The sequence below is a fragment of the Clostridium sp. Marseille-P7770 genome (genome assembly GCF_902143525.1).
In the GTDB taxonomy this organism is placed as follows: Bacteria; Bacillota; Clostridia; order Lachnospirales; family Lachnospiraceae; genus Pilosibacter.
On sequence record NZ_CABFVC010000005.1, the window covers coordinates 1 to 57,671 of the forward strand.

Annotated in this window: 51 protein-coding genes and 1 CRISPR repeat array (1 of these 52 running past the window's edge); of the genes, 7 read left to right on the forward strand and 44 right to left on the reverse strand. The window is 50.3% G+C overall.

The features are described from left to right. From FN001_RS12780 to FN001_RS12820, 13 genes are all read right to left on the reverse strand, one after another. On the reverse strand, positions 1-1,131 hold a 1,131-nt coding region (locus FN001_RS12780), incomplete at its 3' end, for a hypothetical protein (RefSeq protein WP_142412101.1). Further along, a complete protein-coding gene (locus FN001_RS12785) occupies positions 1,132-3,228 on the reverse strand; it encodes a PcfJ domain-containing protein (protein ID WP_142412102.1) in 2,097 nt (698 codons plus the stop codon). Then, the gene (locus FN001_RS12790; protein WP_142412103.1) at positions 3,229-3,801 is read right to left on the reverse strand and encodes a DUF7666 domain-containing protein; all 573 of its coding nucleotides are present in this window, start codon (positions 3,799-3,801) and stop codon (positions 3,229-3,231) included. Next, a complete protein-coding gene (locus tag FN001_RS12795; RefSeq protein WP_142412104.1) occupies positions 3,788-4,300 on the reverse strand; it encodes a hypothetical protein in 513 nt (170 codons plus the stop codon). Before FN001_RS12795 ends, FN001_RS12790 begins: the two co-directional genes overlap by 14 nt. Beyond that, positions 4,234-4,557, reverse strand: a complete 324-nt coding sequence (locus FN001_RS18140) for a hypothetical protein (protein ID WP_185911930.1) — start codon at positions 4,555-4,557, stop codon at positions 4,234-4,236. Before FN001_RS18140 ends, FN001_RS12795 begins: the two co-directional genes overlap by 67 nt. 15 nt (positions 4,558-4,572) lie before the next feature. Then, complete coding sequence (locus tag FN001_RS12800; protein WP_142412105.1) at positions 4,573-5,604, reverse strand: tyrosine-type recombinase/integrase; 1,032 nt, start codon at positions 5,602-5,604, stop codon at positions 4,573-4,575. Beyond that, a complete protein-coding gene (locus FN001_RS12805; protein WP_185911931.1) occupies positions 5,561-6,463 on the reverse strand; it encodes a rolling circle replication-associated protein in 903 nt (300 codons plus the stop codon). Before FN001_RS12805 ends, FN001_RS12800 begins: the two co-directional genes overlap by 44 nt. 142 nt (positions 6,464-6,605) lie before the next feature. After that, a complete protein-coding gene (locus tag FN001_RS12810) occupies positions 6,606-6,878 on the reverse strand; it encodes a hypothetical protein (protein WP_142412106.1) in 273 nt (90 codons plus the stop codon). Next, the gene (locus FN001_RS18145; protein ID WP_185911932.1) at positions 6,857-7,018 is read right to left on the reverse strand and encodes a hypothetical protein; all 162 of its coding nucleotides are present in this window, start codon (positions 7,016-7,018) and stop codon (positions 6,857-6,859) included. The genes FN001_RS12810 and FN001_RS18145 overlap by 22 nt, the downstream gene beginning before the upstream one ends. Further along, positions 7,015-7,239 (reverse strand): hypothetical protein, encoded by a 225-nt coding sequence (locus FN001_RS12815; protein WP_142412107.1) that lies wholly within the window; start codon positions 7,237-7,239, stop codon positions 7,015-7,017. Before FN001_RS12815 ends, FN001_RS18145 begins: the two co-directional genes overlap by 4 nt. Before the next feature lie 14 nt (positions 7,240-7,253). After that, positions 7,254-7,412, reverse strand: a complete 159-nt coding sequence (locus tag FN001_RS18150; RefSeq protein ID WP_185911933.1) for a BOW99_gp33 family protein — start codon at positions 7,410-7,412, stop codon at positions 7,254-7,256. 1 nt (position 7,413) lies between these two features. Continuing rightward, entirely contained in the window at positions 7,414-7,572 is a 159-nt protein-coding gene (locus FN001_RS18155) for a phospholipase D-like domain-containing protein (RefSeq protein WP_185911934.1), read from the reverse strand. Positions 7,573-7,979: 407 nt separating this feature from the next. Then, on the reverse strand, positions 7,980-8,357 hold the full coding sequence (locus FN001_RS12820) for a hypothetical protein (protein ID WP_142412108.1): 378 nt from the start codon (positions 8,355-8,357) through the stop codon (positions 7,980-7,982). Positions 8,358-8,501: 144 nt separating this feature from the next. On the opposite strand from FN001_RS12820, the gene FN001_RS12825 reads away from it, so the two are divergent. From FN001_RS12825 to FN001_RS12835, 3 genes are all read left to right on the forward strand, one after another. Further along, a complete protein-coding gene (locus FN001_RS12825) occupies positions 8,502-8,951 on the forward strand; it encodes a helix-turn-helix domain-containing protein (RefSeq protein ID WP_142412109.1) in 450 nt (149 codons plus the stop codon). A gap of 225 nt (positions 8,952-9,176) precedes the next feature. Then, a complete protein-coding gene (locus FN001_RS12830) occupies positions 9,177-9,905 on the forward strand; it encodes a hypothetical protein (RefSeq protein WP_142412110.1) in 729 nt (242 codons plus the stop codon). A gap of 281 nt (positions 9,906-10,186) precedes the next feature. After that, a complete protein-coding gene (locus FN001_RS12835) occupies positions 10,187-11,593 on the forward strand; it encodes a recombinase family protein (protein ID WP_142412111.1) in 1,407 nt (468 codons plus the stop codon). Positions 11,594-11,866: 273 nt separating this feature from the next. Here the strand turns inward: FN001_RS12835 and FN001_RS12840 are convergent, their stop codons facing one another. The 6 genes from FN001_RS12840 to hrcA all read right to left on the reverse strand — a co-directional run bounded on the left by FN001_RS12840 (position 11,867) and on the right by hrcA (position 21,363). Further along, positions 11,867-13,366 carry a hypothetical protein gene (locus FN001_RS12840; RefSeq protein ID WP_142412112.1) on the reverse strand — a complete coding sequence of 500 codons (1,500 nt, stop codon included), beginning with the start codon at positions 13,364-13,366 and terminating at the stop codon, positions 11,867-11,869. A 139-nt stretch (positions 13,367-13,505) separates the two neighbouring features. Beyond that, positions 13,506-14,975 (reverse strand): hypothetical protein, encoded by a 1,470-nt coding sequence (locus tag FN001_RS12845; RefSeq protein WP_142412113.1) that lies wholly within the window; start codon positions 14,973-14,975, stop codon positions 13,506-13,508. Between the two features lie 253 nt (positions 14,976-15,228). Then, positions 15,229-15,782: a CRISPR direct-repeat array (repeat unit 38 nt; unit sequence TGTGTCAATGCCCTGAATGGGGCGACCTCCATTTCTAC). 548 nt (positions 15,783-16,330) lie between these two features. Further along, a complete protein-coding gene (gene dnaJ, locus FN001_RS12850) occupies positions 16,331-17,491 on the reverse strand; it encodes a molecular chaperone DnaJ (protein WP_118299190.1) in 1,161 nt (386 codons plus the stop codon). 263 nt (positions 17,492-17,754) lie between these two features. Beyond that, positions 17,755-19,632: a molecular chaperone DnaK gene (gene dnaK, locus FN001_RS12855; RefSeq protein ID WP_118299191.1), complete on the reverse strand. Its 1,878-nt coding sequence runs from the start codon at positions 19,630-19,632 to the stop codon at positions 17,755-17,757. 91 nt (positions 19,633-19,723) lie between these two features. After that, entirely contained in the window at positions 19,724-20,302 is a 579-nt protein-coding gene (gene grpE / locus FN001_RS12860; RefSeq protein ID WP_243022267.1) for a nucleotide exchange factor GrpE, read from the reverse strand. Between the two features lie 8 nt (positions 20,303-20,310). Further along, positions 20,311-21,363, reverse strand: a complete 1,053-nt coding sequence (hrcA, locus tag FN001_RS12865) for a heat-inducible transcriptional repressor HrcA (protein WP_118299193.1) — start codon at positions 21,361-21,363, stop codon at positions 20,311-20,313. Positions 21,364-22,421: 1,058 nt separating this feature from the next. Here hrcA and FN001_RS12870 point away from each other — a divergent pair. Further along, positions 22,422-23,135 carry a 3D domain-containing protein gene (locus FN001_RS12870; protein ID WP_142412114.1) on the forward strand — a complete coding sequence of 238 codons (714 nt, stop codon included), beginning with the start codon at positions 22,422-22,424 and terminating at the stop codon, positions 23,133-23,135. 220 nt (positions 23,136-23,355) lie between these two features. Here the strand turns inward: FN001_RS12870 and glgD are convergent, their stop codons facing one another. From glgD to FN001_RS18160, 6 genes are all read right to left on the reverse strand, one after another. Then, on the reverse strand, positions 23,356-24,495 hold the full coding sequence (glgD, locus tag FN001_RS12875; RefSeq protein ID WP_142412115.1) for a glucose-1-phosphate adenylyltransferase subunit GlgD: 1,140 nt from the start codon (positions 24,493-24,495) through the stop codon (positions 23,356-23,358). Next, positions 24,489-25,697 (reverse strand): glucose-1-phosphate adenylyltransferase, encoded by a 1,209-nt coding sequence (locus tag FN001_RS12880; protein WP_118530796.1) that lies wholly within the window; start codon positions 25,695-25,697, stop codon positions 24,489-24,491. The genes glgD and FN001_RS12880 overlap by 7 nt, the downstream gene beginning before the upstream one ends. 220 nt (positions 25,698-25,917) lie before the next feature. Further along, positions 25,918-27,057, reverse strand: coding sequence for a radical SAM family heme chaperone HemW (hemW, locus tag FN001_RS12885; protein WP_142412116.1), 1,140 nt, complete (start codon positions 27,055-27,057; stop codon positions 25,918-25,920). After that, positions 27,054-28,067: an NUDIX domain-containing protein gene (locus FN001_RS12890; protein ID WP_142412117.1), complete on the reverse strand. Its 1,014-nt coding sequence runs from the start codon at positions 28,065-28,067 to the stop codon at positions 27,054-27,056. The genes hemW and FN001_RS12890 overlap by 4 nt, the downstream gene beginning before the upstream one ends. A 351-nt stretch (positions 28,068-28,418) precedes the next feature. Further along, on the reverse strand, positions 28,419-30,233 hold the full coding sequence (gene lepA, locus FN001_RS12895; protein ID WP_118515568.1) for a translation elongation factor 4: 1,815 nt from the start codon (positions 30,231-30,233) through the stop codon (positions 28,419-28,421). A gap of 303 nt (positions 30,234-30,536) precedes the next feature. Continuing rightward, a complete protein-coding gene (locus FN001_RS18160; protein WP_185911935.1) occupies positions 30,537-30,704 on the reverse strand; it encodes a hypothetical protein in 168 nt (55 codons plus the stop codon). A gap of 213 nt (positions 30,705-30,917) precedes the next feature. On the opposite strand from FN001_RS18160, the gene FN001_RS12900 reads away from it, so the two are divergent. Further along, positions 30,918-32,276, forward strand: coding sequence for an MATE family efflux transporter (locus FN001_RS12900; RefSeq protein WP_142412118.1), 1,359 nt, complete (start codon positions 30,918-30,920; stop codon positions 32,274-32,276). 34 nt (positions 32,277-32,310) lie between these two features. On the opposite strand, the gene FN001_RS12905 is transcribed toward FN001_RS12900, so the two are convergent. Further along, entirely contained in the window at positions 32,311-33,699 is a 1,389-nt protein-coding gene (locus FN001_RS12905) for a stage II sporulation protein P (protein ID WP_243122017.1), read from the reverse strand. A 340-nt stretch (positions 33,700-34,039) separates the two neighbouring features. After that, complete coding sequence (gene gpr / locus FN001_RS12910; protein ID WP_142412119.1) at positions 34,040-35,167, reverse strand: GPR endopeptidase; 1,128 nt, start codon at positions 35,165-35,167, stop codon at positions 34,040-34,042. Between the two features lie 329 nt (positions 35,168-35,496). Between gpr and rpsT the strand changes: the two genes are divergently transcribed. Beyond that, entirely contained in the window at positions 35,497-35,760 is a 264-nt protein-coding gene (rpsT, locus tag FN001_RS12915) for a 30S ribosomal protein S20 (protein WP_021905348.1), read from the forward strand. 591 nt (positions 35,761-36,351) lie between these two features. Here the strand turns inward: rpsT and holA are convergent. The 10 genes from holA to FN001_RS12965 all read right to left on the reverse strand — a co-directional run bounded on the left by holA (position 36,352) and on the right by FN001_RS12965 (position 49,075). Further along, a complete protein-coding gene (gene holA, locus FN001_RS12920; protein ID WP_118515570.1) occupies positions 36,352-37,329 on the reverse strand; it encodes a DNA polymerase III subunit delta in 978 nt (325 codons plus the stop codon). A gap of 84 nt (positions 37,330-37,413) precedes the next feature. After that, positions 37,414-38,133 carry a phosphatase gene (locus tag FN001_RS12925; protein WP_243122019.1) on the reverse strand — a complete coding sequence of 240 codons (720 nt, stop codon included), beginning with the start codon at positions 38,131-38,133 and terminating at the stop codon, positions 37,414-37,416. A 1-nt stretch (position 38,134) separates the two neighbouring features. Next, positions 38,135-39,163: an ABC transporter ATP-binding protein gene (locus FN001_RS12930; RefSeq protein WP_142412120.1), complete on the reverse strand. Its 1,029-nt coding sequence runs from the start codon at positions 39,161-39,163 to the stop codon at positions 38,135-38,137. 31 nt (positions 39,164-39,194) lie between these two features. Beyond that, the gene (locus tag FN001_RS12935; protein ID WP_142412121.1) at positions 39,195-40,916 is read right to left on the reverse strand and encodes an ABC transporter permease; all 1,722 of its coding nucleotides are present in this window, start codon (positions 40,914-40,916) and stop codon (positions 39,195-39,197) included. 92 nt (positions 40,917-41,008) lie between these two features. Beyond that, entirely contained in the window at positions 41,009-42,058 is a 1,050-nt protein-coding gene (locus FN001_RS12940) for an ABC transporter substrate-binding protein (RefSeq protein WP_142412122.1), read from the reverse strand. Then, positions 41,988-42,833: a sugar phosphate isomerase/epimerase family protein gene (locus tag FN001_RS12945; protein ID WP_185911936.1), complete on the reverse strand. Its 846-nt coding sequence runs from the start codon at positions 42,831-42,833 to the stop codon at positions 41,988-41,990. Before FN001_RS12945 ends, FN001_RS12940 begins: the two co-directional genes overlap by 71 nt. Positions 42,834-43,193: 360 nt before the next feature. After that, complete coding sequence (locus FN001_RS12950; protein WP_185911937.1) at positions 43,194-45,755, reverse strand: ComEC/Rec2 family competence protein; 2,562 nt, start codon at positions 45,753-45,755, stop codon at positions 43,194-43,196. A 28-nt stretch (positions 45,756-45,783) separates the two neighbouring features. Next, the gene (locus tag FN001_RS12955; RefSeq protein ID WP_142412125.1) at positions 45,784-46,722 is read right to left on the reverse strand and encodes a GerMN domain-containing protein; all 939 of its coding nucleotides are present in this window, start codon (positions 46,720-46,722) and stop codon (positions 45,784-45,786) included. Between the two features lie 9 nt (positions 46,723-46,731). Next, positions 46,732-48,204 (reverse strand): sensor histidine kinase, encoded by a 1,473-nt coding sequence (locus tag FN001_RS12960; RefSeq protein ID WP_182426580.1) that lies wholly within the window; start codon positions 48,202-48,204, stop codon positions 46,732-46,734. After that, positions 48,191-49,075, reverse strand: a complete 885-nt coding sequence (locus FN001_RS12965) for a DegV family protein (RefSeq protein ID WP_142412126.1) — start codon at positions 49,073-49,075, stop codon at positions 48,191-48,193. The genes FN001_RS12960 and FN001_RS12965 overlap by 14 nt, the downstream gene beginning before the upstream one ends. Before the next feature lie 395 nt (positions 49,076-49,470). Here FN001_RS12965 and FN001_RS12970 point away from each other — a divergent pair, with 395 nt between their 5' ends. Then, positions 49,471-50,187 carry a hypothetical protein gene (locus FN001_RS12970; protein ID WP_142412127.1) on the forward strand — a complete coding sequence of 239 codons (717 nt, stop codon included), beginning with the start codon at positions 49,471-49,473 and terminating at the stop codon, positions 50,185-50,187. A gap of 181 nt (positions 50,188-50,368) precedes the next feature. Here FN001_RS12970 and sigE read toward each other — a convergent pair whose 3' ends face one another. The 7 genes from sigE to murD form a co-directional block, all read right to left on the reverse strand. Then, entirely contained in the window at positions 50,369-51,109 is a 741-nt protein-coding gene (gene sigE / locus FN001_RS12975) for an RNA polymerase sporulation sigma factor SigE (protein ID WP_142412128.1), read from the reverse strand. 16 nt (positions 51,110-51,125) lie between these two features. After that, positions 51,126-51,980, reverse strand: coding sequence for a sigma-E processing peptidase SpoIIGA (locus tag FN001_RS12980; protein ID WP_185911938.1), 855 nt, complete (start codon positions 51,978-51,980; stop codon positions 51,126-51,128). Between the two features lie 474 nt (positions 51,981-52,454). Next, entirely contained in the window at positions 52,455-53,648 is a 1,194-nt protein-coding gene (gene ftsZ / locus FN001_RS12985) for a cell division protein FtsZ (RefSeq protein ID WP_118515276.1), read from the reverse strand. Between the two features lie 141 nt (positions 53,649-53,789). Next, complete coding sequence (locus FN001_RS12990) at positions 53,790-54,605, reverse strand: cell division protein FtsQ/DivIB (protein ID WP_346011271.1); 816 nt, start codon at positions 54,603-54,605, stop codon at positions 53,790-53,792. A gap of 84 nt (positions 54,606-54,689) precedes the next feature. Then, positions 54,690-55,958: a UDP-N-acetylglucosamine 1-carboxyvinyltransferase gene (gene murA / locus FN001_RS12995; protein ID WP_142412130.1), complete on the reverse strand. Its 1,269-nt coding sequence runs from the start codon at positions 55,956-55,958 to the stop codon at positions 54,690-54,692. A gap of 88 nt (positions 55,959-56,046) precedes the next feature. Next, on the reverse strand, positions 56,047-57,465 hold the full coding sequence (locus tag FN001_RS13000; RefSeq protein WP_486463520.1) for an FtsW/RodA/SpoVE family cell cycle protein: 1,419 nt from the start codon (positions 57,463-57,465) through the stop codon (positions 56,047-56,049). Between the two features lie 12 nt (positions 57,466-57,477). Next, positions 57,478-57,671, reverse strand: partial view of a UDP-N-acetylmuramoyl-L-alanine--D-glutamate ligase gene (murD, locus tag FN001_RS13005; protein WP_142412131.1) — the 3' portion only. 1,153 nt of this gene lie beyond the right edge of the window; 194 of the gene's 1,347 nt are visible here — the last part of the coding sequence; its start codon lies beyond the right edge, outside the window; its stop codon occupies positions 57,478-57,480.

Sequence of the window (57,671 nt, forward strand, 5' to 3'; positions counted from 1 at the left end):
ACTGCCATCGTGACATTTGATATAGTTGGACGGAAGATATTCTGGGAATTGAGCAATTTCCATCTGTCCTTCCAGCTGATTTTCTGCTGTCTGTACTGACTCCTGCTGCCGTTTTTCCTCCTCAGCCCTCACATGCTCCATAATTCCAGTAGGTGCGGTGTCATGGAGCTTTGCCGACGTTTTTGGTGTTTCTGGCGCTGTCTCCTCTTGCGGTCCCTGCTTTGAGCGGCTTGGCAGTTTTTCTGGTTCTCTGGCCTTCGTCACTTTGGATACTTTCCGTTCTTTCTTCTTCTCCGGCTCTTCTGTCGGTTGCACCGGTGCAACTTCAGGTTTTTTCTCCGGCTCCGGATCCGCGTGGCTGGAACAATACTCCTCTACCGCCTGGATCAGTGCGTCCCAGGAATACTTTTCCTTACTGTCGCTCCGGACGTTGATCACTGCGATTTCTGTGTCCAATCCCTTGATTGACAACATCAATCTTCCTACTCCTTTGATCCGTATAGAGTGCATTGCTTCACCGGCCGGAGCCATGATCTCCTGGATCAATGCTTCCTTCCTGTTGGATTTCAACGCCTGACGGATCTTGATGCGCATATACAGATCACCTTCTAGGAGCTGATCCACTACCTGGTGCAGAATGTCCGGTTCCTGCTGCCCATCGGTCTCCTTTGTAGTCTCTGCCTGTTCCGCAATAATTTCCAGGTCAGACACTTTACTTTCTGCATCCAGCTCTTCTCTCACTGCCTGGATCTCGGTTTTGCTGAAAGTCGGCGTCAGCTCCTCAATAATCGTGTCCGGAATGTCCAGCATGAGTACCAGTTTTGCATATCCAAATCCCTGATACTGCTTGCAAAGTTTTGTCGGATCTTCGGGATCCGCAAATTTTGAATGGATGTTAATGAATCGAGATACCCTGGACTTATCCATGTTGTACTCTTTTTCAGCGAATTCCAAATATGTAGCATAGCCTGATCCCTGAAGTACATCAGTATCGCGGGCCATTTTAAAAAGATATCCGATTCTAACAAAACTCTCTGCTGCTTTGCTCATCTCGGAGTCCATTGCAACTTTTAATTCCCGGTAAGTTACCGTTTTCTTTACATCTCCGTTCTCCTGTACAATCAATCCCATTTATACTGCCTCCATAAAATCTTCTGCGAGTCCCTTCAGGACTCTCTCGTTATTAGCCTTTCTAAGTTCTTCCAGGTTTCTTTCCCTCTTGATCTTGCTCGCTGCCGCCAGTTGCCAGTCTTTGTTACGCAGGCGTTTCTTAAGTTCTCGTTGCCATTCCCGAAGAAATCCCCGAATCTCCTCAATGTTTGGCTCCTCGTCGTACATTCCTCTGTGCTGGCGGATCGTGCCGCCCGGCTCCACTTCGATCGTATAAAATGGCACATCCGGCTCTTCTTGGCGGCGTAGGAAACAGATATATGTTTCCTGATCCCGAATGCGTTCGAAATATCGATCTGTACTTCCTACACAGTGATGCAGTGCATTTCCCTCTGACATAATGTCGGGGAGGTGCTGCGGAACGATGATCTTGTACTCGGTGTTCTCATACTCATACCGTGGTGCAATCTCCTCCAGTATTTCCTCTGCACCCGGATACTTCTCCCTAAGTTCCCGTGCACGACGCTCCTTCATCTCAGCATCACGTTTCATTGCTTCGATCATCTCAATACGCCTGATGGCTTCTACAGCCTCGTTGTGGCGGCGTTTCAGCTCACGCGGCCGGTAAACCATCTCATCCGTGATGTCTTTGCCAAGCCTCTTACTCATAGACAGGTAGTCTTCCCACTGATTCAGGATTGATTTCGCAGATTTTCCTTTGTAGCTTATTTCTCGCTGCTTAAGTACATAATTCATGATCTGCTCTGGCGTCATTTGATCCTTGATGAAATATGTATACACGATTCCAAGATCTTCTGCTGACACAAAAGCCATAAATTTCTCTGAAAGTTTCTTCCCGGATTTTTCCGCCCATCTGAGCCATTCCAGTTCGATTTTTCCGCCATTCATTTCCCTTAGACGGTTAATTTTCTGCCGATCTTCCAATCCCATAACCTGCTCAATCGTAGCTCCGGACGGATTTAATTTTCCATAGTACCCACCATTGATACTGATACGCTCAGTCACTTGAGTCACCAGCTTGTAAAATCGACCTTTAAACAGATATTCTATCATCCCAATGACATCTGAATCATTTCGTGCAATCATAATTCCATTGTAATCTGCCTGTGTCCCTGCTGCTGCCATCTGTCCAAATAGCCTTGCCAGCTTTTTAAAATCCGTCTTTTCCAGTGCCTCACTCCCTTCCGGGTATAAATAGCACACACCAACTCTCTTGTTTGCCGGATCTCTCCTGTCAAATTCTTCATAATCGGAGTATTTACTATGCTGATTATAGTAAATCTGTAGTCCGCTCTTTCCGAGCGGTTTGGCTTTTTCAATGAATATCCGGAATGCTTCGGACAAATGAATTTCATACCCCCGCTCATTAAAATTGGACTGAATATCAAACTGGCGGTACACAGCCTGTCCTTCTATTGTCTCCTGGATCAGTGTCACCTGATTCCACTCCATGGTTCGTTTCCCTCGACGCTTCAAAATTAAATTTTTCCCACAGCTAGCGCAGGTAAATACCGAATTATGGCAAAGGTTCTTTCCATCTTTTTTTATCTCTAACTCCGCATTGCAGGCAGGGCACCGATATTTTCCATCTTCCCGTTTATATGTTGGATATGGATCTTTCCAAACAATTTCTGCTGCCCATGCGCGGAAATTTTTCGGAAGTTCTGGAACAGTGGACATGAGCTTTCTAAGACGTTCCTGGCGGCGGTCCTCTTTCGCCCAATTTCTGTCTCTGAGATAATTCTCCTCCAGATCACAGATTTTAAACAGGACATCATCGTCATACTGCGTTTTTTTAATTCCCAGTGCTGATCTGATAATATCTCTATCACTCTCGGTGCTCATTATGTTCCTATAATCCGTGTACCATCGCCAAGTATCTCGACTAAATACCCGAACCAATTTCTCTGCCGAATAACTTCCATCCCGAAGCAATCCATATTCTTTCGTCATAACGTTCATGAGATAGCGGCCTTTATAGTCCTGATCTATGAAGCAATCCAGTACCAGAAGATCCGGTGTCCGCGCCGCAATGACCCGCCAACCATCTCTGTCACACTTCGGGATCGGCACTGCTTGTCCCTGTTTGATTTTCATCTACACCACCTCCACAGTACGTCCATCTGGCAGCACACTATACCAGATTCCTTCTTTTCCGTTCTCGCCATCGATCTCACCGAGAGCTGCCACCTGGAACCAGCCCGGCTTTGTCTCCATGATGAGTGCCAGGATATCCCCCTTCTTTCCTCGTGCCATCGGTTTCTTTCCCCTGGCGATCACGATCCCGTCACCATTTCCCTCTGCCTTGTCTTTCTGGGCTTTTACGCGATACATATCCATCTTCCAGTCCCGTTCCGGATGGCGGACCATATACTTTATCGCTTCTTTCACGATATCCCGGCGTGTCAGTTCCTGAGTAAGTGTCAGCTGCTCACATGCGATTCTCGAGTTTGTCCCATCCTCGTCTATCGGTCCCTCTGCCTCCGCTTTAAAGATTCGGTCATCCAGGCTATAGTACCTGAGGCAATCCAGGACGTACTCACATGCGTGGAGGCCGCGGTTCCCGCACTTCGTGCTATCCGCATGGGCTGGAATCCCAAGCTCATACTGGAAGGTTCCGTGCCCCATCGTACAGGCCATGTCAGCCTTTGTTGCCTTATACACCAGCATCCTCTCCACCTCCCAGATAATATTCTTTAATCAGCTGCTTTGCCGTCCCCATGCCCGGGATTCCAAGTTTACAGCCTTTCTGCGCCCACTCTGGCAGTCCTGCTGCCTTGATGATGTCCTTATCCACGTTCTCGGCATGATCCAGTGACCACTTCACAAGCTTCCCGATACACTCCTTCAGGCTTTTGCCCTTCTTTCTCACTGCCAAGCACATCTCCGGATCTTCAACGCACTGGATCTGGATATAGTTCAGCCAGTCCACCATAATCTCTTTGGGCTGCAGCTCTGCCGTCTCGACCTTCAGTTTCCCGTTTGCCGCCATAAGCGCAGTCACAAGCTCCACCGCGTCACCATCGATGTATTCTTCTGCATCCTCTCTATCGATCCCGTTCTCTTCCGCGATCGCATAGATGGCTTCCTCGTCACCTTCCTCTAACTGCGCGGCCGCCACGCGGTTGATCTCCTCATAGGAATCAAATTCTCCGAATTTTTCAAACATCTCTTATTCTCCTTTCCTTCATACTGGATACTCATCCGGACAAGCCCTTCTGTCCGGTTCACTCTGCACATGACGCGCCCGTTCTGGCGCTGCAAATCCCTAATATGCACCGCAGCATGTCCACCCATGCGATTGATCAGCGCATAGATGTATCTGCTCGCTTCTTCCCTTGCGGACCGCTCCCTCTGTACTTCCCGAAGTGCTTTCTCCAGCGCCCGCTCAAGAGTCCGGATCTTTTTCTGGTAATACCCTTTCATGCTATCTCCTTCTCTTTATCCATATTTTTCTTCTGCATCCCACACGGTCTTTTTGCTGATCGATGCATAACAGGTTAGCAGTGTCTGCACATTCTGATGTCCGAACTTCTGGGCGATCAGTTCCGCCGGCATTCCGCGGTTGATGAGGTCCGTTCCCCGTGTCCTGCGGTACACATGCGGAGTCAACTTGACGTTCCCCAGGTGCGGATCGCGCGCTTTGATGGTCCGCAAGAGCGCCCGGATCCCGTAGGCAGACATGCGCTTATGCGGAGCATGAGCGCTTACAAACAATGCCTCCTCGAAATCGGTCCTTTCTGCAAGATACCGTGCCAGGTGGACACCGCACTCCGCCGAGAACATGATCTCGCGTTCTTTCCGTCCTTTTCCGTAACATCTCGCTCTCCTGCTACGGAAATCTATATCCTGCCGTTTCAGTGCTACAAGCTCTGATACACGGATCCCGGAACTGTACAGAAGATCTACAAGGGCAATCTCCCGTTCTGTCCGGCAGGCACTCCGGACCAGTTCTCTCTGTTCCGGAGTCAGAACCGACTGCATCACATGCGCAGTCTTTGTGTCCTTGATCTTCTTACACGGGTTCTCTGCGATCAGATCATTCTCGTAGCAATAGCCGAAAAAACTCCGGAGTACGCGGAGACGGAGATTATATGTCGCATCCGACCATGGCTTTATGGGTTTCCCACGCTGCTTTCCGAGTTTTCCTCTGGCAAGATGCGTCTTGATATCTTTCTCCTGGATGTCCCCGAGTGATTTCGGAACATCAACGAGAAACTTTTTCAGGTTGTACGCATAGGATCTCATCGTTTTCTCCGTGCATCCCTGCAACCGCAGTTCCATGCACCAACACTCAACCGCCTCGGCAAGCTCATCCCCGGATGCACTGAGTTCCGTACACTCTTCTTCCAACGTGTAGCCAGACAGATTCATGTACAGGATCGACTGGATATCGACTGCTTTCTCATATCCGGTCAGCTGAATAATATTATCTGTAATCTCGTTTACGAGACTGTTCATGCTCTTTTTCATGTCCGCTCCTTTCTCCACCGGCACGCGGCCGGTGGCTGGTGCTATGTGAACGGGTTGCCTGTGACATCCCCGAAGGAGGGCATTTTCTTTCCCAGTCTTTCTCGCTGGGATTCAGTTTGACCATCACGTACCTCTGATATGGATACCCGAAGATATCCCTGCCGTTATATACGCTCTCCGGCAATATGTAATACCCCTTATGCGGTTTCGGATCCCGCCGCCATTTCTTCGCCGGCCGTTCGGTCACCTTCTTCTCCGGCCGCACAAGATTCCGGGAACAGGAGTACCGCTGACCCACAGCACTGTCCTCCCTCCGGAATGTCCGGTCCGTCTCTTTGATGAGGTAATCTGCCAGCTGACTGTACTCTCCGGTATCGTAGAGTTGGACAAACTTCGGATTCCCGCGGATCCCGTCCTTCCCCCGCCGCTCCGTCCAGAGCTTCCGGATCATGTCGGCCGTTGTCTCTGTCCCGGTATTGATATTGTTGATCACCAGATGATGATGGATGTGCTTTGCCAGATATTCTGTCGCAACGATGTATTTGAGTTCCTGCCCGTGCTTCCGATACCGTCCCCGCATCCGATCCAGGAAGTTCTTCAGTTCTTTCCGTGCTTTCTCCGGAGACGGCCGGATCTCTTTCCGATACGTCAGGACCACATGGAGATCACCAGGTCGGAAATTCGCATTCATCAATCGTTCCAGTTCTCTCGTTGCCTGCCTCCGGTTTGCTTCCCTGATCTCTTCCTTCGTCTTCTTCCGGATGGGGATCTCCCTGTCTGCCCCCTTCCGGTATCCCTTCGGATAGCAGTTGATGATCTCCTTTGTTGCCCCTGCCTTATACTCAATGTGTTCAAACATAAATGCTCCTAAAGTTAGTCCCTTTATCAAGTCCGAAAAGACTGATAAATTCTTGCTTTTTCGGGGCTTCTGTGCTACACTGAGTTAAGAGTTATTTTTGTGCAGCACATGCACCCTGGAGCCGTTCCCGCGGCTCCTTTTTTTATTCCATGAGTGCCTCCGCGATCGGTCCGGAGATCACGAATGTGATCATCACCGCGCCGACCACGCTGAAATCCGGTCGTTTCGTCGCAGCTAGGATCGTGACCCCGATCCCCAGCGCCATCATCATCAGGATGCACATGACCACCGCATACCGGAGCAGTGTCCCTCCTGCTGCCAGGAGGGCACGGATCCGGCGGCGGTTTCTCCGCTCTCTTGCCCGCTCAAAGCGGCCTTTTCCGGTTTCTACGATCACGCAATAGCATTTCCCCATGTTTTCCTCCACCTTTCACAGTATTTTTCCTGTTCTGCCTTCTGGATCCGGATCTTTAACGCGCAGGTGTCACAGATCCGCTCTTCACCCGCGTCCACGTAAATCCGTGTTCCGCATTTATCACACTTGTATCCGGTCATTTCTTCTCTTTCTCCCACTCGATGTCATACAGGCGGCTGAGTTCCATCTGATACCGGTATGCTATCGTATTCTCCCTACTCAGATACTTGATCTCTCCCACGGCTCCTCCGGTTTTCACGCGATCCCACGTATCGATCTCTTTCGCAAGCTCCTGGATCTCTGAAAGCAGCTTAGCCATGGCATTGATCCTGGCCTGCATCTCTATTTCTTTTCTCGTCATGGTTTACCCTCTCCTTATCCTGCCGCACTTTCCTTATCTTTGAACGACACTTTATCCCGCTTTTCTATAAGCACTCTCATCAGCGCTTTATACACCGGATGATCTGGCGGGATGATCACGCCTTCCATGCTGTCTCTTACAGTCCCATCGAGCATGACATTTTTTATCTTCATGTTATGCCCCCTTCTCTTCCTTATCCAGGATCCCGCGCATCTCCATCCCGGCCATGTACGCGATCGCCAGTGCACGTTTACTCTCCGGCAGTGTTCTTAAAACATGCATTGCCTTATCCACAGACTGTTTTTTGTTTTCCATTGTTGTTGTGTCTGTCATAGAACCGCTCCTTTCTATTGTCCTTGTTGTTCTTTTCCTATATAATGAGAACCATCACCCTAAAGGAGGAATCATCATGCTGTCCAATTTCCAATATGATATTATTAAAAGGGTTGAGCAGAATCCTTTTATCAGTGTTGAAGATCTGTCAAATCAAATGGCTTGCAAGGAATGCAATCGATTCGAAAATGCTGTTCAGGAACTCCTTCATCAAGAAATTCTTATCATAACCCCAGAACAGAATTTAAAATCTTACTGGAAGTCATATCATATTACTTCGAAATGCAAGCCAATGTATGAAACCTGCTTTCATTTGTTTCTCTCCGAACACGGCCATGCTGTGAATGATGAGCATACCGACATTCTGAAAAAAGGATTCTGGACCCGTGTCATTGCCTGGCTCTCTCTCATCTGCTCCATCGGCTCTTTAATTCTTCAAATACACCCCTACGTCTGTGACGTTCTGCTGCTGAAGGGCTAAAGTTTTGAACCATTGGGTGGGTCTGACGGTAACGATCAAGCTGATCCGTTGTCATAATCAGATGCTCTTTTTCTTCATCCGTCAGATCCACTTCCTTGCTCAATGTATTGATTGACAAAATCAGGGTTCCCAGAGCCACCTCCTGTTCTGATCGTTCAAACTCTTCTGTCCATGGCATATTCGGTATCCGTACGATGTATTTGTTCACTGCAATATCCTTGATCATCTGATTAAGATATACCAGGTGTACTTCTCGCACCTCTTTCGCAAAGGACTCTGCTTTTACTTCCATTTTCTTGTCCATCTCTCCGCTCCTTTCTTGTTTCTATGCCACTATTATATGTGGCTATGCACCGTATGTCAAGCATATTTTTGTGGCATTGCAACTTTTTATTGACTATGCCACAATTTGATGTTATATTAGCTTCAAGGGAGGTGAGAAAATTCAATGCACGAACGTATAAAAGAAATAAGAAAATATCTGAATCTAACGCAACAGGGATTTGCTGATAAGCTTGGAGTCGCACGCAATAATATTGCCGGTTATGAAACCGGGAAACGATCTCCTAGTGATGCTGTAATTTCTTTAATATGTACAAAGTTTGGGGTAAACGAAGATTGGCTCCGAACCGGCGCCGGTGATATGTTCCTTCCGGATCCGGACAACGAACTGGATGCCTTCGCCAGAAAATATAATGTGACAGGTCTGGAACGAATATTCCTTGAGAAATATCTCAAACTCAAACAGTCTGAACGAGATGCTGTGGTACGTTTTATGTTGGAAATTGCTGAAGAAGCAGTTGATTATTCACATGGAGATCTGTTCTCCGATATCCCGGACACCCCGGAGGAACTGGAAACCCAGTATCCGCCGGTTCATCCCGGAAAAACTGGCTGACACCCGCGTTTCATCATTTCAGTATGATCAGAACCAGCTTTCCACGAAAGTTACGGTTTATGTACAACGTACAGTTTTCTCTATAATAGATGGCATAGATCCTCCTGTTTCGATGGTATATATACTTTCGTATCATGGCAACATGCGGGTGCCATCCTATTATAGCGGCTGATCAGCTCTGATTTTCTGGGAAATGCTGGGAATTCTAAATAAAGGGGGATCATATTGCAAAGCTTTGTGAAAAATTTTATGGAATTCTCATATTCTTTGGTAGTGTATATGACTATTCCTTTTTTACTTAAAACCTTCTTTGAAAAGATTCCATCATGGCACATTTGGAAAATATGCATTGCAAATTCAGTGATTGGGTTCTTTTATTTTGTTTTTGATGCATCCATTCGCGGAGGAGTTTCCTCGATTGAAGCCGCGATAGGATGGGGAATTGTTTCTTATATCTACCTAAAAGGATCTTATAAAGAAATGTTCGGTCATCAAAAGGCCCACTTAGAAGAGTTGGAACAGAGACTCTTTAATTCCAACAGAGAAAACTCTGTTTTAAAAGCTGAAATTCAAGATTTGAATCAGGAAATCCGTCAATCTTTATCAACGGTCAATCAACTGAATCAGGAAATTGCTGTTCTAAACAAAGATATCCTTTATGGAAATGGACGCCCACACTCAGAAATTGTCATAGACTACAGGTCTAAGTTTTTTACAAATGACGATTATATCCAAAAAGCTAAACTTTACTCAAAAACAGCTTCCGAATTCTGGGTGGTTGATATTCCGCATAAAAAGACTTTTGTCTATACCCTCGGGGAAGAAATCACCGTCCGTGAAGTTCCCTTTGGATGGAAAATCAATGAGGACAGTTTGTATGGATATTGTCAGATTTTCATCTATGGATTGACTAATTCAGAACATGATGCACTTGAGGATCACCCTGTGCCGTAAGTGTTTACGAAGAATGTTGTATGGAATTTGGTTTTAAGAAATTAGAATTCGTGCCGGTTGCACCGGTGCAACTCATCATTTTGTTGGCATCAACAAAATGATCACAACCTGAAAATGCAAAAACCGCTCGGTATTGGCGTACCGAACGGTTTTGCAAAGACCTTTCTCTTGCTGGATTGCTCCAGAAGATATAATATCTTAATCAGATAGTTTGAATTATATCATTTTTGGAGCATCCTGGCAAGGGTGTATTTTTTATACCCATTTTTAGGAGGTTTCTTATGAAAAAAGTCGCTATCTATGTTAGAGTATCCACACAGGAGCAAGCAGTTGAGGGTCACTCCATTGCAGAACAGATCGACAGACTGACGAAATATTGTGAAGCTCATTCCTGGAGGATTTATAGAGTATATACAGATCCTGGATTCTCCGGCGGAAATATAAACCGGCCCTCTCTTCAAGATCTGTTTTATGATTGCAAACGTCAATGCTTTGATACTGTACTGGTATACAAACTGGACCGGTTATCACGTTCTCAGAAAGACACACTCTACATCATTGAGGATATTTTCCTCGCAAACCATGTTGATTTCATCTCTATGTCGGAAAATTTTGATACTAGTACCCCATTTGGGCGGGCCATGATTGGAATTCTGAGTGTATTTGCACAGTTGGAACGTGAACAGATCAAAGAGCGAATGGCCATGGGGCGCGAAGGACGGGCAAAGCAAGGAAAATGGCACGGTAGTGGAAATACTCCCATTGGTTACGATTTTGTTAATGGTTGCCTCGTTCCAAATGAATATGAAGCCATACAAGTTAAGAGGATTTTTGACTTGTCCGTCCGCGGATATTCTTATTCCGCTATTGCCCGGGCCATGTCTGGATATACTACCAAGTATGGACCTTATAAAATTGGGAATAATACAATTTCCACGATTCTTCGAAACCCCATCTATATCGGTAAAATCAAGACCCTTACCGGATATATCGATGGAATTCATGAGCCTCTTATTGATGAAGTCACATTCAATGAAGCACAAAAAAAGGTTGCAGAAATTTCCGAACAATATCAAAAACTGCAGACCGGTCATTATGGACAGTATCTCCTGTCTGGCCTGTGCCATTGTGCCTCCTGCGGATCCACATACTCTACACATTGTTGCGGAACCCCAAAGCACCGCTATAAATATTATAAATGTCATAATCGTGCATATAGCTGGCGTAATGGAACTAAAAAATGTTTATCTCCAAACATACGCGTCGAGACACTCGACAGCGCTGTCTTGGATGAAGTCCGTCATTTGCAACTAGATCCTGCTTATTTTGATCAAGTTTCCAGCTCTTCTACTCTGGATTCTTCATCTCTTATCGATACTCTGAACAAACGAATGGACAATATTCAAAAGCAGATTGGCCGCACAATCAAATTATATTCGCTTAGTTCGATTGACGAAAGCGATATAGAAAATCAGCTACAGGCTCTCTATTCGGAGAAAGATTCTCTTTCACGCAAAATAGAAAAGGCTGCAGCTGATCGAAAAGATACTGATAATATAAAAAATATTCTATCCATGTCCAATATCGATGAACTGGATGATACCGAAAAGCGAAACCTCGTCCGCTTGTTGATCGATCATATACTAATCAATCCAAACGGAGATTTTGAGATTTATTGGAGTTTTTAATTTATGAGTAAATATCGTCTATTGCTTTAGAGGAACCATCCCCGCATCCCCGGCACTCCTGGCCGGAGGCTCACCGCGTACTCTCGCCAACACCACCCACCAAGCACATACACCAAAAGCACGCCTTGCATCCAGATCCTCTCTGCATGCAAAACGTGCATTTTTCATCTTATTTTATTTTTTACTCTCCCCGGATTTTCTCCATATCATAATCCGGTGCCATTTCACAACGGCTTCCTATATCTCCTTCAGCCGCTCTTCCTCCCCTTTTTCCTAAAACCCAAAATACATCTCCCGCAGCCCCCGATTCGCCAGAACCGCCAAATACCGCTTCATCCGCATCCGTCCTACATTGTGCGTCACATTATAACTGTTAAGATCCCAGCTCCCGGACAATTTCTCTATGATCCTTCCATCCTCACGGTTTTCCTGATCCAGCTCTTCCAAAAGCTTCAATGCAGCCCGGTACTCCCTGCGGCTGCCATTCTGGAGAAAATCATAAAACATCTCCTGAAACGGAAATACCCGTTTGTAAAACTCATTGATCTGCTCGAGAAGCCCGAAAAAATACTCCAAAAAGTCCACATGCTCCGTTTCCTGCACTTCCAGCAGCTTCCGATACCGTTCCCCGAGCTTCCTCAGCCACTGGTCCGTCTCCTCCGGGATCTCCACCTCATCGGATCCATCCCACCAGTACAGGCGGTCCGCATCGCTGATGTAATAATTCGGCCTTCCCTTGAGTTCCTTTTGAGTATCAAAAAAAGCAAGAAAGCCATCCTGACGCAGAAAATCGCTCGTTCTCAAAGGCGCTGCCGGCTCCCTGCGTTTTTTCTCCCGAAACTTCAGTATCTCCGGTGCCGCATAAACCTTCCGCGTTTCATCATGATAAACATGTTCCCGCAGTTTCGCCCACTCTTTCCAGAATTCTCGCCCCATGAGTTCCGCTGTCAGAAACACGATTACTCTTGCCGGAAGAAACTCCGTATATCCCGCGATCTCCTTCCATGCAGGATCCGTCACCGCCTCTCTCTCTTTCCGCTCCATCTTTACAAGCGCCCACAGATCATCGATCCCGCTCTCTCCTTTTTTCTCAAAATACTTCCTGAGCGCCATCTTGCAGTGATAAACTTCCGCCGGATACGTTCCATCCGGCTCTTTTCCGCATAAACATTCAGTTCCATTGGCGATATAGATAAGATCAGCCAGGTCTGTTCCACCCGCCGCAAACCGAAGTCCCTCGGGGATCAGCTCCATGATCTTCCGGACATCAGGCGCATCGTAATCGCCATCCGCAGACTCCAGTCCCAATTTTTCGCCCAGCTCCCACACCCGATCCAGGCGCTTTTCTCTCGTAAACTCCGTTTTCAGGATCTGGTTCAGCCATCCGACCGCCTCTCCACCATCAAGAATATCGCCATCGACCATCGCCGCCCCCGCTTCATCCGAATAGAGTTCATACAGCATATAAGCCGCCGCCATCACATCGAGAAATTCATTACTGCCGACCTTTCCTGACCACAGACGATTTCCCTTTTCATCATACTCCACCGTCTCCCAGGCATCGTCCTGAAAGTAATTGTAACGGAAACGCACTTCCTTTCCATACGTCTTTTTCACCGGGCAGAGCAGAGAAATCTCATGTCCATACAGCTTCACGTCATCAAACGACATCATGCCGCCGTAATAAAACACCTTCATCATCTGCTCTGTAAACAGTTCCCTCTTATCGTCCGGAACCGCCATTCTTCCTTTATAACCCATAAATGTTCCCATTTTTTCACCCTTTCGCAGCTGTTCACGTTTCCATAGTTACAGGCCGAATTTCTGCCATTGTTGACGTGCGTTCTGCTTACCTGTGATTTCACCGTCCGTACATGAAACCCGCAGATCCAGTGAACAGCCGTCGCCTTTCTCAGAATCTGAACGTATCCTGCCTTAATGTTTCATTCATCATGAGCGACCAGAATGCAGCCATGATCGTGCGGCAATAGTAGTCACGCTCTCTGACAAGGATCTGCTCCGTTACCAGTTCCGGAGGCAGCTCCTGGAAATATTCCTGATACGCATTCATATATTTCCGAAACGCCAGCAATGCTTTCTGCCAACGCACATCATCCCTGTTCTTCTGAACGATCTCCACTGCCTCTTCGCTCACATAACGACAGTTCCATACATGTTCCATCTCCCACAGGATCTGTCCAGCAGCACGCTCCGCATCAAACTCTTCCGGCACCTGAATTTCCAGGACCTCTTCTTTCCACTCTGCGATCTGTCCCAGAAGCTTTTTGGAGAGATGTCCGGCTCCAAATTCCAGAAATTCATCTTCATTATCGCGCCGGTATATCTGATAAAGCTCTCTTCTTTTTCTATGTTCCGATGAATTGCTGAGATCATCATGGTACATTTTCGTCTTTGTCCGGTAGCCCTTCGTCTGAAGACTAAACCATAGTTCCCAGAAAGGAATGTCAGCCGCTTCCGCATATGCAGAAACAAGGTAGGTACATGGAGCACGGAGTGATATTTCGGCAATGATCCCGAATGTTCCGTCTTGTTCTGCCATTTTCCGGCGTTCCGGAAGTTCCGAAGAGATCAGCTCCCTGTAAAAATCCCGAAGCACTTCATCGGATCCGTCCGCCAGGTATTCCTTGATTTCTTTTACGAGGTAATCTTCCAGATCAACTAAGGTTGCATCCTTAATCTCACTTTTTGTTCCACAAAACGGATTCTTCTGTCTCTCCTCACTGGGCATGAATTTTACATGTAACAGTTCTATGATATCGTCCGTCGTAAACGGGATCGTATCATCCCATATCCTGTTCCATAATTTATATTCATCCACATCCCGGTACTCGTCCCTCTGCTTCAGGAATGCCAGAACATCCAGGATCCTTCCCCTGTGAGGAAAGTCCAGCTTTACCCCAGTCATGTCCTCGATCATCGCAGCGTAACTTCCAACCGGACATAATGTATCATCACTCATCAGGAAACACGGTGTCTCCGAATACGCTTCCTGCATGATCAAAATGCTGTTCATGGCAACGCCGAATTCATCCCATCCACGGTCCGGACAGATCAGTTGACATGTTTTCGTGTTATAACTGTCACCTTCCCGGACCCTCTTCTCGAACATGGAATAATTAAACCTTACGATTCCATCTTCATCTGCCTCCGGCTTTTTTAACACCGTGATCTCCCTGCCCCCGACCATTCGCTTTTCCGTCTGCCTGATCCCGAACACATCCAGAACCTTTTCTACATTCCTGTTGAACTCTTCCCGTTTCTCCTCCGGAATAGAAATGGTCCCGACAATCTTATATTTATCGTCTGCGTACATACTCGTTCCTTTCTGCTTGTCAGCGCTTCCCCTGCCTCCTGCTTTCACAGCCAGAATCCATCAGAGCTTTCAATTTGATCCTGCTTTTATTCTAACAGAGACAACAAAAAACTTCTTCAACCGTTGATTTAAAATGTATGAAAATTTTATGTTGCTGTTATCCTCTTTTGAACTCTCTGTCTTTATGTTTTTATTTTACGATAGCCAGTTCACGATTTTTGTACACTTGCAATCTTACGAATAGAAAAAGACCAGAGGACTTTCTTGTTCAAAAAGAAAGTTCTCTGGTCTGTTCATCTCCGGCAACTATGCCCTGAGTGGGGCGACCTTCATTTCTACTGGCTTGGAACACTCAAAGGAACTCAGGAAGATATCCTGTGTCAATGCCCTGAATGGGGCGACCTCCATTTCTACCGTCATATTCGTCCTTCTTGCAGCACTAACAGTATGTTGTGTCAATGCCCTGAATGGGGCGACCTCCATTTCTACTCGATATCATCAATGTGATCACAGACCGTCTTATTGTGTCAATGCCCTGAATGGGGCGACCTCCATTTCTACACACCGGAGCGGAAGATTTCGTGGAAGGTTCTTGGATGTGTCAATGCCCTGAATGGGGCGACCTCCATTTCTACTAAGCGAAATCAGAGTGTATCGTTATGCAAAACCGGGTGTCAATGCCCTGAATGGGGCGACCTCCATTTCTACGGAAACGGAACTGGCCGTGATTGAGAAAAATGAAATGTGTCAATGCCCTGAATGGGGCGACCTCCATTTCTACGAAGATCTTCAGAGTGAGCTTGAATATGTCATGGAGTGTGTCAATGCCCTGAATGGGGCGACCTCCATTTCTACACTTGCCTCTGGGAACCCGCATAAATAAAGGCTTTGCGGACCCGTTTTTGCAAGTATTTTCCAGAATATTCTGAAAAAGGTGTTTTTGAAGGTGATTTTTGGCATGTTCACAGTTTGTTCATATTTGTCGCAGAAACAAAGCTAATTTCTCGCTTTCAGCTGCCCCCATTATAACAGACTTCTTCAGGTTCCACAAGCAGATTATTTCCCATTATTGTGACCATTATTTGCGATCCCACCAGCCCCCAGCGGTGAGCTTCCGGACAGGAGTGCATGATCCGGGGATCTGGCTTCCTCTTAGCTCGCGGGTGACTGCGTTAGAAAATCGATGACACTTGTCTGAGCGCAGCGAGTTGTATCGTCGATTTTCTGCCCTTAGCAGTCTCCCGGGAGGTTAGAGGAACCATCCCCGCATCCCCGGCACTCCTGGCCGGAAACTCACCGCGTACTCTCGCCAACACCCCAAGCAAGCACATACACAAAAAACGCACGCCCTGCATACCGATCCTCCCTGCATGCAAAACGTGCGTTTTCTAATCCAATCTCTATTACTCGTTCTTCAGATCCTCTTTCAGCTTACTAAAGAACCCTTTCTTCTTCCCTTCCTCCGGCGCAATTCCCTTCATCGCGTCATCAAACCGCTTCAGAGCCTCCTTCTGCTCCTCATTCAGCTTCTCCGGGACCGTAACAACAAGCGTTACATAATGATCACCGCGGATATTCTTATTTCTCAGGGACGGAACACCCTTACCGCGGAGACGTACCTTCGTGTCGGTCTGAGTTCCCGGTTTTACCTCGTACTCAACCTCACCGTCAACGGTCTTGATCTTGATCGGACCGCCGAGAGCTGCCGTTGCGAAAGAAATCGGTACAGTCGAGAAGATGGAAGTCTCCTGACGCATGAATACCGGGCTTCTGGATACAGTAACCTCAACGAGAAGGTCTCCTCTCTCGCCGCCGTTCGTACCCGGCTCACCCTTCCCGGCGATACGGATACTCTGTCCGTTATCGATACCGGCCGGGATCTTAACCTGGATCTTCTTCTTGCTGGAGATATATCCGGTACCGTAGCAATCCGGGCATTTCTCCTTGACAACCTTACCGGTACCGCGGCAGTCCGGACATGTCTGGACATTCTGTACCTGGCCAAAGAACGACTGCTGTGTATAGACGATCTTACCCTTACCGTTACATTTCGGACAGGTGATCGGGGATGTACCAGGCTTTGCGCCGGTTCCGTGACACTTCGGACACTCATCCTTCAGGGTAAGCTCGATCTCCTTCTCACATCCGAAGATCGCCTCCTCAAACGTGATACGGACACCCGTTCTCAAGTTTGCTCCGCGCATCGGACCATTGCTGCTTCTTCCGTATGCGGAACGTCCACCAAAGAAATCTCCGAAGATATCTCCGAAAATGTCTCCCATATCGGCTCCGTTAAAGTCGAATCCGCCGTATCCGGCTCCGCCTGCACCTCCGTCGAAAGCCGCATGACCGAACTGGTCGTACTTCTTTCTCTTTTCCGGATCACTTAAGACACTGTATGCCTCGGAAGCTTCCTTGAACTTTGCCTCCGCCTCTTTGTCTCCCGGGTTTGCGTCCGGATGATATTTCTTTGCAAGAACTCGATATGCTTTCTTTAACGCCGCTTCGTCCGCATCTTTCGGCACGCCGAGGACTTCGTAATAATCTCTCTTGGTCTCTGCCATTGCTTTCTTTACCTTTCTTGTTAATGAACGGTACCACGTACCTTTTGCGGAATTCTGCCGCCGGAAGATCTGCCTTCACACGCCGTAACCAGATAACGCCAGAACCCATTCCAGACATCACGGTTTTATCTTCTGCCGTGATAAATTTTCTCCGGATCATTCGTCCGGAAACAAGGCAGCCGAAAGAACGCCCTTTTGCGGGCGTCCTTCCGGATCTGCTTTGCCTGACAGACTATTTTCAGTCTGTCAATTTATTTTTCGTCTTAGACCTCTTTGTAGTCTCCGTCAACGACATCATCGCCGTAGCCTGCCTGGCTTGCGCTCTGACCTGCCTGCGGACCAGCCTGACCCTGGGCACCTGCTGCGCCCTGAGCTGCCTGAGCCTGCTCATAAACCTTGGAGAATAACTTCTGGGCACTGTTCATGAGTTTCTCTTTCGCTGCCTTGATCTCATCGACCTGAGCATCTGTCATCTGATCTGCCGGAGCTTTTGCGATTGCTTCCTTGAGGGCATTTAAGTCAGCCTCAACAGCAGTCTTGTCGTTTGCATCGATCTTGTCGCCAACTTCCTCGAGAGCTTTCTCTGTCTGGAATACCATGGAGTCAGCTTCGTTTCTCGCATCAATCGCTTCTTTTCTCTTCTTATCCTCAGCCTCGTAAGCTGCAGCTTCCTTAACAGCCTTATCGATATCATCCTTGGACATGTTGGAACCGGATGTGATCGTGATGTGCTGCTCTTTGCCTGTTCCAAGATCCTTAGCGGATACATTTACGATACCGTTTGCATCGATATCGAATGTAACTTCGATCTGCGGAACACCTCTTCTTGCCGGAAGGATACCATCAAGACGGAACTGGCCAAGAGTCTTGTTGTCCTTTGCGAACTCACGCTCACCCTGTACAACGTGGATATCTACAGCTGTCTGGTTATCAGCGGCTGTGGAGAAGATCTGGCTCTTTCTTGTCGGGATGGTTGTATTTCTCTCAATCAGCTTTGTTGCTACGCCGCCCATGGTCTCGATTGCAAGGGAAAGCGGAGTAACATCGAGAAGAAGGATGTCGCCGGCACCAGCATCGCCTGCTAACTTACCACCCTGGATCGCTGCACCGATGGCTACGCACTCATCCGGGTTTAAGGACTTACTCGGCTCTTTGCCTGTTAACTGTTTTACCTTCTCCTGTGCGGAAAGCATACGTGTGGAACCACCTACAAGGAGAACCTTGGAAAGATCTGCTGCTGTTAAGCCGGCATCTCTTAATGCATTCTGTACTGGGATCGCTGTTCTCTCGATGAGGTCGCTTGTGAGCTCATCGAATTTTGCTCTTGTAAGGTTCATATCTAAGTGCTTCGGGCCATCAGCAGTTGCTGTGATGAACGGAAGGTTGATATTTGTTGTTGTTGCGGAAGAGAGTTCCTTCTTTGCTTTCTCAGCAGCTTCTTTTAATCTCTGAAGTGCCATCTTATCACCGGAAAGATCTACGCCCTCTGTCTTCTTGAACTCATCGATCATCCACTGTGTGACACGGTTATCGAAATCATCACCGCCGAGGTGTGTATCACCGTTCGTCGCAAGAACTTCAATAACGCCGTCACCGATCTCGATGATGGAAACATCGAATGTACCGCCGCCGAGGTCATATACCATAATCTTCTGCTCTTTCTCGTTGTCAAGGCCATAAGCAAGGGCTGCCGCTGTCGGCTCATTGATGATACGCTTTACATCAAGACCGGCGATCTTACCTGCATCCTTTGTTGCCTGACGCTGGGCATCGTTGAAGTAAGCCGGAACTGTGATAACAGCTTCTGTTACCTTCTCACCGAGGTAGCTTTCAGCATCTGCTTTTAACTTCTGAAGGATCATCGCGGAGATCTCCTGCGGTGTGTACTTCTTGCCGTCGATGTCTACCTTGTAGTCGGTACCCATATGTCTCTTAATGGAGGAGATGGTTCTGTCAGCGTTTGTAACTGCCTGACGCTTTGCCGGCTCACCGACAAGTCTTTCTCCTGTCTTTGTAAATGCAACGATAGACGGTGTTGTTCTGACACCTTCTGTATTAGCGATAACTGTTGGTTTACCGCCTTCCATAACTGCTACGCAGCTGTTTGTTGTACCTAAGTCAATACCAATGATCTTGCTCATGATTTTTTCCTCCTGTTATATTTGGAATTAAGTAAATTTCAATGTTAATTTTGATACCAGATCGATCCGCACTTACGTGCTCTCACGATCCTTAGTTCGCAACCTGTACCATGCTGTGACGGACGATCGACTCTTTGTAGGTGTAACCCTTCTGAAGCTCAGCTGCCACAACATTTTCGCCGAGATTCTCATCCTCCACATGCATCACTGCGTTGTGGAAATTCGGATCAAACGGTTTTCCGACGGCCTCGATCGGCTTTACGCCGAGATCATCGAGCGTCTTTACAAACTGCTTATATATCTTTTCCATTCCCTCTGCAAATGCGGTTCCTTTCGCATCCTCCGGGATTGTGTTAAGACCTCTTTCAAAGTTGTCGACGATCGGAAGGATCTTTTCGATCACGTCCTTCGCGCCGATCTCATACATCGCGGACTTTTCCTTGTCCGTTCTCTTGCGGTAATTATCAAATTCCGCCATCGATCTTCTGAGTTTGTCATTTAACTCATCAATCTTCTCGTCCTTCGGATCCTTTTTCTTTTCCGGAGCTTTTTCCTTCTTTCCGGCATCCTCGGACTTCTCAGTTTCTTTATCAGTCTCAGAGGCTTTCGCTTCTTTCTCTTCGGAAGCTTCCGTCTCCTGGTTCTCTTTTTCTAACTCTTTCTCTTCCACTGCTCTCTTCACCTTTCATTTTTAAATGTTTCGTTCAGCTGCGCGACAAGCGATCGCAAGGTTGTTACGACTTTCTCGTAATCCATCCGCTTTGGTCCTACAATACCGATCGTTCCTCGCATTCCATCGCCGAGCGCATAATTTGCGGTTACGATGCTGCAGTCTTTCATGCTCTGGACCGGAGTTTCATCTCCGATGTAGACCTGGATCTCATTGTCCGGGTCATCGGTCTTATTCTGCTGCTGTTCATCGATCAGCCCACGGAGAAGTTCCTTATGTTCTAACGTGCTGATCAGCTGACTCGCTTTCTCTGTATCGGAAAGCTCCGGATATTTGAAAATATTGGTTGCCCCGCTCGTATAGATCTGAAGATCCTCATCCTGGGAACGGATCACTTCGCTGACCTCATTCAGGACCAGATCCACCACTCTTCTGTGGCTTCCGGCCTGCTCCTTCATCTTCGCGATCACACCAAGATTGATCTCCTCGATCGTCAGACCGTTCAGATTGCTGTTCAGGAGAATATTCAGATTCAGGATCTCCTCATCACTGAGTTCCTCATCAACCGTAACAAAAGAGTTCCGGATAATATTTCCTTCCACAACAATTACCACGAGAAGCTTATGTTCCTCAACTCTGGAGAGTTGGATAAATTTAAGCTTCGTCTGGCTGTAACTCGGTCCGCTGATCAGAGTCGCATAATTTGTATTCTTTGCGAGAACCTTTGCAAGCTGCTTCAAAAGCAGTTCCACGCGGTCAACCCGCTGGATCATCAGTTCCTGCATGTGCTCGACCTGACTGTCCTTCTCTTTAATGATCTGGTCAACATAAAACCGGTAACCCTTATCGGAAGGAATCCTTCCGGCTGAAGTATGCGGCTGAAGAATGTAACCAAGCTCTTCCAGATCAGACATCTCATTTCGGATCGTAGCAGAGCTGAGCTTCAGATCCGAGTATTTGGAAATCGTTCTGGATCCGACCGGCTCACCGGTCTCCAGGTACGTCTGGATAATCGCTTTCAAAATTTTCTCTTTTCTCTCATCCAGTTCCAAACCTCTCACCTCTTCTCTCTGATTTGCTAGCACTCTCTTTTGAGGAGTGCTAACATCTACAGTTGCTACTATATTACTTCGCAAGTTTTTTGTCAAGGGCTTTTGATAATTTTCACATTTTTTTCACAAATATAGGAATAATTCCTGTTTTACCCAGAAACCTCCCGGAAACCCCATAATTTCCCGCGCACTTTACCGACAGTAATCTTCCCCAACCAAACTATTTCCTTATAAAATATCGATTCTTCACACTCACTCCCGCAACTCCCCAGCGGTGAGGCTCCGGGCAAAAGTGCTTTGATCCAGATATACACTTCCTCTTAATCCGCAGCTGACTGTGTTGAATACAAAATAGTACACGTCCGAGCGCAGGCAGCGAGTTATACCTCTTTCCTTCCTCCCGCCATCCCACAGCGGTGAGGCTCCGGGATGGCGTGCTTTGATCCGGGGATCTGGCTTCCTCTTAGCTCACGGGTGGCTGCGTTAGAAAATCGGCGACACTTGTCTGAGCGCAGCGAGTTGTATCCTTTTCCTTCCTCCCGCTACTCCCACAGCGGTGAGGCTCCGGGATGGCGTGCTTTAATCCGGAGATCTGGCTCCCTCTTAGCTCACGGGTGGCTGCGTTAGAAAATCGGCGACACCTGTCTGAGCGCAGCGAGTTGTATCCTTTTCCTTCCTCCCGCTACTCCCACAGCGGTGAGGCTCCGGGATGGCGTGCTTTAATCCGGGGATCTGGCTTCCTCTTAGCTCACGGGTGGCTGCGTTAGAAAATCGGCGACACCTGTCTGAGCGCAGCGAGTTGTGTCGTCGATTTTCTGCCCTTAGCAGCCGCCCGTGTGCTTAGAGGAACCATCCCCGCATCCCCTGCACGCTATCCCGGAGCCTCACCGCGTACCTCTCGCCAATCCCCTATAGAAAGCCACCCCCAGCTCTCCCCATGCCCCGAAAACTTGACAAATAAAAAAATCCGTGTATAATACATATTTGTTTCCAAATTGTTACATATTTGTTACATCGCAGCATATACTTTGTAACAGATATGAAACAAAAAAGAAAGGATATGTTATATGAAGAAAATCAGAATGACCATCAGTGTTTTAATAACCATCCTCGCGATGCTCCTAAACACCGTATGCGCCTTCGCAAGCACCTCGAAAAACTCTGGCCACCTCGACAGCATCGACGGAAATAAGATCTCCGGATGGGCGTGGAACTCCGCGGCCCCGGACACCCCTGTCTCCGTCACTGTCACCGTGGTCAACGCCCATACAGGCGACTCTCTCTTAGCAGAGACCGCCACCGCAGATATCGAACGCGATGACTTAAAGACAAGCGGCATCGGAAACGGCGCCCACGGCTTTGAGATCATGATCGACTGGTCCTCCATCCCGGACAACACCTACATGATCAAACTCAGCGTAAACGACCAGGCACTTCCGATCGCCTACCAGTACGATACCGAGACAGGCATCATCAAAAACGCGACTCTCGTCTCCTTAGGAACCTTCAAGACAACCGCCTACTGCCCATGCAGAAGCTGCTCCGAAGGATATGGACGCCTCACAAAAACAGGAACCCAGGCCACCGCGAGCCGCACCGTAGCCGTTGACCCGCGCGTCATCCCGCTCGGAAGCCATCTTCTCATCGACGGCGTCGAATATATCGCTGAGGACGTCGGCGGCGGCGTCAAAGGAAAACACATCGATATTTTTTACAACACACATTCGGAAACAAAAAATCACGGCGTGGAACGTTCTGAGGTCTATCTGATCCAGTCCTGATGCTCCGTTTTCTTACAAAAAGGTGATCTGCCATTGCGCAGGTCACCTTTTTTTACAGGAAAATCCGCGCTTCACAGGCTTTAGCGCTCTGCCTTTCCGATTTCATTTTTTCTATGTTCTCATATACACAAAAAGGGAATCTCCATGGAGCATCCAGTCTCTCACGGAAAATTCCCTTTTAAAATTCCATTTTATGTATTAAAATTTCTGCCGCTTTTTGCTAAACCGTATGTCCCTTGGCAACATAAAACGGCTGTGTATCCGTTCCCTTAAGCTCCTGTCCGACCTCGATCGTAACGTTCTTATCGGTAACAACGTAATCCAGGCGTCCGCCGGCCTTCACGACCGTATCCTGCATCAGGACACTGTTTCTGATCTTCGCGCCTTTCTCGATCTTGACGCCTCTGAAAAGAATACAGTTCTCAACATCTCCCTCGATCACACAGCCATCTGCAACGAGGTTATTTTTCGCCTTACATCCGGTAATGTATCTCGTCGGGTTGTCGTCACGGATCTTTGTGTAGACCGGACCGCCGGTAAACAGCGCTTCCAGATTCTCATCGTCAAGAAGCTTCATATTCTCGTCAAAATAGCTCTTCAATCCGCAGATTCTTGCGCAGTATCCTTCGTACTTGTACGCGCGGACATTGTATTTCTCCAGGCGCGGTGCAAGAATATCTCGCTCAAAGTAGGAATAGCCGCGGACAAACGCCGCATGGATCTTGTCGATCAGCGCTTCCCTTTCCATAATATAGATGTTCATGGAAAGATTCTGCTTTCCGCTCTCCTCAGAGTTCATGAAGATCCGTCTCACACGCCCATCCTCAAGCTTTAACGTATAATACATATCTCCGTGAGCGCCCGCATGGATCAGCTCCGCCGGGATCTCCTGCTCCGTATAGGCAACGGTCACATCCGCACCGCTCTCGATATGTGCCTTTAACATGGCATTGAAGTCGAAATCGACGGCGATGTTGGCGTCCGTCATGATCACATATTTTTCCTTCTTATTTTTAAGGAACGGCAGAATGCTCTCAAGAGCCTCGACACGACCACTGTAGACCTTCATGTTCTTCTCCGCATACGGCGGGAAGATGCTGAGACCTCCGTTCTTTCTGAGAAGATCCCACTCACGGCCGGATCCCAGATGGTCCATCAGGGAATGGTAATTCTCGCGGACCACGATGGAGATATTGCTGATCCCGCAGTTTGCGAGACTCGAAAGGAGGAAATCGATGATCCGGTAACGTCCCGCGAACGGGATGGATGCCATCAGGCGGTCGCCCGCAAGTTCCGGCACCAGATTGTCATAACTGTTCGGGAAAATAATACCGATCGCATTTGCATTGGAATTTACCATTGTTCTTCACCGTCCTCCACATTTTTATTGACCATGGCGTTCGGGCCGATCTTTGCGCCCTTTCCGATTGTGATCCCGGATCCGATCGTCGCGACACCGTGTCCCTCATCCTTCGGCATGGAACCGACGATCGCATTCTCACCGATCACAACGTTCTCGGCAACAATGCAGTGTTCCACAACGGCACCAGCCTTGATGACGGTTCCACCCATGACAACGGCATCCTCGACCTTTGCACCTTTTTCTACCTTAACACCGGAGAACAGGATCGAATGCTTTACATTTCCATCAATCCGGCAGCCGTCTGTGATCATACAGTTCTCAACGACCGCGTTGGAGCCGATCTTATGTCCGGTCATGCCGCTGTTCCGGCTGTAGATCTTCCAATTCTCATCAAAGAGGTTGATCCCGCTGTGCTCCGGATCCAGAACCTCCATATTGGCCTCCCAGAGGGAAGAGATCGTTCCGACATCCTTCCAGTATCCCTCAAAGTGGTAGGCGTACATTTTTCGTCCGTCCTTCAGAAGGTTCGGGATAATGTTGTTTCCGAAGTCGTTCTCGGAGTTCGGATCCGCCTCGTCCTCGATCAGGTACTTCTTTAAGATATCCCAGTTGAAGATGTAGATTCCCATCGAAGCCAAGTTGGACTTCGGGTTCTTCGGTTTCTCCTGAAACTCCGTGATCCGGTCATCATCGTCTGCGACCATCAGGCCGAAGCGGGATGCCTCATCCCACGGGACCTCCATAACGGCAACGCTGAACTCCGCTCCTTTCTCCTTGTGGAAGCGGAGGAAATCACTGTAATCCTGCTTACAGATCTGGTCACCTGATAAGATGATCACATACTGCGGATCGTAGCGCTCGATAAACGGAATGTTCTGATAGATCGCGTTTGCGGTTCCCTTATACCAGTCGGAGCCGGACGCTTTCTGGTACGGCGGCAGTACATGGACTCCCCCGTAGAGACGGTCAAGATCCCACGGCTGACCGTTTCCGATATACTCGTTCAACACCATCGGCTGGTACTGAGTCAGAATTCCAACGGTATCGATTCCTGAATTTACACAGTTCGAGAGCGGGAAGTCGATGATCCGATACTTTCCGCCGAAAGGAACTGCCGGTTTTGCAAGCTTCTGTGTCAGCGCGTAGAGTCTGGAGCCCTGTCCGCCGGCAAGGAGCATTGCGATCATTTCCTTAGCCATAAAAATATCCCCCTGTATTTCTGGATCGGTATTCTCCGTGCAGAATGTATAATATCGCATTCTCAAGGATTGTATAAATTATAGCACATTTTCGCCGTTTTTGATATCTTTTTATACATTTTTACCATACTTTTACTTTGCCTATATATTTCTGTATTACTTTATACTCATAAAGTCAAAATTTCCCATAAATCTAAAAAACGCAGCCTCCGCAGGAACTTCAGTCCTGCAGAAACTGCGCCATGATATAGTTGCTCACATCGAGCCCGTAATCAGTCAGTACAAAGCGGTCACCTTCAAAACGCGCGGCCTTTTCTTGCACGAATGTTTCCATCAGCCCCGGGTAGACTTCCTTTGCGGAGATCCCGAATCGTCTTTCAAATTCTGAAAGCGACACCCCGGCCGTCATCCGGAGCCCTACATAGAAGAATTCCTCTTCCATATCCTTCTTCGTCAGCTTTTCGATATCCGTAAACATTCCCGGCTTTTCTTCGAGGTACTGCTTCATATCCGGGTTCACAGTGAACCGGCAGCCGTCCAGATAGGAGGACGCCCCGAGTCCGAGTCCCAGATACGGAACTCCGGTCCAGTAGCCGATGTTGTGGCGGCACTCCCGCCCCGGCTTCGCATAATTGGAAATCTCATACCGTTCGTATCCGCAGTCCTTTAAAAACCGCTTCGTCTCATGGTACATCTCCCGCTCGGAGTCCTCATCCGGAAGAAGTTTCCGCCCCTCTTCGCTCCCATATCGTTCACCGAACGGCGTTCCTTCCTCGATGATCAGGCTGTATGCGGAGATATGTTCCGGATCAAGATCCGTGACCCGCGAGAGCGTCTCCTTCCATGACTCACAGGTCTGTCCCGGAAGCGCCGACATGAGATCGATATTCAGGTTCGCAAACCCGCACTCGCGGGCCAGCGTAAAGCTCTCCAGAAATTCCGCCCAGGTGTGGATCCGCCCCAGAAGTTTTAACTCCCGGTCATTCGCCGACTGGAGACCGAAGCTCAGCCGGTTAATCCCAGCTTTCCAGTAATCCGTAAGTTTCTCCCGCGTCACCGTCCCGGGATTCGCCTCCATGGAGATCTCCGCGCCATCCGCGACATGAAACGCATGTCTGACATGTTCCATGATCTCCACGATCAGCCCAGAGTCCGGCACCGACGGGGTTCCGCCCCCGATAAAGATCGTCTCGACCGGGATCTCCCCGTATCGTTTTCCCATGACACCGATGTCTTCCATCAGCCGCTTTGCATACATTCTCTGCGTCTTGGCTCCTGACGGGAATGACAGGAAATCGCAGTAGGAACACTTTCTCACACAGAACGGCATGTGCAGATATAATTCCATGCCCCCGCTCATTTGAGCACCCCGCAGAGCATTTCGATCTCATCCTCAAACAGACAGTATCCCGGATCATGCGCTTTTACCGCCGCAAGGACATCTTCGATCTTCATCCACTTTACGGACTCCACTTCTTCCTTCTGAAGTTTCAGGTCTTCGATCTCCACCGGTTTCTCATAGACGAAGACATGGCTCTTTTCATGGTTTTTAAAGATCTGTCCGCCAAATTCGCCCTCATAGCGCCCGTCGTGGACTCCCACAAGCCGCAGCTCTTCCGGTTTCGCTGTGATCCCAAGCTCTTCCTTCAGCTCTCTCAGCGCCGATTCCAGGTAGTCCTGTCCCGCCGGGATATGTCCGGCGCTGGAGATGTCATAACAGCCTGCGAAGGAATCCTTTTCCCCGCTCCGCTTCTGTAAAAGCAGGTCATGTCCTCCGTCCGCGCGTTTTCTCACGACCCAGACATGGCTCGTCCGGTGCCAGTCTCCGTGAAGATGGACCAGAGTCCGCCAGCGCACCTGACCGGACGGTTCCCCGTCTTCACGGAGCAGATCGAGAAGCTCCAACGGCTTTCCATCGAGGACCGCCTCCTTTAAAAGATCATCCTGATAGCGGAGTTTTAAGGAGAAAAACGGCGCATCTTCATCGAGAAGATAATGGAAGATCCGGTCGCCCTCCCACAGGTTCAGGCGGTCGATCTGCGTTTTCGGGACCCACTCCAGCGTTCCCTCATTGCATTCCGCGAGCTCCCCCGCAAAGCCGTCCGCCGTGTAGAGGAAAATGTACTCCATCTCCTCATCGTCATCGTTGTATGCAAAAGTCAGGACGCCCCGGAGCCGGTAGTCTGTGAGCGTCAGACCGGTCTCCTCCTTCGTCTCCCTGAGGATACAGTCCTCCGGACTCTCCCCGCGTTCAAACTTTCCGCCGATGCCGATCCATTTGTCCTTATTGACGTCATGTTTCTTTTTGATCCGGTGGATCATCAGATATTTTTCATCTTTTTCGATATAACAAAGAGTTGTAAGTTTCATTGTGTACCTCACTCTGTTTTTTCAGGGTCTGTCTCCGTCAGGGAAACCGTTCTCCTTTCAGGAGATAAGTAACGGCAAAATCGGTCCGTTTCCATAGATTTGAAAAGAACCGCCGGTGACAGGCCCTGCAGTCAGGAATTCGATCTCCGGTCCGGATACAGGAAAAGTCCATTTCTTATACCGGAAATGGACTTTTGCGTTTTTCCCCTGCTGCGGCGCAGACAGGGAGTATTCTGGACTATATCCTTTTGTCTGTCAGACTGTATTTTTCCAGCTTTTTCCAGAATCCGGCAGAATCTATCCTGCCAATCGATCTCTGATTTTTAAAATCGCTGTTCTTCCCTCTGCCGTCTACTCTTCATCCAGCTTCAGGACGCTCATGAACGCCTTCTGCGGGATCTCCACATTTCCGACCTGGCGCATACGCTTCTTTCCTTCCTTCTGCTTCTCGAGAAGTTTCTTCTTTCGGGAAATATCGCCGCCGTAGCACTTCGCGAGGACATCCTTTCTCATCGCTCTGACGGTCTCACGCGCGATGATCTTTCCGCCGACGGCCGCCTGGATCGGGATCTCAAATAAGTGTTTCGGGATCTCATCCTTTAACTTCTCGCACATCTTTCTTCCGCGCTCGTAGGCGGAACCTTCGAAGACGATGAAGGAAAGGGCATCGACCGCCTCTTTGTTGATCAGGATATCGAGTTTGACAAGCTCGGACTTCTCGTATCCCTTTAACTCGTAGTCGAAGGACGCGTAACCGCGGGATCTGGATTTCAGCGCATCGAAGAAATCGTAGATGATCTCGTTTAACGGAAGCTCATATTTTAAGAGTGCACGCGTCTCTTCCATATATTCCATTCCGAGGTAAACGCCGCGGCGCTCCTGGCACAGCTGCATGATCGCACCGACAAATTCGGTCGTGACCATGATCTCTGCGGAGACGATCGGCTCTTCCATATAGTCGATCTCGGACGGATCCGGCATGTTGGACGGGTTCGTGAGGTCGATCACCTCTCCGTTCGTCTTGTGGATCCGGTATACAACGCCCGGAGCAGTTGTGACAAGGTCGAGGTTGTACTCGCGCTCTAAGCGCTCCTGGATGATCTCCAAGTGTAAAAGTCCAAGGAATCCGCAGCGGAATCCGAATCCAAGAGCGATGGATGTCTCCGGCTCAAAGAACAGGGACGCGTCATTTAACTGTAATTTTTCCAGGGCGTCACGAAGCTCCGGATATTTCGCTCCATCCGCCGGGTAGAGACCGCAGTAGACCATCGGAGTGACTTTCTTATATCCCGGAAGCGGTGCTGCACATGGATTTAAGCGGTTCGTCACCGTATCTCCGACACGGGTATCTTTTACGTTCTTGATGCTGGCGGTAATATAACCTACCATACCGGCGCGGAGCTCATCGCACGGGATAAACTGGCCTGCGCCAAAGTATCCGACCTCCACGACGTCGTAGGAAGCGCCCGTCGCCATCATCTGGATCGGGGTTCCTTTCTTAACGGTTCCCTCTTTCACACGGCAGAACACGATAACGCCGCGGTAGGAATCGTAGAGGGAGTCGAAGATCAGGGCCTGGAGAGGTGCCTCCGGATCTCCCTTCGGAGCTGGGATCTTGTGGACGATCGCCTCTAAAACATCTTCGATATTTAAGCCCATCTTTGCGGAGATCCTCGGCGCATCGTGAGCCTCAAGTCCGATCACGTCCTCGATCTCCTCCGCCACACGGTCCGGATCGGCGCTCGGAAGGTCGATCTTATTGATGACCGGGACAACGTCGAGGTCATGGTCAAGGGCGAGGTAGACGTTCGCAAGTGTCTGCGCCTCGATTCCCTGGGCCGCGTCAACGACAAGGATCGCGCCGTCACAGGCCGCAAGGCTTCGGGATACCTCATAGTTAAAGTCCACATGACCTGGGGTATCGATCAGGTTGAAGATATACTCTTCGCCGTCCTTCGCCTTATAGACAGTACGGACAGCCTGGGATTTGATCGTGATGCCGCGCTCGCGCTCGAGCTCCATATTGTCGAGAACCTGCGCCTGCATCTCACGGCTCGTTAAAAGACCGGTCTTCTCGATAATGCGGTCCGCCAGCGTGGATTTACCGTGATCGATGTGGGCAATGATACAGAAATTTCTGATTTTATCCTGGGAATAATGAACCATTCATGTTCCTCTCTTCTTTTTTACTTCTGCAGGGATCCGGCGCTCTGAGACAGCCGGTTTCCTGCACATCTTTCTTCGTAACTGTTCAGTCCCTCACAGTTACGAGCAAAAATCCATTCCAAATCGGCTTCGCCGATGGGATTTTTGCCTTCAAGCCTGTGTTTTGTTACGGTCAGCGCAGCAAGTGCGCAGACCTACTGAATAATTACCTTTCTTCTATATTTATCGCATTCATTTTCCCATCAGATTCCCTGAGCAGGCTGATGGGGGCAGAAATGGCAATTTATCATATTAAATATAGCATTATTTGCCTTCATGCGCAAGCAGTTCTGAACATGACCTCCCGCAGATTTTGCCGGTTTTTCCGGGAGCCATGGTCTCACTTTCAGGATTTATGATCCCGGGTCTTCCTTCGCAAATATTTACCTTGCAATTTTTCATTTTTACAGGTTTTGTTAAAGCAATTGACATTCCAACCGTTCTGATTTAGACTTTAATTAACATTCTTTACATGAACTTGACATTCATTTCATTGACTGGGATTTCTGCTCCCGGTCCCTCTTTTGTCACCCGTCCACCATTTTCCTGCTGCGATATCCGGACAGGATCCTGCATGACTCTCCATTTTGGATACATATCCGGTAACTACTGCAGCCTTTTGCGTCACGCCAAGGAGAACCCGCTATGAACCATACCCCTAAAAAACAAAAATCCATGGACATGACATCCGGTTCCATCACGAAACTTCTCATCATGTTCGCGGTTCCGCTTGTGATCGGAAATCTCTTTCAGCAGCTCTACAACACCGTAGACAGTCTCGTCGTCGGAAACTTCGTCGGCTCCCACGCCCTCGCCGCTGTTGGGTCCACAACAAGTATCATCAACATGATCGTCATGTTCTTCACAGGAACTTCCGTCGGCGCCGGCGTCGTGATCAGCCGCTACTACGGAGCGCACGATGATGAAAAACTCCACATCGCAGTCGAGACGACGATGGCGCTGACTTTCATCTGCGGAATTCTCCTGACCGGACTCGGCATCTGGGTCGCCCCGTATATGCTGGAATTCATGTCCACACCGGAGGATGTCCTTCCGTCTGCGTCTGTGTACCTTGAAATCTATTTTTCCGGCGTGTTCGGTCTTCTTGTATACAATATGGGAAGTGCGATCCTGCGCGCGGTGGGCGATACGAAGCGTCCCCTCTACTTCCTCTGTCTCTCCAGCGTCATGAACATCGCGCTCGACCTCCTCTTTGTGGTCGGCTTCGGAATGGCGATCGAGGGCGTTGCCTACGCGACGATCATCTCCCAGTTCATCTCCGCTGCCCTGGTACTCATCGTCCTCTCCCGCAGCACGGAAAGTTACAGACTTACCTGGCGTGATCTGCGGATCGACAAAGGAATCTTCAAGCAGATCCTCAGGATCGGACTTCCGACCGGATTCCAGCAGTCGCTGACCTCATTCTCAAACGTGTATGTCCAGTCCTACATCAACACCTTCGGTTCGAGCTGTATGGCCGGATGGAGCAGTTATTCGAAGATCGACCAGTTCGTCTTTCTTCCGATGCAGAGTATCGGTCAGGCTTCCACGACCTTCATGAGTCAGAACCTCGGTGCCGGAAACCTTCCGAGGGCCAAAAAAGGAACCGGTGTCGCGATGCGCCTCGCTCTCATTATCACGTTCGCAAGCGCCGCCGTCCTCTTCCTGTTCGCCCCGAGCCTTGTCGCGATCTTTAACCAGGAGCCGGATGTGGTCCGCTACGGAACCATGTTTCTCCGGATGAACGTCTTCATGCTCGCGTTCTGCTGCCCGAACCAGGTTGTCGCAGGAGCCATGCGAGGAGCCGGTGATTCCAGGACTCCGATGCTGATCATGCTGTTCTCCTTTGTCCTGTTCCGCCAGATCTATCTCTATATTGCAACCTCGATCTGCAACACAGCCGCAGTTGTCGGCTTCGGTTATCCGATCGGATGGATCGTGGCATCCATTCTCGTCGAGCTTTATTATATGTCCGGAAAGTGGGAAAAGAAGATCAGTATGTAAGGAAATCCCAGCAGTCACCTGGCCTTCGGATTTTTTAATCTCCCTGTCCATGATCCAACACAAGATCCAGGATATCTGCAAGCGGCTCCATCGCCGCCTTCGCCTCCGCGTATGTGTTTGTCTGCGCGCCCACCTCGATCAGGGCGGAGCGCGCCCGGACATGCTCATTATAGCGGAGGCCTTTTAAATAGATCTTTCTCATCAGTCCCGGATATTTTCCATCCGCCAGAAGCTGCATCTGGAAGCTGAATGCCAGGTTCGCTCTGAGATTCGGATTCGGAAGATATTCGATCGGTCCGTCCGGGCTCATGGACGTCCCATTGAAAAACATGAGTTTTGCCGTCTCGCTCCCGCCGAGTTCCGTCACAAGTCTCGTCCCATCCGCAACGCCGTCCCTGTGGATATCTAAAACCACTTCGATGGACGGATATTTCTGTAAAAGTCCCGTGATCCCATCAAGTGCATAGGTATACGCCGCACTCCGGTCCAGCTTTCCGTCCCGGTAATCGTAAACACTCTCATCATGAAACACGTTGTAACCGCGTTCCCGCAAAAGGATCGCCAGCTCCTCCCCCAGATGGATCACATCCGCCTCGGGATTTTCCGGATAATCCGCGTAAGTCTCCTGGGAGTGGGTGTGGTAGATCAGGATCTGCGGACTGTCCGCATTCTTTTCGATGGAAAGATCGGTGGACAGAAATGTTTCTGCCTGCATCAGATCACGGCTCGCCGTCGTAGTCGGATGGACATTATAGAATTTTTTCATCAGATAGTCGTAATCATTCAGTTTTTCTAATATAATGCCGGAATTTCCGGTGTTGAAAATTCCGGATGCCAGGAGATTGTCATCCGATGCAGCTCTTTCCTCATGAAGCTGCCCGCTTTCGGTTTGTTCTGACAGACTGCTTTCATCTAGTCCTCCGTTCATCCCCTCTTTTATTCCCTCGTTCGCATTTCCGCCTTCCTGTATTGTTTGCCCGCTTTCGTCCCCGTTTTCCTGTATCATTTTCCCGCTTCCGTCCCTGTATTCTTCCTCTCCAGCCTCCCTGCCTGCGATCCATTCCGCCCGCATCGCCTCGTTCTCATTTTCGATCCCGAAGATTTCTTCATACTCCGCATTCAGCCCGCTGTTTTCATTTTTCCGACTTTCCCGGAAAAACGATACGCCTTCATCTTCTTTCCACGCAGGAAGAAATCCCCGCACAATATCGTCAGCGATCTGTACCGCATGATCCTCATAAAATTTACCCAGCGAAACCGAAAAAACTTTTCTCCCCAGATATAAAACTGCCGCACATACCGCCGCAATCCCGATCCACAGCCCGGCATACCGGAGGACTTCCAGTAAATTCCCGAACATCTGCACGACAAACCGGCGGTCCGCCTGAAGCATCCGCTTAAAATAGTACCATCTCCGCCTCATCCTTACCGCCCGGCCCGCCGTTTCCTTACAGTTTATGTGCAAAAGCGGTGATTCAGTACCTTTACGCCCGATCGCCGGATACCAATCAAGTCTGCTTCTTTTTTCGAGTACATCACGCTATCGCTGCTGAAGAAATCGCATTTTCCTCACTGGATTTTTCTTATCTCATTTCGGATAAATTTCGCACACACTTTCCATCAGCTCCTGTAACGGAATCATTTTTCGTAACTGTTCATTACATGCCTACAGAAAGTTCCCCTGGAGTTTCCCTTCGGATGCATAGCAGATTTATTATGTTCAGCGCAGCAAGTGCACAGATCTGCTGAACAGTTACCCTTTTTCATTTATTGTAAAACAGCGCCCCATGGATCGCCTCCGATATCGTATAGCTCAGAAAATCCACCCGCTCATCAATATCGTGCGGAGTCACATACATGGGACCAAGATCCGGCTTTAAAAGTTCCTTGACGAGTTCAAAAGCCTCCTCAACCTGGAGCATTTCCGGTATCATCCGCTTTTCCTCTCTTCTCCGGGGCTCTTCCTTCGTCCATTTTCCACCGTTTTTTCGCGTTTCCTTATCTTCCTCTGTTTCTTCGGTCTTGATTGCTTCTTTCTTCGTTTTTTCTTTCTTTGTTCCTTTCTCCTCATCACCGGATCCGCATTCCACCCGCTCTCTCAGCATCTCCGTCATCGCCCCGACCGTGTCGTACACGATCGCCGCCGCCCCGACAACCATCGGAATCCCGATCGCAAAAACCGGGATCCCCAGCGTCTCCTCCGTCAGCCCGCTCCGGTGATTTCCGACCCCGGATCCCGGTCGGATCCCCGTATCGGCAAGCTGCACCGTGACTCCGAGTCTCCCCGCACTCCTGGCCGCCAGCGCATCCACAACGATAACAGCATCCGGCTCTGTCTCCCGCACGATCCCCTTTACGATCTCCGCCGTCTCCATCCCCGTCTGCGCCATGACTCCCGGTGTGATCCCACTCAGGATCGGATATCCATGCTTCCAGCAAAAATCCGTCCCGTACTCCATCGCCAGATGCCGCGTCGCCTGGAGATGCTCCAGCACCTTCGGTCCCAGCGCATCCGGCGTCGCCTCCGGATTTCCAAGCCCCACGACCAGCGTCCTCACCGGTCGCTCCATCCGCTCCGCCTCAAGCCCATGATCCACAAACATCCCCCGCAAAAGCCCCGATAACTCCTCCGAGACCTCCCTGTGGTAATCCTCATCCTTCTTCGCAAGCGACGGCGCATCCAGCGTCAGATACACACCGACCGGCTTTCCGAGCGCCTCTTCCCCTCTCTCATCACACACCAAGACCTCCGTCACCCGGATCCCTGCGTCCGCCGCTTCCCACTCCCGTATCCGAACCCCCGCGATCTCACTCCCGCTCTCCCAGACCCGCTCCCGCTCCTCGATCGCCAGATCCGTCCGCACCACAAAATCAACATCCGCCTGCCTCATAGCATCTTCTCCTTCCTACCCACGAAAAGTAACCATTCTCAGTTATAGTGCCCGCGCACTATAACTCGATTTTGCCGATTCTTCGCATTCCAAATCGGCAAAATCCGCGGTCTCCACTGTATCATACGGAATTTTCAGTCCTGAAAATTCCTATCAAAGAAAAGTAACCAGACTCTCTTATTTTTCTCTCGAAAAAAGCAATTTATGTATTGACATCCTGGGAAATATTCGCTAGAATGTAATAGTATGTTTACATTGAACTGTCCGTGTCCAGGCTTTGATGCAAAACAAACAGAGATAATTTTTAAAATAATATGGAGGTGTACAGATTGGCTAACATCAAATCTGCAAAGAAAAGAATCGTAGTAGCAGAGACAAGAGCTGCTAGAAACAAAGCAATCAGATCCAAAGTGAAAACTTTCGTTAAGAAGGTAGAAGCTGCAATTACTGCTGGCGACAAGGCTGCTGCACAGGCTGCACTTCTTGCTGCTACAAGCGAGATCGACAAGGCTACTTCCAAGGGCGTATATCACAAGAATACCGCTTCCAGAAAAGTATCCCGTTTGGCTAAAGCTGTAAGCGCAATGGCTTAATTATCATCGAACTGGATTATTACGCATAAATAAAAAAGAACCGCTGATTCCGAGGGTGTGTCGGAACCGGCGGTTCTTTTTTTTATCCTCTCCCTACTCCCGCCACTGCACAGCGCAGGTATGGCTTCAGACTCAGGCGCCTGATTCCAGGGGCTTTGGCTTCCTCTTGGCTCGCGGGAAAATGCGTTGAAGAGCAGGGGACACTTGTCTGAGCACAGCGAGTTGTGTCCCCTGCTCCCCGCCCTTAGCATTTTCCCGCAAGCCTAGAGGAACCGCCCCAGGAATCCACTCGCGCCTGTGGCTGAAGCCATACCTGCGCGTCCCCTCGCCAAGCCAACACACAGCGCCGGTCTGCCTTCAGACTCAGACGCCTGATTCCAGGGGCTTTGGCTTCCTCTTGGCTCGCGGGAAAATGCGTTGGAGAACAGAGGGCACTTGTCTGAGCGCAGCGAGTTGTGTCCCCTGCTCTCCGCCCTTAGCATTTTTTCGCAAGCCTAGAGGAACCGCCCCCGGAATCCACTCGCGCCTGAGTCTGAAGGCAGGCCGGCGCGTACCTTTCGCCAAGTTTCTAAAGCTAACTCTCCGCCATACCTACCGATACTTCCTAGCGATCAACAACTCTACCGCCAACCGATCCGACAACCTCCCCGTCTTCACCGCTTCCTCCGATTCCACACAAAACTCTACATACGAAAGGATCTGCTCCCGCGAAAACGCCCTCGCCTGCGCAATCAGCTTCCCCGCCACAAACGGCGGCACCTTCACCTTCGAAGCGATCTCCCCCTTCTGGGCGCCCTTCCCCGCAAGCTCCTTCACCTGCAGAAGCTGGTTAAACTGCTTCGCGATCAGAAACATGATCCTCATCGGCGGCTCCTTCAAAGTCAGAAGATCCTCATAGAGATCCATTGCCTTCCTCGTATTCCCCGCGACGATCGCCGTCACCATCTCAAAGATCCGGTTCGTGACATGAACCGTCCCGACCGCCTCGACGTCCTCCTTCGTGATCACCTCGCGCCCCATCGTGTAGCAGATCAGCTTCTCCAGCTCCATCCGGATATTCTCCATATCATCCCCGGTCCGCTCCATAAAATACTCCATGACCTGGCGAGTGATCTTCTTCCCGTCCTTTGCGAGGATCCCCGCCGCCCAGCGCATGAGCTGATCCGCATCCTGCTTCTTTAACTCCGCCGCATATCCATTGTCCTTGACCTTCTTATAAAGCTTGTTCCTCTTATCGACCTCGCTCTCCACAAAGACCATGCAGGTCGATTCCGGGATCTCCGCGATATAATTCACAAGCTCCTCCGGCGCACTGTTCTTGAAAAATCCGCTGCCGTCGACCATCACAAGCCGCCGCTCAGCAAAAAAAGGCATGGTGTCCGCGAGACTTATGATCTCCTTCACGTCCGGCCCCTTGCCCTCAAAATAGTTGTAATTCATCGTGTCATCCCCGGCAATCGCCTCCCGGAGACGCTTTTTATAACTGTTCACAAGAAACGGTTCATCCCCAAACAGCAGATAGACCCGCTTAAATGTTTTCTCTTTGATATCCTGGTTTAATGTCTGCATAACCGCCTCCGTGAACTGTACATTTGATCATTTTCTGCCATCCATTCTATCAGAGATGCCACTGCCGGTCAAGCTGCGCTGTTCTCAATGCTTTCTCAGCACATACCCCAGCCTGTCCACATCGAAATTGATCACCTGCTCCGCCGGAAAATCAAGTTCCTTTAACAGCGCCATCGAATCCTCAAAATGTCCGATCTCATAGCAGATATGGCTGTCCGTCCCCATGAGCACCATGGTGTGATACTTTTTGCATGCCTCCAGGACCTTCCTGATATTTTTCGGTCCGTTGATCCGTGTCGAAAGCGGATTTAACGACCCGTTGTTGAGCTCGATGGCCGTATGGTTTTCCGCAGCTGCAGCCGCAACCTCATCCGGATCGATCGGATACCGGTCATCATCCGGATGACCGATGACCGTCACATTCGGATTCTCGGCAGCGCCCACGAGCGCCGCCGTATTCTTCACGATCCCAAGATTTGCGATACACGGCGTATGAAGACTTGCAATGATGTAATCCATCTTTGAGAGGATCGGCTCCTCCACATCGATTGAGCCGTGTTCATCAAAAATATTCGCCTCGATCCCGTTCACCAGGCGGACCCCGTCCACCGCCTTCGGGATCACCTTAAAATTCTGGAAATAGATGAGCGGTGCCGTTCCCGGCATCATCCGCGCGTGCTCACTCGTTCCGAGGACCTTCAGTCCCATCTTTTTCGCCTCTTCCAGGTTCTCCTTCAGCGTACTGTACGCATGTCCGCTGGCCAGCGTGTGCGTGTGCAGATCCATCAGTGCTCTCAGTTCCATATCAGCCTGCCTTCTTTCTTAAATAGATCGTCTCGCCCTCGTTGTAGAGCTGTCCCTGTCCGGTGTAGACGTTATAGACCGCATCCGTTGTCCGGACCGCGTAGTGGATCTCACGGCCGTTGTACTGTCGGTTCACGATATCCCCGCGGATCCCGTTTCCGTCACGGCTGATCTCGAACTCCTCCGGGCGCACCGGACAGAGTCCCTTGACGAGAAATTCCTTCGCCGCCGGTTCTGTCTCGAAGACAACGTCCTGGTTCTCCACCTTGAACATGTTTCCGAGCCACTTTCCCTTCACGAGATTGCATTTGCTGACAAACGTCGCCGCAAATTCCGTCTGCGGATTGCAGTAAACCTGCTCCGGCGTGTCAAGCTGCTCGATCTTTCCGCTCTTCATGATCAGGATCCGGTCCGCCATGGCGAGCGCCTCACTCTGATCGTGCGTCACATAGATGATCGTTGCCCCCGTGAGCTTGTGAATGTTCTGGATCTCCCGGCGCATGCTGATCTTTAACTCCGCGTCAAGAGCGCTGAGCGGCTCATCCATCAGAAGGATCGACGGCTTCGCGACAATGGCGCGCGCCAGGGAGACACGCTGTTTCTGTCCACCTGAGAGCTCCCCCGGATACCGCTTTTCCATCGCGGAAAGTCCCACCGCCTCGATCGCCTGGTCCACGGCCTTCCGTTTTTCGTCCTCCGTCATGGTACAGCGCTTACTGTTTAACGGAAACTCCACATGCTCCCGCACGGTCATGTGCGGCCAGAGAGCAAACGACTGGAATACCATTCCGAGATTTCTCTTCTCCACAGGAACATTTTCATTCTGGGAAGAAAAGATCTCCCCGTCCTTCAGGATGCTCCCCTCGGTCGGCGCCTCAAATCCGCCGATGATCCGGAGAAGTGTTGTCTTTCCGCATCCGGACGGCCCCAGGATCGCCAGAAATTCTCCGTCACGGATCTCCAGGGAAATATCATCTAATGCTGTGAAATTTCCGAATTTTTTAGTAATATGATCAATTTTAAGGCTCATTTTATTCTCATCTCTCCTCGTTCTTGTTTCCTTACGCTCCCTGTCCGACCGCATGGTCTCCGACTTCTTCCGCGCTGCCCTCCTGTACCTTTGGGCGCTTTGCGTCCTCCTCATCCTTCTTCTTTACGAGAGCCACCAGGCTGTACACAAAGAATACGATGAACACGATCACTGCGGACATTGCCGCGGACAGACTGTAATCTCCGCCCTGCTGCAGGTTGAAGATCGTAAGACCGATCGTCTTTGTCCCGGCACTCGCGAGCATGGACGACAGCGTCAGCTCCGTCAGCGATGAGACAAAGATCAGGAAGGAACTCGAGAGGATCTGCTTCGCCATGACCGGGATCATGATCTTTCTCCAGATCGTCACTTTTCCGGCTCCGAACACTCTTCCCGCCTCCTCGAGCGCCGGTTCCACGGAGAGCATCGCCGTCGTACTTCCCTTGATCTGTAAGACCACGTATCTTGTCGCGTAGGCGATCATCAGGATCTTCACGGTTCCGTAGACACCGGGAACAATGGTCCAGTGGAAGATCATGGCGAGTGCCAGGACGATCCCCGGAAGCGCATATGTCAGTGAGGCCGCAGACTCAAACATCATGGCCGCCTTCGAGTGTTTCCGCACCTTGAGGTACGCAGTCGCCGTACCTGCGATGATACAGATGATACAGGTGACAATGGCAAGCAGGATGCTGTTGAACACTGCCTGACGGACTCCTGCATTCGTAAATACGAACTGGAAGTTCTTGAGCGACAGGTTCTCCGGGCGGAATTTCGTGCCGTAATTCTTTAAAAAAGCGCTCATGATCATGGAGATCACAGGAACCACCGTAAATCCTGCCAGGACTCCGAGGCTTCCCCACTCGAGGATCCGTCTCCACTTCGTCGGAAGCTCATAGCGGACGGAAGTATCCTCCTTCACGCTCTCCAGGTTTGAATTCTTCCGGATCAGCTTTCCCTGGATCAGGGTGCCGCCGATCGCAATGAACGAGAGGATCACGGAGAGGGATGCCGCTTTATGAAAGGAATCCGGACCGAAGCTGATCGCTTTCTCATAAATGTAAGTGCTGAGCACCGGATTTCCGGAGGAGATCCCTAAGAATGCCGGGATACTGAAATTGTCGATGGATGCAAGAAACGCCAGCATGCCGCCGCCCGCGATCGCCGGCATCGCCTGGACCATGGTGATCTTCCGGATCGTCTGAAAAGGCGTATAGCCGGAAGTCCGCCCTGCCCACTCCATGTCGCGCGGGATTTTTCTGAGCATTCCCACTACCAGAAGATAGACGACCGGGATGTTGCAGATCCCCATCACAAGGATGATCCCCGGAAGCGTGTAGATATCGATGACCGGAAGTCCGATATTTTTCAATGTCGTGTTCACAAACCCGCGTTTCAGGAGCAGACTGCTCCAGGACAAGGTGATGATGTAGGAAGGGATGATGTACGGGGCAAGGACGAGGAGCTCCAGGAGCTTTTTCCTCTTCACATTCGTGTAGGCGTTTAAGAATGCGAAGAAACTTCCCGCCGCCACCGCGATCGCCGTCGAAGATACCGATATGATCAGCGTGTTCCGGATCGCTTTTGCCGTCCTCTCCTCATGCAGCATGTCCACATAGTTTTGCAGACCAAAGCCTCCGTCGGTCGTCAGACTCATCCGAAGGAGGCTTAAAATCGGCATAATAAATATGAAGCATACTGCGAGGAAAAAGAGGATCCGGCCTGCAATTGTTTTAATATTACTGGATTTCATGATTTTTCCTCTTATTGTGTACAAATAACGGTTCTTCCATGTCATTCTGATGGACCGGATGAGCAGACTTGCCGAGCCATTATTTTTTCTGCTTATTCAAACATCTTGGAGAATGCTTCCTTGTCGGAATCTCTTGTCTCGACCAGAGTCGGAAGATCATAAGTCAGGTTTGTGATCTCATCCGCGCTCTTTAAGCCCTCCGGAGCCGCAACTCCTTTTCTGATCGGGGTGTAACCGATCTCGGCTGTCGCTTTCTGGCCGTCCTCGGAGAGGATAAAGTCTACAAAGGACTCCGCTGCAGCCTCATTCTTTGTTCCGGCAACGATACCGATCGGCTCTGTGACACAGAGGGAACCTTCGGACGGGTATACGAATTCGATCGGAGCTCCGTCATTTTTGGAGCGGATCGCCATGTAGTCTACGAGAAGACCGAGACCATTCTCTCCTGCAACAACTGCCTTCTGGACAGCTCCGTTGCCCTTGTCGACCTTCACGCCGTTGTCCTTTAAGCCCTGATAGAACTCCCAGCCAAGACCTTCTGTTCTCGTGATGACTCCGAGGTTATATGCAGCTGCTCCGGAATACAGCGGGCTCGGCATGATCAGCTCGTCCTTGTACTCGGCCTTTGTGAGGTCCGCTAAAGACTCTGGAATGTTGGAGACCACATCGGTATTGACCGCGATACCGGTGCTGATGATCTTTGTTCCTGTGTAGGTGTGATCCGCGTCATAGAAGCTCGGATCGATCTCGGAGAGTTCCGGGGACTCATAGCTCATCAGGATGTCTTTCGCCTTTAAGGACTCGAACGTCGCCGCATCGGATACGAGAAGGACATCTGCGAGAACGGAACCGGCCTCTTTCTCTGCGAGGACCTTGCTGACAACTTCCTCAGTTCCGCTTCTGAAGATCTCAACCTTTACATCCGGGCAGGATTTATTGTACTCTTCCACCAGCGCCTGGATGTCTGCCTCCGGCTGGGAGGTGTAGACGGTCAGGGTTCCTGATGCGTCCTTCTTCTCTGCTGCCGTTGTCGCTGCCGCTGTTGTCTGTGCAGCCGTTGTCTCCGCCGGTTTACTGTTGGAACTGCAGCCTGTAAGTGCCAGGATAGCCGCTGTTGTTAAAAGTACGTTTAATTTCTTCATTTCTTTTCTCCTTCAGTGTTTGTATATATTGAATGTTTTCTGTAAGCGCTTCGTAACAATCTCCCTCTTCATAGCCCTCGATGACCATCGGAAAGCCATATGCCAGAAGTCTCGGGTAGATCTCCTCAAAATCAAAATCACCGTCCGGGATCGGCGTGTGAAGTTTTGTGCCTTTCTTGTTTGTCAGATGAACCTTTGAGACGCGTCCCATGATACGAATATTCTCGAAAAATTCCTCCTCCGTCAGGCTGTGTGCCAGATCGATCGTATAGGTCAGCTTTCCTCTCAAATCCCTCACGATCCCGAACATGCCGTCCGGCGTCGTCGCCATCTCTTTCGGAATGTGTTCCATGATCTCCATGGAGATATCCACGCCCCGCTCCTTCGCGTATCCGTAAAATTCCCGAATGCTTTCGTAGGCCCGGTCTCTGGCCGCCTCGTCCTCTTTTAATGTGTATCTCGGCGGATGGACCGTCACCTCGTCAGCTCCAAGCTCCACAGCCAGATCCACCGATGACTTGATCTCCTCCACGGATGCCCTCCGGACCGCATCGTTTAATGCCGCGTAGTTGAGATCCCAGCTCTTTGCGTGGACTACGATGTTCAGGCCCAGCTCTTTTTTCAGCCTGCGGATCGTTTCCAGATCCAGCTTTTTCGTCTCCGCATGCTGCGCCCACAATTCGATCCCATCAAAGCCATTCTCTGCCGCTGTCCTCATGAGCGTCTCTGCATCGGCGTCCCACATGAGCGTCGATGAAAAATAAAATCCTTTCATTCTGTTTCTTTCCTCCAGACAAACAGAATTATAGAAACAGGATGTAAAATTCAAAAGGACTACTTTGTAAAATTTCGGTAAGCGAAAACCAAAATCTTTTTTGCGGATGTAAAGTCCTGTCATTTTGTGTCAAGGAACGTCATGATTTCGATATAAGTTACGAATTACCTTTTAAACTCGGTCTCATCCCTGAAATGACAAGAAGACAGTGAGCTTTTTTCAAGTTAAATACATCCATGATCCATCATACGGTCAATCGGACATACGTGACTTATGTAATTTCTTTTCGTATAAGCCGCACCTTGGTTCCTCTTCACATGGATTCCCTGCAGCGTCTTTGCTCCCGCCGTGGCCGGCTTATCATTTCTCCCGGATCATCGTCCGCACCCGGATCTTCTTTCCATCCGTCCGGATCATGACGGCGCCGGATTTTCCGGTCTCGAGGATCTCAGAACTGGCTTCTTTCAGTCGTTCCTTCACTTCCGGTGCCGGATGGCCGTAGCGGTTCTTTCTTCCATAGGAGAGCACTGTGATCGACGGGGACAGGGTTTCTATAAACCTTTCCCCTGAGGATGTCGCAGAACCATGGTGGCCGGCTTTTAAGACCGTCACAGGAGTCAGGATCCCGGAATCCAGAAGTATTTCCTCCCCGCTTTCTTCCATATCTCCCGTGAGAAGCAGCGAAAACCGGTCAAACGTCAGGCGAAATACCAGGGATTCCTCATTCCGGTCTGCGAATTCCGTCTCCCCGTCCGGGGACAGGCATTCCAGCTTCATTCCTTTTCCCGGAAAATCTTTCCATATATCGCCGCGTTCGGCATAAAACACAGGAATCCCCTGCTTTTTTGCCAGCTCCGCCATCGTCCCGTAGATCTCATCTGTTCCTGCTTCCGGCATCATAAGACCGCCCACCGTGATCCCCGATTCCAGGTGTTCTAAAAGATACCGGATCCCGTTGATGTGGTCCTGGTCTCCATGGGTCATGACGGCAAGATCCAAGTGCGCCACACCCTGACTCTTGAGATACGGGACCAGCGTCTTCTCCCCGACCGTCTTCTGCTGGCTGCTGCCGCAGTCCACAAGGACTGCTTTGTCGGATGAACGCAGAACGATCCCGTCGCCCTGCCCGACGTCGAGGAATGTGACGGAAAGACCTGCGGGGCGGGATGGGAGAAGGAAACAGAATGCGGCGAGCCAGCAGACAGTAAGACCGAACAGGCGCTTCCTTTTATCGAACTGCATTCTGCATTTTCTCTGATGTTCCAATTGTCTGACTGATTTACAGACTCTCTTTCTGATCATGTTTTTTTCTGAATTTTCTGTTTTTTGTCCGTCCGCCATTTCTACATCTTTTTTTCCAGTCTTTCCTCTGTCTTTTTCTCCTCTTTCCCAACCGTTTTCTGCCATCATTTTCCCAAATTTTTCCCAGGTTTTCTCTCCCCGCTCATAGATAACCGCTCCCAGGATCAGACATCCGTAATAACAACCGATCTTCCACACCTCTGGCTGCCCAAAAACGAGCTCCGCCCCCGGAAGCTTTCCGGTGCTGCTGCAGACGAATTCATAAAAACGCAAAATATAATGTGCGCCTCCGAGCATGGCGCTCCCCACCGATATTGATAAAAAGGACAGACCAAGTCCAAGAAATCCCGATATGACCGCATACGTCATCAGCGGGATCACGATAAGATTTAAGAACACCCCGTAGAGCGGGATTCCAAAAGAATGCCAGAGAATGACGGGTGCCGTCACCATCTGGAGTGAAAGACTTGTAAAAAAGGCGGACGCCGCCGCAGAAGACCGTTCCCCCGCAAAAATCTTTTCCCCGCGAACCGAAAACAATCGTCCCGGGTAGACTAACGATGTCACAGCGAGAAAAGAGAGCTGAAATGAGGCCTGCGTCAAAAGAAAAGGATGAGCGAGCAGGAGTCCCACAGCCGGAATGCACATCGCCGTCGGAAGATCGTAGGTCCTCCCAACAGCCGCCGCCAGAAAGGAGAGCAGCGCCATCGAGACCGCCCGTACCACAGAGGCACCGGAGCCCACCATCATCCCGTAGACGCAGAGAAAGCTGCCTGCACCCACTCCCGCAAACCAGAATCCTGCCCCGCCTTTCCGGAATATTTTCCAGATTCCGAGTCCGACGATGGAGACATGAAGTCCGCTGATCGCCAGAAGGTGGGAAATCCCGTTTTTCCGGTAAAGTTCATAGACGGCACTGTCCAGATCCTCTTTCTCCCCGAACAGGACCGCCGACAGGATCCCGGCATCCTCCGGGAGTGCGATCGTCTTTAAGCGTTCCGAAAGAGATCGGCGGATCCGGTACAGGCGATCGGCGATGATCCGTGTTTTTCCTCCGGTCACCGCATATCCGTCCGCGTAGACGATCCCGGAGATCCCCCGGGACCTGCAGTACAGACGGTAATCGAACCCGCCCGGATTTCTCGCCGGATCCGCAGCCTTTCCCTCTCCAAAGACACGGATCCTTTTTCCTGCAGAAAGTAACTCTGAATTCCATCCCACACTTTCACTTTCATTTGTTCCTGCTTCCACGATCTCAAGGTAACATAAAACTCTCCGGAATCTCCCCACCAGTCCGCCGTTTTCCTCTTCCGAGGTACAGTCCCCGAGAACAACCTCCAGCGTCCCGTCCTTCTCCTTCACCGACCGGACGGTCCCGTTTAAAACCACTCCATCCTCCTGTTCCTCCAGAAAAAATCCCTCTTCCCGCAAAAATGCCGCCTGTTCCGCCTCCATCCTGAGACTCCCCACAGCCAGTCCCGCCATAAAAAGAAGGACTGGCAGCCTGTATTTGCTCTTCCGGCGCGCAAATGCGCACACCAAAAAGAGCAGCCAGACTGCCAGTCCAAAAATGATCTGCTCTGCCGGGATCCACAGGTTCAGTGCCTCTCCAAGTACCAATCCCCCTGTCACACACAGCAAAGGTCTTTTAATCGTTTTTTCCTCCTGCGATATAATCGTAGTTTCGTTCAAACACCGTGCTCAACGGGATCTGGTCCCGGAACACATCGTCCTGGGACCCGTTGATCCGGATCTGCACACGGCTCACCGTGGAAAGTTCCGCGAGGGAATCCACGATGGAATAGATCGGAATGTATGCCGCCACATCCAGACTGCTGTTCAGGAATGCCGCATCAAAGTTGATCGAGCAGACGGAATCGTTGACGGACACATTCAAAAGCTTTACATCCGACGGGATCGTCGCGTAATGGCCGAGCTCCTGCGGTCCCTCGATCAGCTGCTCCACGATCAGACGTTCCAGAGAAGTATTGCTGTTTTGCATGACTTCCCGTTTTTCTTCCACCAGCTGATCCCCTGTCTCGTTGGCAAAATACAGCGTCAGCTCGGTCCGCTCGAAGGAGTTGACATCCCGGATACTGTCCACGAAATCTGACGCCGACAACATCCCGACCGGGTTTCCGGCTGCATCCGTGATTGGCTGCTCTGCACAGTAGATACTCAGATACTCGATCCCCGGGATCTGGGTCAGCGTCTTTGTGAGAGCCGCCCGGCACAGGATCTCCTGCACGGAATTCATCAGCGCATAATTGGCATCCGCGTACAGGTACAGAACATTTCCTTCGATCCGGTAGGTGATCTTTTCGATCCGCTCCGGCAGCGCTCTCTGACAATCGAGATCCGCCGGAACATTTCCCATCTTATCGAGCAGCTCCCGCACCAGCGCGTCTGTATCCGCCGTTTCCGTCCGGTACTCACTCCCGACAAGCTGGATCCCGGATGCGTTTAAATAGTAGATCGTATAGGCATTTCCGCTCTGCTCCACAGCTTTTTCCCCTGTACAGCCGCTCAAAGCAAACAGAAGTGCGAAGAGGAGAAAAAATGCCCGAATCTTCAACAATTTCTTCATTTTTCCCTCCTACGGAATATAGATGAGCGGGATCCGCACCATGAAGGTGCTTCCCTCTCCCTCGACGCTGTCCACCCGGATCGCGCCGTGATGCATCAGGACCACGCTTCTCGTGATCGCGAGTCCGAGGCCGGTACCTCCGGTCTCCCGGGACCGCGCCTTGTCCACGCGGTAAAAACGCTCAAAAACTCTTTCCTTAAATTCCGCAGGGATCCCGATCCCGGAATCTGCCACTTTCAGATAGAAGAACTTATGGTCAGCATCCAGCGTTACCCGGACCCAGCCATCTTCTTTGTTATACTTGACCGCATTCTCCACAAGATTGTTTATCGCCAGTGAGAACTTCACCTCATCGATATCCGCCGTGACATCGCGCTTACTCTCAAAGATCAGCTCAATGTTCCTTTTTCTGGCGATCGGGCGCAGGCGCTTTAAGACCATCTCGATCAGTCCGTTGATCTGGACCTGCGTGCAGGAAAGCTCCGAGGATGCCTTGTCCATCCGCACAAGAGTCAGAAGATCATCGATGATCTTGCTCTCCCGGTCGATTTCGTCCGAAATATCATGCATAAATTCCTGGTAAAGCTCCTTCGGCGCGTCCTCCATTCCCATCAGGGAATCCGCCAGGACACGGATCGACGTGATCGGGGTCTTGAGCTCATGGGAGACATTGGAAACAAATTCCTGCCTCGACTGATCCACAGCCTTTAGCTTCTCCAGCGTCTTATTGATCGTCCCGGAGATCTGCTTCGTCTCCCGGTATGCTTCCTCGTTGACATCCTCATCCAGATTTCCGTCACCCGCGCGCCGGATCGACGCGATCAGCGTTCCGAACGGCTTCATGATCAGGTGAACTGACAGGATTGTCACGATCAGTACGATGACGAAGATCATCATCTCGTACAGGGATGCCTTATCTTTCAGGCTCTCCTCCAGGCTGTACATGCTCTCCGTGGACGCGGTAACGATCATCACTCCGGCTGTCTTTCCCGTCGTGATCGTTCCCGTCTCCTGCTCAAATTCCGGGATCGGGATTGCCAGGACGAAGTAATGCTTCAGACTGTCGTACCGGCTCGTGTTCTCTCCCTGGAAGCACCGGATCACCTCGTCCGAGATCAGCGTCTTTCCGTCAGAGATCGCGAACGTATCCTCAACGATCTTAAAGCCGGAATTTACGATCAGGATCCGCCCGCTGAAGATATCCGACAGGAGCGATAATTCTGTGTCGATGGCCGCATTATCCAGCGCGGAGTTTGTGAGGTATCCGCTTCTCGACATCTTATTGCTCAGGATCTGACACTGGTTCTGGACATCGATGATCCTGCGCTCCACCTGCTCCTGCCGCGAGGAACTGGCGAGGATCCGGCTCTCCACGAGGAGCGGGATCATGCAGAATAAAACAGTCAGGATGATCAGAGGAAGTTTGACGCTCGGCGTATGTTTCCGGTAGATCTCCCGGATCCGTTCCCTAATTTTTCTCATGTTCCTCTTCCATCTTTCTTGTTGCCGTCAGCGCAAGGCTGCCCGGTCCGATATGGCAGGCAATGCTCAGGGAAAGCGGTGCCAGATAGATATCTGCGTCCGGGAAGCGCTCTTCCATTTCCTTCTTAAACTCCAGAGCCGCCTCCTCGTTGTCCGAATGGGCGATCGCAAGGTGGCAGTCTTTGCACTCACTGTCATGAAGTCTCTCATCCAGCTCTTTCTGGATCGCATTCATCATCAGTGTCTTCGCCTGCTTCATCGTGCGGGCCTTTGCAAAGGAATCCAGCTTTTCTCCCAGGATGATCAGGACCGGCTTGATCCTTAAAAGTGTGCCGAGAGCCGCGGCCGCCGGTGTGATGCGTCCGCCTTTTTTCAGGTATTTCAGGGTGTCCACCGTGACAAAGATCACGGAATCAGCCGCTGTCTCCTCCAGGCGCTTTTTGATCTGTGCGCCGTCCATTCCCATATCTGCCAGCATCATCGCGTCCTTCACGGACTGATACTGGGTCACGGAGATCCGGTGATTATCAACGACAAATACCTTTCCCTCGTACTCGTCCTCTCCCGCCAGCATCATTGCAGTCGCGCAGGATCCGGAAAGTCCGGCGGACATCGGGATGTGGACGATCTGATCATACTCTTTTAACAGTTCATCCCACAGTTTCATGATGGAGTCCGGTGTCGGCTGTGAGGTCGAGATATCGGAATTGTCCTTCAGCCTCTGATAAAACTGCTCCTGGGTCAGTGTAATATCCTCATAATACGTTTCTCCATCTATCATAAACGGCATCGGCAGGACCGTGATCCCCATCTCTTTTGCCTGTGCCTGGGTGATCCCGCTGTTGCTGTCTGTAACAACTGCGATCTTCATACAAAATTTCCCCTTTCTGTTTCTCTTCGTCCGTTACTGTATCATACGGATTTTTCCATTCAGAAAATTCCTATCTTTGAAAAGTAACCCTGTCCCGCTGCGTTTTTTCTTTTCTTCCACGCAGACAGACCTTCTTCTTATTTTAACCGATTTCCTATATAAATGGAAGTCCAAAACTACCCAAACTGTGGACGAATATTCAAAAATATGATATGCTGAGCAGTAAGCGAGTGAAAAACATGCTTGCATGTTTGGCACGAGCGGCGAAGCCGATTACGGCAGCTGCGCAGCAGCGCTTAGCACGAAGTGCGAGCCGTAATATGTTTGAGCAGTAAGTGAGTGAAAAACATGCTTGCATGTTTGGCACTTTATTTTAAATTCTGGAGGGAAAGGTTATGCCTTATTGTCCGAAATGTGATATGGAATTTGTTGAGGGGATCAAGGTCTGCAGCGACTGCGGCGGTCCTCTCGTGGAATCAAAAGAAGTCGCTGACGCGATGAAACAGAAAGAAAAAGAAGAACAGCTTGCCGTCATGGCGCAGGAGATGGATCCGTTCTCCGGTGAGATGGCCAAAGCAGAAGACGCGGATCCCGACGAAATCTCTTCCGCCAAAAAGAAGCCGGCTGACGAGATCGTCCATGCCTACGTCGATAAAGGGCAGCGCTACGAGGACATGAGCTCCTCCGCATCCGCATTTTTCCTGGTCGGCGGGGTTCTCGCCGTGGGAGCCGCGCTCTGCCTTCTCGGCGTCTTCCATCTCCCGATGGAGGGATTCCAGAAATACATCTTTGAGGGGGCACTTGTCATTCTCGCCGTCGCCAGCCTTGTCGTCGCCGTCTCCTCAAGGAAACGCGCCGCCGAGTTAAAAGTGGAAGCCGACGACGAAAAACGGGAGACTCAGGAGATCATCGACTGGTTCTTAAAGAATTATTCCGCAAAAGAACTCGATGAGCAGCTCTTGATGGAAGATCCGGATCTTTCCGGTGAAGAGCTGAGTCTCAAGCGCTTCGAGCTGATCCAGGATTTCCTGATCACCGGCCGCGATATTCCGGACCAGGCCTACGCAGATTCGCTGTGTGAGATGCTGTACGCGAAGCTGTATGATGAGTAATTTTCCATTAGACAAAAAGGACTGTCTGGCTGATAATTTTTCAGTCAGACAGTTCTTTTATTTGTTACTTTTCATGGTAGGAATTTTCTGAACTGAAAATTCCATATGATACAGTTCTGGCCGCGGATTTCCTACCTGTCTTTTTCACCATTTTCGGATATGACTCGTCACACGCTCTGCTCTACTCAAATTTCACGATTTCCTTCTTTAACCTCATCATGATCTTCTTCTCGAGCCGCGAAATATAGGACTGCGAGATTCCCATGAGATCCGCCACCTCCTTCTGGGTCATCTCCGCCCCGTCCTGGCGCTTTAGGCCGTAGCGCAGCTCCACGATCTTCCGCTCTCTCGGACTCAGCCGGCTCACCGCATTTTTGAGGAGATCCTTTTCCACCTCGTCCTCCATATCCTTGTAGATCACATCCTCATCGGTGCCAAGGATATCCGATAAGAGCAGCTCATTTCCATCCCAGTCCACGTTTAACGGCTCATCGATGGAGACCTCCAGCTTCATCTTGCTGGTTCTCCTGAGATACATGAGGATCTCATTCTCGATACATCTGGACGCGTAAGTCGCCAGCTTGATATTCTTCGTCGGATTGAACGTATTGATCGCCTTGATGAGACCGATCGTCCCGATAGAGATCAGGTCTTCGACCCCGACGCTCGTGTTCTCAAATTTCTTTGCTATGTAAACGACCAGACGTAGATTATGTTCGATCAGCTCTGATTTTGCCTCTTTTTCCTCCTCCGTTCCAAACTTATTTAACGCCTCCGTCTCCTCCTTCAAGGACAGCGGTGCCGGGAGGATATCCGCGCCTCCGATGTAATGGATCTCCCCGCGCTCCGGCCGGATCATTGTCCGGAATCCCATCACTTTTTTTAACCGAAACCGGTTTGGCATAGAAATTCTCATGATCATACTCATTTTCTCCCTTTCATAACTTATCAGTGAAAAGACTTTCCGGCAGGATCATCGTAAAATCTTTTCTGAAAAACAGCGGTTCCTTCGAGACAGCCACGACCGGCCTGTCAATCCGGACACTCCTGTTTTCTCCGTCCATGATCTCCATCCGGTCGAACAGGATCCCCGGAAGCATTCCGCTTTTTGTCCCTACCGCCCGGTACGGGATCATCAGGACGCCTGCCGGCTCGCTCCCAAACTCTTTCGCATCTGCCGCTGCGATAATGCTGACCGGCTTTCCCGTCACAGGTTCCACGAGACGGTTCCCGGAATCCTCCATCGCGGTAAACTCCTTCGATCTTCCGTTCAGGAAAAGTCGGACCTGATACCTCATTTTTCCGATCACCGGCCGCTTCACGAGCGCCTCCGCAAAGAAGCGGACTCCCGCACAGAAAAATCCCATAAACAGAAGACTTTTCCACCCGGTGAGAAAGCAGCGCTCCCGCAAGACCGCAAGACCGCTCTGCAGGATCCCCGCTGACAAGACCAGCAGCCCAAGCTCCTTTCCCCTTTGAAAGAACGCTTTTTTCCATCCGGACACTCTTTTTAGGGGAAGCGCAGCCGTTATAATCAAAAAACCGTTTATCAGAACTTTTCCGCTTTCCCAGAAAATCCAGGCCGCCAGGCTTCTTCCCGTAATCCGTGCTGCGATTCCTGACAGCTCAAGGCAGGAAACTGCGGTCCCGCAAAGTCCGCCTGCAATTCCCGCCGCCAAAAGCCGGAAAACAGAAATCTTCTTTCTCCCGAGCACCGCCGCCAGCCACAGGATCAAGACATCCCGGTACGCCTCTTCCAGAAAAAAGAGATCGGCGTACCATTCATATTCCACCGGGATTCCCCCTTTCCGCATTCCGGACCGTCAAAGACCGCCCATACTGCGTCAGACAGGATTTTCAGTTCCGATCATCCGTCCCCGAAATCCTGATATCGTTTTCCAACAGTATACCTGTCTTCCTCTCCGGAATTTGTCAAAGCGGGGACGCGAACCCTGGAAACTCATCGAGTTCTTCCAACAGGTTCTTCCCTGTTTTTTCGTAAAAATTGGAAATTTTCGCTGATATTTGCAGGATCTGTGAAAACAGAAGAAAAAAAGAATGCGGATCCAGACATTTTCCTGTCGGGATCCGCGATGAATTTTTATGGAAGTGATGTATAAAATCTCAGGCATGCTGTGCCTTTTAGCTTCATAGAAAGTTCCATCGGAATTTTCTATGAAACCAAAAAGACCCGGGAAGATTTCTCTCCCTGGGTCCTCATATGTTCATCCTTACTGTTTTTAAGCAGCTTGTCCGTTCTCAGGATCTTATCTGCGGTTCTTTAAGAAATCCGGGATGTTGATCTGAGTCTCGCCGCGCTGTGCCGGACGGTAAACCGGTGCGTTTCCGGTCGGAATATTGTACTTCGGAGCAGACTCTGTTGTAGCTGCTGCCTCAGACGGAACTTTTACGGTCGGAGCAGTTCTCTGGATCGGAGCCTGCTGAGCCGGAACTTTTGTCTTATAGTTTGTAAAGTCCTTCATTGCGCGCTCAACCGGTGTGTTTGCGCCGTGAGCATCAAGACCTGTCGCGATAACAGTGATCGTTACCTCGTCCTCTGCGTTCTCATCGTACATTGCGCCGAAGATGATGTTTGCATCATCACCTGCGAGCTCCTGAACATAACCGGCAGCCTCGTTTGCCTCGATCAAGCTGATATCACCGGAAATGTTGATGATCACGTGGGAAGCGCCCTCGATCGTTGTCTCAAGAAGCGGGCTGGATACAGCCTGTTTTACAGCCTCGAGTGCCTTCTCGTCGCCCTTCGCCTTGCCGATACCGATATGTGCGATGCCCTTGTCTGTCATTACAGTCTGAACATCTGCGAAGTCAAGATTGATAAGACCCGGAACGTTGATCAGATCTGTGATTCCCTGTACAGCCTGAAGAAGGACCTCATCGGCTTTCTTTAATGCATCCGGCATGGTTGTCCGTCTGTCAACGATCTCAAGGAGACGGTCGTTCGGGATTACGATCAGAGTGTCAACTGCGTTCTTTAAGTTCTCGATTCCCTTTAACGCGTTGTTCATTCTCTGTCTTGCTTCAAAACGGAACGGCTTTGTTACAACGCCGACTGTCAGAATTCCCATATCTTTCGCGATCTGAGCGATCACCGGAGCTGCACCGGTACCGGTTCCGCCGCCCATACCACAGGTAACGAATACCATATCGGCTCCCTTTAATGCCTGGGAGATCTCCTCCTGGCTCTCCTCGGCTGCCTTCTCACCGATCTCCGGTTTTGCACCGGCGCCAAGTCCTTTTGTGAGCTTCTCACCGATCTGCATAGCAGTCGGAGCTTTACAGAACTGAAGCGCCTGTTTATCTGTGTTGATACCGATAAACTCAACGCCCATAATATTTTCTTCTACCATGCGGTTTACCGCGTTATTTCCGGCGCCACCGACACCGATCACAAGAATTCTTGCGGCATTCTCTGCCTCGTTTATCTTAATCTCTAACAAGAATGTCTCCTCCTTTAATATCTATCAATCTATTATATCTTCATTAGCATGGCATAAAAATCCCAAGTTAATCTAACATATATCATATTTGATTTTTTGAAAAATATCAACCTTTAATTTATGGTTTTTTGATGGTTTTTTTTAGTTTTTCTTCACGAAACGGTATGTCGGGCTGGAATTCGTCTCATCGTAAGTATCCAGATACAAAGTACCGGAGAGACCGGAAAGTTCCGGCATGATATCATGAAGTTCCGCGATCTTTCCGTCGAGGCTGTCAGAGTTCCCGAGTTCCACCGTAATATCTCCCATCACAAGCTCCGCCTCTTTGTAGCTGCTGTAATTGATCCTGTCCACCTGGATGCCGCTGACGTTTAGTACCTGCGTCAGATTTAAGATCTCTCCGAAGATATCCTGATCCGCCACAGGAAGCGGCTGGTGCAGGACGATATGTCCGAACTCCAGTCCGGTGATCACCGGAACTCCCGGAAGCTGTTCAGAAGAACTCTCAACGATGATCCCGTCCTTATCAAAGTACATATAGCTGCTCATATAGGAAACGCAGCCCACAACGCTCTTCTCGAAAACAACGACCTCCACCTTCGTGGGACTCTTGAAATTGATCTTGTATTCCTCGATGAACGGAATGGACTTATGTTCCTTAAACCGGTTCTGATAGTAGCAGAACGCAGAATTTCTCGACCATTTCCCGTCAAACAAAAGCGACTCGATCTGTTCCTTTGTATATTGTTTGTTGCCGCTCACTTCCACATCCTTGATGCGGACCGAAAAGATGAGGACGAGAAGAATGATGAGAATTCCCAGAATCACCCCGAGAATGATCCCCTTCTTTCTTCCGCCTCTCCTATGATACATTCCAAAACCGCTGCTGCTCCTTCTCCCGAAATGGATCCCGAAGCCGCGCCTTCCAAAACCAAGTCCTCTTCTTCTAAATAACATTCCTCTCACCCGTTATCTGCCTGATCGCAGCCTGCTGTACCGGGAAGTATTTCCGGTACACAGCCGCCGCATGATCTCTTTTTCTTAAAGAATATTCTCTTCAATGTCCGCTCCCAGTATTCTGAGATCTCTTCCGATATCTTCATATCCGCGCTTTAAGTGTCCCCGGTCCGAGACCACGCTGAGTCCGTCTGCCGACAGAGCTGCGACGAGAAGCGCTGCTCCGCCGCGAAGATCCGGTGTCTCGACAACTCCGGGAAGAAGCGGATATCTTCCTTTTATTATGGCTGTATCTCCGTGAACCGATACATCGGCTCCAAAAGACGCAAGACGCACCGCCGCCTCGAATCTCGCCTCGTATACGGTCTCCCGGATCTGGCTCTCCCCGGTTCCCGACGCCTCCGCCGCGAGAAAGACCGACTGCAGATCCGTCGGAAATCCCGGATACGGTCCGGTATCGATCGTGATCCCGGCCGGGCGCCGTTCCATCACCATGCGGATCCTCGCCTTCGGACCGGCTGCCCCGAAGATCCGGAGTCCGGCCCCCATTTTCCGAAGTGCCTTTAACGGTTCCACCAGGACGACCGGCTCCACTCCGGTGATCTCGATCTCGCCGCCGGATGCCGCTGCCGCCACCAGGTATGTCCCGGCGCAGATCCTGTCTCCCGCTGTCACATGGTTTGTCGGAAAGAGCTTTTCCACTCCAGTCACCGTGATGGTCCCGGTCCGCTCCCCGCTGATCTTCGCTCCCATGGACCGCAAAAATCCGCAGAGTTCCGCGATCTCCGGCTCCCGCGCACAGTTGAGGAGTTTCGTCGTACCGGACGCCAGCACAGCAGCCATCACCGCATTCTCCGTCGCCCCGACACTCGGATATGGAAAACGGAATGTTGTTCCGCAAAACGTTTCCGCCTTTGCAATCAGCATTCCGCCATCATCAAGTATCTCTGCTCCCATTGCCCGGAGCACATCCAGATGAAAATCGATCGGACGTTTTCCGATCACGCAGCCGCCCGGATACCAGGTCGTCACCTCCCCGCCTCTGGAAAGCAGCGGTCCTAAGAGCAGACTGGAAGACCTCATCTTCCCCACTGTCTCCTTCGGGATCACTGTCCCCGAAAGCCCTGAGGCATCGATCATAAGAACATCATCCTCAAAGATCACCCGGCATCCCAGGTCTCTGATGATCTCCGCCATGAGGAACACGTCCGAGATTCTCGGAACATTCCAGATCTCGGTGCATCCTTCCGTGAGGAGACTCGCCGCCATCATCGGCAGTACTGCATTTTTTGAACCCTGGATCTTTATTTTTCCACGCAGAGGCCTGAGCCCCTGAACTTTATATACCTGCAAACCGATTCCCCCGCATATGCCGCTATAAAACAGTATATGCGGAAAAATATTTTTTGTTCCTGTTCTGCGCCTTACATTTTCAGGACGCTTACGCCTGTTCCAGCCGGATCCGGTTGGACACGCTCAGGACCATTCCCATTTCCACCATCAAAAAAAGGACCGACGTACCTCCGTAACTGATAAACGGAAGTGTGATACCTGTGTTCGGGATCACGTTGGTAACAACGGCGATGTTTAAGACAACCTGGATCGCGATATGCGCCAGGACGCCTGTCACCAGCATCGCACCGAACAGATCCGGCGCGTTTCCCGCAATGACAAGGAAACGGTACAGCATGAAGAGGAACATGAAGATCACGGCGATCGCGCCGAAAAGTCCCAGCTCCTCACAGATCACTGCAAAGATCATATCATTCTGCGGCTCCGGAAGGAAACTTAATTTCTGGATACTCTGTCCGAGCCCCTTTCCGAGAAGTCCGCCGGAACCGATCGCATAAAGTCCCTGTAAGACCTGATATCCGCCGGACTTCGGGTATGCCTCCGGATTTTTCCATACCAGGATTCTGCTCAGCTGGTAGGAGTGAAGGATTCCCGCTTTCTCCATGGCGATGGCCACAGGGGGGGCGAATGCGATCACGACGATCAGCACCACCACGACCAATATAAACGGCCATTTTCTCTTGCATGCGACAAACATCATCACAAAAGCGATCCCGCAGATGATGATACCGGAACTCAGGTTGTTCAGCATGACAAAGAGTGCCAGCGGTCCGAGCAGCACCGCAAGCATTCCCCACACGCGCCATTCATTGATCCGTTTTCCAAGTCTCGTGATGACAACCGCAAGAAACAGGATCATCACGATCTTTACGAGCTCTGCAGGCTGGAAACGCAGAGATCTTGTTCCCAGCCATCTTTTTTTACCGTTTACTGCGATTCCCAGCGGAGTAAAGGTTACGAGGAATTCGCAGATGTAGGATACGACCACTGCCGGAACGGCAAACTTCGCAAAAAAGTGGTAGTCGATCTTTGAGATGATGAGCATCATGATGAATCCCACAACGGCGATTCCTCCCTGACGTATCATATAGTAGGTGGACGGCTGCCCGCTCACCTGCGCATTGTACGCACTGGAGCTGTAGATCATGATCAGTCCGAATGCCGTCAGGAAGATGATGACCACAAGAAGGTCATAATCATAGAAGCGGCGGGCTTTCTTTTTCCGTCTTTCCTCTTCCTGTTCGGGCTCTCCCCGCATCTGCATCTGCTGTCTGCGGAGCATCTCCTGCCTCTCCTGCATTTCCTGGCGCTGCTGCATCAGAAGCTGTTCCCGGCGCTGTCCTTCCTGCTGGCGTTTCGCCCGTTCTCTTTCGATCTGCTGGCGCTCCACCTGCTTTCCGGACATCTGCTGGCGCTGCATTTGCTGACGTTTTGCCTGCTGGCGCTGTACCGCCTGTCTCTGTGCCTGTGCCCTGCCGCCGGCTTTTCGAACCTTTTTTCGAGCCACGCTAAGCCTCCATTACAGGGCGTTGACGCATTCCTTAAAGATCCGTCCACGCTCCTCAAAGTTCTTGAACATTCCCCAGCTGGCGCATGCCGGGGAGAGCAGCACATAATCGCCTGCATTTGCGTAGGAAGCACATACCTGAACAGCTTCCTGCATATCTTCCGCGTACATGATATCGGTGATACCATGTTTCTTCGCGCACTCAG

What these genes read in the sequence shown, in the direction of transcription:
- FN001_RS12785 (WP_142412102.1), bottom strand. Translation starts at nt 3,228, where the DNA reads ATGAAAATCAAACAGGGACAAGCAGTGCCGATCCCGAAGTGTGACAGA.
- FN001_RS12790 (WP_142412103.1), bottom strand. Translation starts at nt 3,801, where the DNA reads ATGCTGGTGTATAAGGCAACAAAGGCTGACATGGCCTGTACGATGGGG.
- FN001_RS12795 (WP_142412104.1), bottom strand. Translation starts at nt 4,300, where the DNA reads ATGTTTGAAAAATTCGGAGAATTTGATTCCTATGAGGAGATCAACCGC.
- FN001_RS18140 (WP_185911930.1), bottom strand. Translation starts at nt 4,557, where the DNA reads ATGAAAGGGTATTACCAGAAAAAGATCCGGACTCTTGAGCGGGCGCTG.
- FN001_RS12800 (WP_142412105.1), bottom strand. Translation starts at nt 5,604, where the DNA reads ATGAAAAAGAGCATGAACAGTCTCGTAAACGAGATTACAGATAATATT.
- FN001_RS12805 (WP_185911931.1), bottom strand. Translation starts at nt 6,463, where the DNA reads ATGTTTGAACACATTGAGTATAAGGCAGGGGCAACAAAGGAGATCATC.
- FN001_RS12810 (WP_142412106.1), bottom strand. Translation starts at nt 6,878, where the DNA reads ATGGGGAAATGCTATTGCGTGATCGTAGAAACCGGAAAAGGCCGCTTT.
- FN001_RS18145 (WP_185911932.1), bottom strand. Translation starts at nt 7,018, where the DNA reads ATGACCGGATACAAGTGTGATAAATGCGGAACACGGATTTACGTGGAC.
- FN001_RS12815 (WP_142412107.1), bottom strand. Translation starts at nt 7,239, where the DNA reads ATGACGAGAAAAGAAATAGAGATGCAGGCCAGGATCAATGCCATGGCT.
- FN001_RS18150 (WP_185911933.1), bottom strand. Translation starts at nt 7,412, where the DNA reads ATGAAGATAAAAAATGTCATGCTCGATGGGACTGTAAGAGACAGCATG.
- FN001_RS18155 (WP_185911934.1), bottom strand. Translation starts at nt 7,572, where the DNA reads ATGACAGACACAACAACAATGGAAAACAAAAAACAGTCTGTGGATAAG.
- FN001_RS12820 (WP_142412108.1), bottom strand. Translation starts at nt 8,357, where the DNA reads ATGGACAAGAAAATGGAAGTAAAAGCAGAGTCCTTTGCGAAAGAGGTG.
- FN001_RS12825 (WP_142412109.1), top strand. Translation starts at nt 8,502, where the DNA reads ATGCACGAACGTATAAAAGAAATAAGAAAATATCTGAATCTAACGCAA.
- FN001_RS12835 (WP_142412111.1), top strand. Translation starts at nt 10,187, where the DNA reads ATGAAAAAAGTCGCTATCTATGTTAGAGTATCCACACAGGAGCAAGCA.
- FN001_RS12840 (WP_142412112.1), bottom strand. Translation starts at nt 13,366, where the DNA reads ATGGGAACATTTATGGGTTATAAAGGAAGAATGGCGGTTCCGGACGAT.
- dnaJ (WP_118299190.1), bottom strand. Translation starts at nt 17,491, where the DNA reads ATGGCAGAGACCAAGAGAGATTATTACGAAGTCCTCGGCGTGCCGAAA.
- dnaK (WP_118299191.1), bottom strand. Translation starts at nt 19,632, where the DNA reads ATGAGCAAGATCATTGGTATTGACTTAGGTACAACAAACAGCTGCGTA.
- FN001_RS12870 (WP_142412114.1), top strand. Translation starts at nt 22,422, where the DNA reads ATGAAGAAAATCAGAATGACCATCAGTGTTTTAATAACCATCCTCGCG.
- glgD (WP_142412115.1), bottom strand. Translation starts at nt 24,495, where the DNA reads ATGGTAAATTCCAATGCAAATGCGATCGGTATTATTTTCCCGAACAGT.
- FN001_RS12880 (WP_118530796.1), bottom strand. Translation starts at nt 25,697, where the DNA reads ATGGCTAAGGAAATGATCGCAATGCTCCTTGCCGGCGGACAGGGCTCC.
- hemW (WP_142412116.1), bottom strand. Translation starts at nt 27,057, where the DNA reads ATGAGCGGGGGCATGGAATTATATCTGCACATGCCGTTCTGTGTGAGA.
- FN001_RS12890 (WP_142412117.1), bottom strand. Translation starts at nt 28,067, where the DNA reads ATGAAACTTACAACTCTTTGTTATATCGAAAAAGATGAAAAATATCTG.
- lepA (WP_118515568.1), bottom strand. Translation starts at nt 30,233, where the DNA reads ATGGTTCATTATTCCCAGGATAAAATCAGAAATTTCTGTATCATTGCC.
- FN001_RS18160 (WP_185911935.1), bottom strand. Translation starts at nt 30,704, where the DNA reads ATGTCAATTGCTTTAACAAAACCTGTAAAAATGAAAAATTGCAAGGTA.
- FN001_RS12900 (WP_142412118.1), top strand. Translation starts at nt 30,918, where the DNA reads ATGAACCATACCCCTAAAAAACAAAAATCCATGGACATGACATCCGGT.
- FN001_RS12905 (WP_243122017.1), bottom strand. Translation starts at nt 33,699, where the DNA reads ATGAGGCGGAGATGGTACTATTTTAAGCGGATGCTTCAGGCGGACCGC.
- gpr (WP_142412119.1), bottom strand. Translation starts at nt 35,167, where the DNA reads ATGAGGCAGGCGGATGTTGATTTTGTGGTGCGGACGGATCTGGCGATC.
- holA (WP_118515570.1), bottom strand. Translation starts at nt 37,329, where the DNA reads ATGCAGACATTAAACCAGGATATCAAAGAGAAAACATTTAAGCGGGTC.
- FN001_RS12925 (WP_243122019.1), bottom strand. Translation starts at nt 38,133, where the DNA reads ATGGAACTGAGAGCACTGATGGATCTGCACACGCACACGCTGGCCAGC.
- FN001_RS12930 (WP_142412120.1), bottom strand. Translation starts at nt 39,163, where the DNA reads ATGAGCCTTAAAATTGATCATATTACTAAAAAATTCGGAAATTTCACA.
- FN001_RS12935 (WP_142412121.1), bottom strand. Translation starts at nt 40,916, where the DNA reads ATGAAATCCAGTAATATTAAAACAATTGCAGGCCGGATCCTCTTTTTC.
- FN001_RS12940 (WP_142412122.1), bottom strand. Translation starts at nt 42,058, where the DNA reads ATGAAGAAATTAAACGTACTTTTAACAACAGCGGCTATCCTGGCACTT.
- FN001_RS12945 (WP_185911936.1), bottom strand. Translation starts at nt 42,833, where the DNA reads ATGAAAGGATTTTATTTTTCATCGACGCTCATGTGGGACGCCGATGCA.
- FN001_RS12955 (WP_142412125.1), bottom strand. Translation starts at nt 46,722, where the DNA reads ATGAAGAAATTGTTGAAGATTCGGGCATTTTTTCTCCTCTTCGCACTT.
- FN001_RS12960 (WP_182426580.1), bottom strand. Translation starts at nt 48,204, where the DNA reads ATGAGAAAAATTAGGGAACGGATCCGGGAGATCTACCGGAAACATACG.
- FN001_RS12965 (WP_142412126.1), bottom strand. Translation starts at nt 49,075, where the DNA reads ATGAAGATCGCAGTTGTTACAGACAGCAACAGCGGGATCACCCAGGCA.
- FN001_RS12970 (WP_142412127.1), top strand. Translation starts at nt 49,471, where the DNA reads ATGCCTTATTGTCCGAAATGTGATATGGAATTTGTTGAGGGGATCAAG.
- sigE (WP_142412128.1), bottom strand. Translation starts at nt 51,109, where the DNA reads ATGATCATGAGAATTTCTATGCCAAACCGGTTTCGGTTAAAAAAAGTG.
- FN001_RS12990 (WP_346011271.1), bottom strand. Translation starts at nt 54,605, where the DNA reads ATGTTATTTAGAAGAAGAGGACTTGGTTTTGGAAGGCGCGGCTTCGGG.